The organism is Alteromonas sp. ALT199, from assembly GCF_018619335.1.
In the GTDB taxonomy this organism is placed as follows: domain Bacteria; phylum Pseudomonadota; class Gammaproteobacteria; order Enterobacterales; family Alteromonadaceae; genus Alteromonas.
The window spans coordinates 1-57671 of record NZ_JAHHDX010000010.1 but is presented as its reverse complement, the minus strand read 5'-3'; the positions used below and the strand labels follow the sequence as shown (position 1 = coordinate 57671).

General features: G+C 44.3%; 56 protein-coding genes (1 of these 56 running past the window's edge). 26 read left to right on the top strand and 30 right to left on the bottom strand.

Features of this window, described 5'->3' with window-relative positions; all coding sequences use genetic code 11:
• Both surA and KL866_RS01060 read right to left on the bottom strand, forming a co-directional pair.
• A protein-coding gene (gene surA, locus KL866_RS01065; RefSeq protein WP_025256503.1) for a peptidylprolyl isomerase SurA crosses the window boundary here: on the bottom strand, positions 1-1214 show its 5' portion. Its footprint begins 70 nt before the window's first position; 1214 of the gene's 1284 nt are visible here — the first part of the coding sequence; its start codon is at positions 1212-1214; the stop codon falls past the left edge of the window.
• 59 nt (positions 1215-1273) lie between these two features.
• Positions 1274-3526 carry an LPS-assembly protein LptD gene (locus tag KL866_RS01060; protein ID WP_025256502.1) on the bottom strand — a complete coding sequence of 751 codons (2253 nt, stop codon included), beginning with the start codon at positions 3524-3526 and terminating at the stop codon, positions 1274-1276.
• Positions 3527-4024: 498 nt separating this feature from the next.
• On the opposite strand from KL866_RS01060, the gene djlA reads away from it, so the two are divergent.
• The 12 genes from djlA to KL866_RS01000 all read left to right on the top strand — a co-directional run bounded on the left by djlA (position 4025) and on the right by KL866_RS01000 (position 16918).
• Entirely contained in the window at positions 4025-4891 is an 867-nt protein-coding gene (djlA, locus tag KL866_RS01055; RefSeq protein WP_025256501.1) for a co-chaperone DjlA, read from the top strand.
• Positions 4892-5818 carry a site-specific tyrosine recombinase XerD gene (gene xerD / locus KL866_RS01050; protein WP_025256500.1) on the top strand — a complete coding sequence of 309 codons (927 nt, stop codon included), beginning with the start codon at positions 4892-4894 and terminating at the stop codon, positions 5816-5818.
• Positions 5819-6204: 386 nt separating this feature from the next.
• Positions 6205-6927 (top strand): bifunctional protein-disulfide isomerase/oxidoreductase DsbC, encoded by a 723-nt coding sequence (gene dsbC / locus KL866_RS01045; protein WP_025256499.1) that lies wholly within the window; start codon positions 6205-6207, stop codon positions 6925-6927.
• A 252-nt stretch (positions 6928-7179) separates the two neighbouring features.
• Positions 7180-8901 carry a single-stranded-DNA-specific exonuclease RecJ gene (gene recJ / locus KL866_RS01040; protein ID WP_214992557.1) on the top strand — a complete coding sequence of 574 codons (1722 nt, stop codon included), beginning with the start codon at positions 7180-7182 and terminating at the stop codon, positions 8899-8901.
• A gap of 97 nt (positions 8902-8998) precedes the next feature.
• Entirely contained in the window at positions 8999-9280 is a 282-nt protein-coding gene (locus KL866_RS01035; protein WP_025256497.1) for a hypothetical protein, read from the top strand.
• Between the two features lie 91 nt (positions 9281-9371).
• Positions 9372-10085: a DNA repair protein RecO gene (recO, locus tag KL866_RS01030; RefSeq protein WP_025256496.1), complete on the top strand. Its 714-nt coding sequence runs from the start codon at positions 9372-9374 to the stop codon at positions 10083-10085.
• 284 nt (positions 10086-10369) lie between these two features.
• Positions 10370-11107 (top strand): pyridoxine 5'-phosphate synthase, encoded by a 738-nt coding sequence (gene pdxJ, locus KL866_RS01025; RefSeq protein WP_025256495.1) that lies wholly within the window; start codon positions 10370-10372, stop codon positions 11105-11107.
• 27 nt (positions 11108-11134) lie between these two features.
• Positions 11135-11512 carry a holo-ACP synthase gene (gene acpS / locus KL866_RS01020; RefSeq protein WP_025256494.1) on the top strand — a complete coding sequence of 126 codons (378 nt, stop codon included), beginning with the start codon at positions 11135-11137 and terminating at the stop codon, positions 11510-11512.
• A gap of 129 nt (positions 11513-11641) precedes the next feature.
• A complete protein-coding gene (gene rlmD, locus KL866_RS01015; protein WP_025256493.1) occupies positions 11642-13102 on the top strand; it encodes a 23S rRNA (uracil(1939)-C(5))-methyltransferase RlmD in 1461 nt (486 codons plus the stop codon).
• A 12-nt stretch (positions 13103-13114) separates the two neighbouring features.
• Positions 13115-15298 carry a GTP diphosphokinase gene (gene relA / locus KL866_RS01010; protein ID WP_025256492.1) on the top strand — a complete coding sequence of 728 codons (2184 nt, stop codon included), beginning with the start codon at positions 13115-13117 and terminating at the stop codon, positions 15296-15298.
• The gene (gene mazG / locus KL866_RS01005) at positions 15276-16247 is read left to right on the top strand and encodes a nucleoside triphosphate pyrophosphohydrolase (RefSeq protein WP_025256491.1); all 972 of its coding nucleotides are present in this window, start codon (positions 15276-15278) and stop codon (positions 16245-16247) included. The genes relA and mazG overlap by 23 nt, the downstream gene beginning before the upstream one ends.
• 302 nt (positions 16248-16549) lie before the next feature.
• Positions 16550-16918 (top strand): YbaN family protein, encoded by a 369-nt coding sequence (locus KL866_RS01000; protein WP_025256490.1) that lies wholly within the window; start codon positions 16550-16552, stop codon positions 16916-16918.
• An 85-nt stretch (positions 16919-17003) separates the two neighbouring features.
• On the opposite strand, the gene KL866_RS00995 is transcribed toward KL866_RS01000, so the two are convergent.
• A complete protein-coding gene (locus tag KL866_RS00995; protein WP_025256489.1) occupies positions 17004-18170 on the bottom strand; it encodes a hydroxymethylglutaryl-CoA reductase in 1167 nt (388 codons plus the stop codon).
• A gap of 252 nt (positions 18171-18422) precedes the next feature.
• Here KL866_RS00995 and KL866_RS00990 point away from each other — a divergent pair, with 252 nt between their 5' ends.
• Complete coding sequence (locus KL866_RS00990) at positions 18423-20441, top strand: TonB-dependent siderophore receptor (protein WP_025256488.1); 2019 nt, start codon at positions 18423-18425, stop codon at positions 20439-20441.
• Between the two features lie 155 nt (positions 20442-20596).
• On the opposite strand, the gene KL866_RS00985 is transcribed toward KL866_RS00990, so the two are convergent.
• The 15 genes from KL866_RS00985 to KL866_RS00920 all read right to left on the bottom strand — a co-directional run bounded on the left by KL866_RS00985 (position 20597) and on the right by KL866_RS00920 (position 33196).
• Positions 20597-21244 (bottom strand): hypothetical protein, encoded by a 648-nt coding sequence (locus KL866_RS00985; protein WP_025256487.1) that lies wholly within the window; start codon positions 21242-21244, stop codon positions 20597-20599.
• A gap of 188 nt (positions 21245-21432) precedes the next feature.
• On the bottom strand, positions 21433-22134 hold the full coding sequence (locus KL866_RS00980; RefSeq protein ID WP_025256486.1) for a hypothetical protein: 702 nt from the start codon (positions 22132-22134) through the stop codon (positions 21433-21435).
• Between the two features lie 15 nt (positions 22135-22149).
• On the bottom strand, positions 22150-22995 hold the full coding sequence (locus KL866_RS00975) for an SDR family oxidoreductase (RefSeq protein WP_025256485.1): 846 nt from the start codon (positions 22993-22995) through the stop codon (positions 22150-22152).
• 66 nt (positions 22996-23061) lie between these two features.
• A complete protein-coding gene (locus KL866_RS00970; protein ID WP_025256484.1) occupies positions 23062-23733 on the bottom strand; it encodes a TenA family transcriptional regulator in 672 nt (223 codons plus the stop codon).
• Between the two features lie 3 nt (positions 23734-23736).
• On the bottom strand, positions 23737-24792 hold the full coding sequence (locus tag KL866_RS00965; protein ID WP_251139749.1) for an AMP-binding protein: 1056 nt from the start codon (positions 24790-24792) through the stop codon (positions 23737-23739).
• A 56-nt stretch (positions 24793-24848) separates the two neighbouring features.
• On the bottom strand, positions 24849-25250 hold the full coding sequence (locus tag KL866_RS20080; protein WP_251139745.1) for an AMP-binding protein: 402 nt from the start codon (positions 25248-25250) through the stop codon (positions 24849-24851).
• Entirely contained in the window at positions 25240-25983 is a 744-nt protein-coding gene (locus KL866_RS00960) for a thermostable hemolysin (protein WP_025256482.1), read from the bottom strand. Before KL866_RS00960 ends, KL866_RS20080 begins: the two co-directional genes overlap by 11 nt.
• A 176-nt stretch (positions 25984-26159) precedes the next feature.
• A complete protein-coding gene (locus KL866_RS00955) occupies positions 26160-27947 on the bottom strand; it encodes a glycosyltransferase family 39 protein (RefSeq protein WP_214992542.1) in 1788 nt (595 codons plus the stop codon).
• Positions 27944-28621, bottom strand: coding sequence for a TVP38/TMEM64 family protein (locus KL866_RS00950; protein WP_025256480.1), 678 nt, complete (start codon positions 28619-28621; stop codon positions 27944-27946). The genes KL866_RS00955 and KL866_RS00950 overlap by 4 nt, the downstream gene beginning before the upstream one ends.
• Positions 28611-29348, bottom strand: a complete 738-nt coding sequence (locus KL866_RS00945; protein ID WP_025256479.1) for a glycosyltransferase family 2 protein — start codon at positions 29346-29348, stop codon at positions 28611-28613. Before KL866_RS00945 ends, KL866_RS00950 begins: the two co-directional genes overlap by 11 nt.
• Positions 29349-29438: 90 nt before the next feature.
• Positions 29439-30140: a hypothetical protein gene (locus KL866_RS00940; RefSeq protein ID WP_025256478.1), complete on the bottom strand. Its 702-nt coding sequence runs from the start codon at positions 30138-30140 to the stop codon at positions 29439-29441.
• A complete protein-coding gene (locus tag KL866_RS00935; protein ID WP_025256477.1) occupies positions 30137-30901 on the bottom strand; it encodes a hypothetical protein in 765 nt (254 codons plus the stop codon). Before KL866_RS00935 ends, KL866_RS00940 begins: the two co-directional genes overlap by 4 nt.
• Positions 30891-31256, bottom strand: a complete 366-nt coding sequence (locus tag KL866_RS00930; protein WP_025256476.1) for a cupredoxin domain-containing protein — start codon at positions 31254-31256, stop codon at positions 30891-30893. Before KL866_RS00930 ends, KL866_RS00935 begins: the two co-directional genes overlap by 11 nt.
• Positions 31240-32529, bottom strand: coding sequence for a HAMP domain-containing sensor histidine kinase (locus KL866_RS00925; RefSeq protein ID WP_214992539.1), 1290 nt, complete (start codon positions 32527-32529; stop codon positions 31240-31242). Before KL866_RS00925 ends, KL866_RS00930 begins: the two co-directional genes overlap by 17 nt.
• 1 nt (position 32530) lies before the next feature.
• The gene (locus tag KL866_RS00920; protein ID WP_025256474.1) at positions 32531-33196 is read right to left on the bottom strand and encodes a response regulator transcription factor; all 666 of its coding nucleotides are present in this window, start codon (positions 33194-33196) and stop codon (positions 32531-32533) included.
• A 567-nt stretch (positions 33197-33763) separates the two neighbouring features.
• Between KL866_RS00920 and rplM the strand changes: the two genes are divergently transcribed.
• From rplM to KL866_RS00855, 13 genes are all read left to right on the top strand, one after another.
• Positions 33764-34192 (top strand): 50S ribosomal protein L13, encoded by a 429-nt coding sequence (rplM, locus tag KL866_RS00915; RefSeq protein ID WP_012517329.1) that lies wholly within the window; start codon positions 33764-33766, stop codon positions 34190-34192.
• A gap of 12 nt (positions 34193-34204) precedes the next feature.
• Positions 34205-34597, top strand: coding sequence for a 30S ribosomal protein S9 (gene rpsI / locus KL866_RS00910; RefSeq protein ID WP_025256473.1), 393 nt, complete (start codon positions 34205-34207; stop codon positions 34595-34597).
• Positions 34598-34737: 140 nt separating this feature from the next.
• Positions 34738-35301 carry an RNA polymerase sigma factor gene (locus KL866_RS00905; RefSeq protein ID WP_025256472.1) on the top strand — a complete coding sequence of 188 codons (564 nt, stop codon included), beginning with the start codon at positions 34738-34740 and terminating at the stop codon, positions 35299-35301.
• On the top strand, positions 35301-36290 hold the full coding sequence (locus KL866_RS00900) for a FecR domain-containing protein (protein ID WP_025256471.1): 990 nt from the start codon (positions 35301-35303) through the stop codon (positions 36288-36290). Before KL866_RS00905 ends, KL866_RS00900 begins: the two co-directional genes overlap by 1 nt.
• 67 nt (positions 36291-36357) lie before the next feature.
• Entirely contained in the window at positions 36358-39483 is a 3126-nt protein-coding gene (locus KL866_RS00895) for a TonB-dependent receptor (RefSeq protein ID WP_025256470.1), read from the top strand.
• Positions 39484-39558: 75 nt separating this feature from the next.
• Positions 39559-40755 (top strand): M14-type cytosolic carboxypeptidase, encoded by a 1197-nt coding sequence (locus KL866_RS00890; RefSeq protein WP_025256469.1) that lies wholly within the window; start codon positions 39559-39561, stop codon positions 40753-40755.
• 2 nt (positions 40756-40757) lie between these two features.
• The gene (locus KL866_RS00885; RefSeq protein ID WP_029661499.1) at positions 40758-42275 is read left to right on the top strand and encodes an amidohydrolase; all 1518 of its coding nucleotides are present in this window, start codon (positions 40758-40760) and stop codon (positions 42273-42275) included.
• A 350-nt stretch (positions 42276-42625) separates the two neighbouring features.
• A complete protein-coding gene (gene petA / locus KL866_RS00880; protein ID WP_025256467.1) occupies positions 42626-43258 on the top strand; it encodes a ubiquinol-cytochrome c reductase iron-sulfur subunit in 633 nt (210 codons plus the stop codon).
• A gap of 1 nt (position 43259) precedes the next feature.
• Entirely contained in the window at positions 43260-44525 is a 1266-nt protein-coding gene (locus KL866_RS00875; RefSeq protein ID WP_025256466.1) for a cytochrome bc complex cytochrome b subunit, read from the top strand.
• A complete protein-coding gene (locus KL866_RS00870; protein WP_014948333.1) occupies positions 44522-45256 on the top strand; it encodes a cytochrome c1 in 735 nt (244 codons plus the stop codon). The genes KL866_RS00875 and KL866_RS00870 overlap by 4 nt, the downstream gene beginning before the upstream one ends.
• A 167-nt stretch (positions 45257-45423) precedes the next feature.
• Positions 45424-46056 carry a stringent starvation protein SspA gene (gene sspA, locus KL866_RS00865; RefSeq protein ID WP_025256465.1) on the top strand — a complete coding sequence of 211 codons (633 nt, stop codon included), beginning with the start codon at positions 45424-45426 and terminating at the stop codon, positions 46054-46056.
• Entirely contained in the window at positions 46053-46526 is a 474-nt protein-coding gene (locus KL866_RS00860) for a ClpXP protease specificity-enhancing factor (protein WP_025256464.1), read from the top strand. The genes sspA and KL866_RS00860 overlap by 4 nt, the downstream gene beginning before the upstream one ends.
• A 307-nt stretch (positions 46527-46833) precedes the next feature.
• Positions 46834-47589 (top strand): response regulator transcription factor, encoded by a 756-nt coding sequence (locus KL866_RS00855; protein WP_025256463.1) that lies wholly within the window; start codon positions 46834-46836, stop codon positions 47587-47589.
• A 72-nt stretch (positions 47590-47661) separates the two neighbouring features.
• Here the strand turns inward: KL866_RS00855 and mgtE are convergent, their stop codons facing one another.
• The 12 genes from mgtE to KL866_RS00795 form a co-directional block, all read right to left on the bottom strand.
• Positions 47662-49020 (bottom strand): magnesium transporter, encoded by a 1359-nt coding sequence (gene mgtE, locus KL866_RS00850; RefSeq protein ID WP_025256462.1) that lies wholly within the window; start codon positions 49018-49020, stop codon positions 47662-47664.
• Between the two features lie 174 nt (positions 49021-49194).
• The gene (locus KL866_RS00845) at positions 49195-49467 is read right to left on the bottom strand and encodes an HPr family phosphocarrier protein (protein WP_025256461.1); all 273 of its coding nucleotides are present in this window, start codon (positions 49465-49467) and stop codon (positions 49195-49197) included.
• Positions 49467-50312, bottom strand: coding sequence for an RNase adapter RapZ (rapZ, locus tag KL866_RS00840; protein ID WP_025256460.1), 846 nt, complete (start codon positions 50310-50312; stop codon positions 49467-49469). Before rapZ ends, KL866_RS00845 begins: the two co-directional genes overlap by 1 nt.
• Before the next feature lie 83 nt (positions 50313-50395).
• A complete protein-coding gene (ptsN, locus tag KL866_RS00835; RefSeq protein WP_025256459.1) occupies positions 50396-50839 on the bottom strand; it encodes a PTS IIA-like nitrogen regulatory protein PtsN in 444 nt (147 codons plus the stop codon).
• A 13-nt stretch (positions 50840-50852) separates the two neighbouring features.
• Positions 50853-51140: a ribosome hibernation promoting factor gene (gene hpf / locus KL866_RS00830; protein WP_012517338.1), complete on the bottom strand. Its 288-nt coding sequence runs from the start codon at positions 51138-51140 to the stop codon at positions 50853-50855.
• Positions 51141-51170: 30 nt separating this feature from the next.
• Positions 51171-52652 (bottom strand): RNA polymerase factor sigma-54, encoded by a 1482-nt coding sequence (locus KL866_RS00825; protein ID WP_025256458.1) that lies wholly within the window; start codon positions 52650-52652, stop codon positions 51171-51173.
• 73 nt (positions 52653-52725) lie between these two features.
• A complete protein-coding gene (gene lptB, locus KL866_RS00820) occupies positions 52726-53451 on the bottom strand; it encodes an LPS export ABC transporter ATP-binding protein (RefSeq protein WP_025256457.1) in 726 nt (241 codons plus the stop codon).
• Positions 53452-53453: 2 nt separating this feature from the next.
• Positions 53454-53999, bottom strand: coding sequence for a lipopolysaccharide transport periplasmic protein LptA (lptA, locus tag KL866_RS00815; RefSeq protein ID WP_025256456.1), 546 nt, complete (start codon positions 53997-53999; stop codon positions 53454-53456).
• Complete coding sequence (gene lptC, locus KL866_RS00810) at positions 53968-54546, bottom strand: LPS export ABC transporter periplasmic protein LptC (protein WP_025256455.1); 579 nt, start codon at positions 54544-54546, stop codon at positions 53968-53970. Before lptC ends, lptA begins: the two co-directional genes overlap by 32 nt.
• Positions 54543-55091 (bottom strand): 3-deoxy-manno-octulosonate-8-phosphatase KdsC, encoded by a 549-nt coding sequence (kdsC, locus tag KL866_RS00805; RefSeq protein ID WP_214992537.1) that lies wholly within the window; start codon positions 55089-55091, stop codon positions 54543-54545. Before kdsC ends, lptC begins: the two co-directional genes overlap by 4 nt.
• Positions 55092-56072, bottom strand: coding sequence for a KpsF/GutQ family sugar-phosphate isomerase (locus KL866_RS00800; protein WP_025256453.1), 981 nt, complete (start codon positions 56070-56072; stop codon positions 55092-55094).
• Positions 56073-56074: 2 nt separating this feature from the next.
• Positions 56075-57031, bottom strand: a complete 957-nt coding sequence (locus KL866_RS00795) for a calcium/sodium antiporter (RefSeq protein WP_025256452.1) — start codon at positions 57029-57031, stop codon at positions 56075-56077.
• Between the last annotated feature and the right edge of the window lie 640 nt (positions 57032-57671).

The following is a 57671-nucleotide window of genomic DNA, read 5'->3' as shown; positions in this document are numbered from 1 at the left end:
AATTTTCGGTTGAAGATAAGTTGGTAAGCTTTATCTTCTTTGCGCTTATCGGTTGCGTCATCCATGCGGCGGTCGTTAAGTTGAATTAAATGCCAGCCGTGAACCGTGCGTACTGGGTCACTATATTCGCCAGGCTCAAGCTGTGATAATGCTTCTTTAAACTCAGGTACATAGTTACTTGGGTCAGACCAGCCTAATTCTCCACCGCGAAGAGCAGACCCAGGGTCTTCTGAATATTCTTTGGCTAGCTCTGCAAAATCCGCTTCACCGCTTTGCAATTCTTCTTTAAAGCGCACTAGCATCTCTTTTGCTTTTTCTTCGCTCAAAATAATAGAGGGCTTTACAAGAATATGACGAGAATCAACTTCTTCAACGGTGACTTTCTCAATGCCGCGCGTGTCTAGTACTTTTAGAATGTGAAAACCAGCACCGCTTCGAATTGGACCAACAAGGGTGTCTTTATCTTTGTCCTGAATCGCTTCAGCAAATAGCGTTGGCATAGCATTAATATTTAGCCAGCCCATATCACCGCCTTCTAGCGCTTCGTTACCTGATGATGATGCGATGGCAATTTTTGCAAAATCAGAGCCTGATTCTAGTAGTGAAATAACTTTGTCTGCGCGCTCTCGTGCCGCTTGAATGTCTTCGTCAGTTGGCTCAGGAGGGAAACCAATCAGAATATGGCCTAAACGATACTCTGCCTGAGTTGCACCTTGTTGTTCCATAAGGTCTATTAGCGTGTCTATTTCTTGAGGCGTGATATAAACACGGCGACGAACGTTAGCTCGGCGAACTTCTCCCATGATAATTTCTTCACGAATATCTTCACGGTAGTCATCGTATGCGATGCCTTCAGCAGATAATTGAGCGCGAAGTTGTTCAACGGTGGCATTTTGATTAGATGCAATATTACCAATGGTTTGCTCAAGCTGAGGGTCGCTAATACGAATTCCCATACGCTCTGCCATTTGTAGCTGAAGGCTTTTCGTGATTAAACGCTCAATAGCCTGTGTACGAAGCGCACGGTCTGAAGGTAGCTGTTGATTATTGGCTTCAGCATTGCGTTTAACTTCTTGGACAAGTGCATCAATTTCACTTTCAAGCACAACGCCTTGGTCAACAATTACAGCAACACGGTCAAGCACAACTTCTTGTGCAACACTGTTAAACGAGAGTAGGGCACCTAACATCAATGCACGGATAATGAACTTCATACACACTCTTTTATTATTGGTTAATTGCTTTTAAGCGCTGCTAAGCGCTCAACTGCGGGTTAATTTAAACTATACGGCTGACGATAGCCAAACATACCGTCTTGAAGCATGCTTCTTTGGGTACCAGATGACCCAATGCCTTTGAAAATAAACTGCAGCGATATTCCAGAGTCGAAATCGTCTGTCGACTGCTCGCCACTATCGTTATAACGGTTATTTAGACTTCGCTGTGCGACCACGCGCACTGCCCAACAACATGACTCATACTGGATACCTGCATAGGTTTCCACACTTCTATTGCGCTCAAGATCGCGGTAAGTACGGCCAACCCACTGCCAATTCTCAGAAATAGGCCAGCTTGCCGAAATACCAATTTGATCTATAGTTTCACCACTGAGATCGCGAACATAGCGATGACTTAATTGAATAAAACGCGAATCATCTTTGCGGTATTCAATACCCACACTGCTTAAATCAACTTTGTCTGTGTCAGTGGTTACTTGCACATCAGAATGGAAGAACCAGTTTTGGTTGAAGCGCCAATCCATCTCAGCGGCCAGCGCTGAGCGATCTTCATTTTTGGTTGCAGCAATCACTTTGTTATCTTCAAGGTAGAATATCTGACCCACACTAAGAACAAATTGTTCCCTATTGTTTTTATCTAACATACGTGTGGTTGCACCAAGGGTAATTTGGTTGTTGTCGCTAATTCTATCAAGGCCAGTAAATTCCTGGCCTCGAAACAAGCCTTCAACGTCGGTTAAAAGTGGTGTTGAGTCATAAAAGCCAATTGCGGTTTGGTCTTCATAAGACGTGTAAAGGTACTGTACCTTGGGCTCAAGGGTCATCGACATATCGTCGCTAAACCAAGATGTGTCTCTTTCAAAATATAATGCGCCGTAAAGGCGAGCCTGACCAAGGGTACGCTCTACATCTTCTTTTAAATCAGTACCTTCAACATTGTCTTGTTGGTACACAGTTTGAAATAGCGTGGTTTCAGCAACGAGCTCTCCCCATGCGGCGCGCAGTGGCATTGCAAGAGTTGGTGCAATGTGGAATCGCGTTGCCGTTGGCGCGGTGTCTAACGTGTTGTCGAAATGGGCAACCTCAGAGTCAAGGTTAAACTCGAAGTACTCTGCGAACGCTTTGTTGTAGTTGACTTTAATCTCTGGCACAGCGCGATAGCTGTCTGCGGTATCACCTAACACTTCAAAATCTTTTATCTGCATATTGACCGATAGATTTTTAGTGTAGTAGCTCAATCCTATATTTCGGTATAAGTGAGTATCAGAACGGCTGTAGTAATCTGAACCAAGGTCAACCAAGTAGTTATCATCACTTAGGCCATTAAAATCAATATTAAGTAGCCAGTTATCAGCAATTAACCCTTGATGCTCTAAACGATAAAAATATCGGTCTGGATTACCTGATATATCTGAGTCACTAGGTAAATACTCAACGTAGGCTTTTCCCTGACTGCGCTCTGTTAAGTATCGAAACTCAGTATTAAGCTGAAGACCCCGAAGAGTCATCAATCGTGGTGAAATAGTCATGTCGTAGTTGGGCGCAATATTCCAGTAAAAAGGCTGAGTGTAGTCTACGCCGGTTCGACTGGAGCTTGTCAATTCGGGAAATAATAAGCCGGTTTGTCGTTCATTACTTACTGGAAACGCAAAATAAGGTAGATAAAATACCGGAACATCGGCAATGTAGAAGCGGGTGTGTTTGGCTTGACCCCATACGGTCCCTTTTTCCAAGCTGATTTCGCTGGCGCGAATCATCCAGTCTTCTTCACCTTCTGGGCAAGTAGTAAAACTAACTTTTTTAAGCACTATACCGGTATCGGTATCCAATACGATATCTTTGGCGGCACCTTGACCTACAAACCCCGTCAGTTTATAGCGGGTATTTTGCATTTCTAAACGCTCTTCTTCAGAACGTAAGGTGACAGCGTCACTTTCAACTTTCAACTGCGCGTCTTGGTAGGTGACATCGCCCTTAGCGATAAGATCACGGCCACTGCCGTTTATTTGTGCTTGAGACGCACTTATCACCGCAGTGTCAGATGTTATGTCTACATTGCCAGAAAACAGTGCCACGGTATCTTGAATAATTTCAGTTCGATTAGCTTCGACTTTTACATGGCCTTTTGGCATTAATGCCTGGCTGTTAAAAGTAACAGGTTCGACCGAGCAAAATGCAAGAGGGGCTGCATTTGAAACTGATTTAGAATTTGAAGCTGTCGTTTCCTGTGCAAACGCGACTGTAGGCAAAAGTGTCGCGGAAACAAGCATGGCGCAGGTGTTTTTCATGCGTAAATGGGTGGCCTGTTTTGTTGTATGTTGCTTTTAAACCCAAATAAGACGGCGTGCGTCTCGGTTAGTTCGACATAACGTTTTAAAAAACCAGTGATTTAACGCCCTCTATATACCTTGCAGAAGGAAACAAGGACGTTCACTTGCTATTACTTTTTTATTTAAGCGCTCAATTCTAAGCACTTCTGTCGCAATTACCAACCATTCAGACAAAAAAATGCACTTTTAAATACATTACTTATCAAAAAGCGAAACTAATCGGGAAGTGAAACTTGATTTTATGTCATTTAGACCAAAAGTTTGTACGTTAGTGTTGTTATTTTCAAATAAATGATTTTTAAGTGGTTGCGTGCTTTAAACGACTAAACCGAGCTTGCAGCTATAGGTAAGTCACTTAAGCATTTGATATGATGATGAGCTAAGCGCTCTATGCACGGCGTGAACGAATAATTGCAACATCCATTTTTATACAGTGCATCAATGGAGTATAACACGATGTCAATTTGGGGAAAAATCCTCGGTGCCTTATTTGGCTTTATGTTTCTTAAAATTCCAGGCGCGATCCTAGGCCTGCTAGTTGGGCACTTTTTTGATAAAGCCTACCGGCAAGACTTCAATCAGTTAGGTGGCTTTGGACGCTTTTTTACTGATCAAGATAACGTAAAGCAACAGGCAATTTTCTTTCACAGCCTGTTTAGCGCATTGGGTCACCTTGCTAAATCTGATGGTAAAGTGACAGACAGAGAAATTCAAATTGCTACAGCGTTAATGGACGAAATGCGTCTTACAGGGGATGCCCGTCGTGAAGCGCAAGAAGCTTTCAGGGAAGGTAAAGCGCGTGATTTTCCCTTAGTCGACACCTTGAGAGGTTTCTATGATGCCAGCCATGGCAGACGTGATATTCTACAAGTATTCTTGGAAATTCTTATTCAAGCCGCATTTGCTGACGGTCAACTTTCTCAACAAGAGTACAACGTCCTTGAGAAAGTAGCGAAACCACTTGGGTTTAGACGTCGCGATTTAGATTACCTCATTTCAATGTATGAGGCAGAAATCCGATTTAGACAACGTGGCGGTCAACGAAATTACGCAGGAACAGGGCAACACCAGCATGGCCAGTCGCGTCAGCAGTCAGCCTACTCTGAGCAGCAAAGCTTAGATGATGCATATCGCATATTAGGGGTGGCGGCATCTGACGATGAAAAAGCCATAAAACGTGCCTATAGAAAACGCATGGCTGAACATCACCCCGACAAACTGGTATCTAAAGGCCTACCAGAACAGGCTATGGAGATTGCCAAAAAGAAAGCGCAAGATATTCAGTCAGCTTACGAGCTGATTAAACAAAAGCGTGGCTTCTAAATGGCAAAAGTTGAACGTGAGTTAACCTATGTGCCTGCGGCAAGTCAGGCCCATATTGATAGCTTTATTGAAATGTTGTGGCTTGAAAAAGGGCTGTCAGAACATACTCAGCAAAGCTACCGTACCGATCTCACTAAGCTTGCCATTTATAGCAACAATCAAGGCGTGAAGGATATTGCTGTGCTCACTACTGAACAGCTTCAAGATTACCTTGCCTATCGCCATGATAAGGGGTTGTCTACTCGCAGTACGCAACGAGCGCTTAGCGCCATTCGTGCCTTTTTTGTGTTTCTTATAAGCAAACAAATTCGAGTAGACAGCCCTGTTTCTGCATTATCTAACCCAAAAACGCCAAAAGCTTTACCTTCTTCTTTAAGTGAGCAGCAGGTTGAAGATTTACTCAATGCGCCCCTAACTGACGACCCAATTGAATGCCGGGATAAAAGCATGCTCGAAGTGCTTTATGCCACGGGCCTTCGTGTGAGTGAGCTAATTGGATTGACGATGGATCAAGTTAGTCTTCAACAAGGTGTGGTAAGGGTGGTAGGTAAAGGAAACAAAGAGCGCTTAGTACCTCTAGGAGAAGATGCAATTGAATGGTTACTAACCTATGTAAAAACGGCGCGACCTATTCTTGCCACTAAAACATCTGATGTGGTTTTTCTTAGCAGGCGCGGACAAAAAATGACACGCCAAACATTTTGGCATCGCATTAAGTATTATGCAGTGAAAGCGGGTATTGAACAGCATTTATCCCCCCACACATTGCGTCATGCATTCGCTACTCACCTTTTAAACCATGGTGCAGATTTACGTGTAGTACAAATGTTGTTAGGCCACAGTGACTTATCAACCACGCAAATTTATACACATGTAGCAACAGAGCGACTGCAGACACTTATCCACAGTCACCATCCTCGTGGTTAATTAGTAAACTCTTATATTTACCAAGGTGAATGCTACAAATTGGACTCTGTATACGACGAGGCTCTGCTTAGACATGTTTTTAATGAAAAACAGTGTGGTAGGATAAAGGTGTTATATTACTTTTAAAGAGAGTGGCGTGGGTTAATACTGCAATAGGTGTTTTAGCTTGGCATCTAATATGATTAGCCTTTGTTTGCGTCGTTAAAGTTACCTAGAAACACAGAAAAATAGCGTTAAAAATGCAATTTTTTGGTAGGTTTTACGGTCTGAAAGTAATAAGTGTGAAAATGTTAAGCGGTTGCCCTAAGCCATGGGTGCATATTCGAGCAGTCGCATACTAAGCCAATAAGCACAGTAAGCTTCAATGGCAAAATGGAGAGTATTTAGTGAAAGCAGTAAAGAAAGTATTGTTAGCTACCCTTGTTACGGCAAGCGCATTATTAAGCCTTGGCGTGCAGGCGGCCGACGAAGACGCTATCCGCGATAAGTTGACCTCAATGCTAGGGTTAGATGTAGAAACCATCGCCGACTCTCCTGTATCAGGTTTGGTTCAGGTTTCAACAAACCGCGGTTTGTTTTATGTAAGTGAAAACGGAGAGTATTTGCTTCAGGCCCGCGTATTTAATATTGACAAAGAAATGCGCAACGAAACCGAACTAGCGCTTTCTGGTTTGCGCAAAGAAGGCGTAGCATCAATGGAGCCGTCTTCAATTACGTTTAAAGCCAAAGACGAAAAGCACGAAATAAGCGTTTTCACAGACATCACCTGTGGTTACTGCCGCAAGTTTCACAAAGAAATTGATGAGCTAAACGATGCGGGAATTACCGTACACTACCTCGCGTTCCCGCGTTCTGGGCTAAACAGCCAGAACTATGATGACATGGTGTCGGTATGGTGTGCTGAAAACCCACAAAAAGCGTTAACTACAGCCAAAGCAGGCAGTAATGTGGAAAGTGCAAGCTGTAAAAACAAAGTAGCCGAACAGTATATGTTGGGTCAAAAGTTGGGTGTGAACGGTACGCCAAATATTGTGTTGCCAGACGGCTCACTTATACCTGGTTATCAGCCTGCCGCGCTACTCGTAAAAGCGCTGGAAGAGGCAGAGTAGTCATTCAGACCTCTTAATTGTTGATATGGAAAAACGCACGCTCTGTGCGTTTTTTTGTTTTCTGAGGTATGATTCGTATCGCTATTTTTCTTACGTTTTGTTCGTATGGTTTTATCTTGCAGTTAGTGCGGCACTTTTATTTGAAAAGCAGTCTCTTTTACGCGTTGTATTAAAACTGAGCTTGTTTCAATATTTGCCTTTTTCCAATTGACACAGACAACTGCAATCACAGAATTGGTTTAGTGGTATTTCATGATTTTGCCTATTGTTCGCCGCGAGGTCTCCGGCGCCTCGTTAAGTTCCGACTTACACCCTGTTATCGATAGAATTTATCGCGGTCGCAATATTGCGAATATGGATGACTTGGAGAATGGCCTTAAAGGGCTTACGCACTTCAACGTATTAAAAGGGATGCCTCAGGCAGCGCACATTCTTGCAAATGCAGTAGCGCAAAATAAGCGTATTACCATCGTGGGCGATTTCGATGCCGATGGGGCGACCAGTACATCAGTATGTATACTGGCGCTTCGAGCCATGGGCTATCAGAACGTCGATTTTCTAGTGCCTAACCGCTTTGATTTTGGTTATGGGCTTAGCGTACCAATCGTGGATGAAGCTGCCAAACTAGGTGCAGAAGTAATTGTAACCGTGGATAACGGCATATCCTGTATTGACGGTGTAACGCACGCAAAATCCTTAGGGATGCAGGTGGTTGTGACCGATCACCACTTGCCGGGTGACGCACTACCGCCCGCCGATGCGATAGTGAATCCTAACCAACCTGGCTGTGAATTTCCTTCTAAAAATTTAGCTGGTGTGGGCGTCGCTTTTTATATCATGCTTGCGCTTAAAGCCGAGTTACAGCAGCAAGGGCATTTTGAGAAAGTAGGAATTGCACCACCTAATTTGGCGTCTCTACTAGATATTGTTGCTGTTGGCACCGTCGCCGATGTGGTGGTTTTAGATAAAAACAACCGAATTCTGGTTCACCAAGGCCTTCAGCGTATTCGAGCTGGTAAGTGTCGACCTGGTATCAAAGCGCTAGTTGAAGTGGCCAACCGCGATTGCGCCCACTTAACCTCAACTGATTTGGGCTTTGTAGTAGGTCCAAGGCTTAATGCCGCAGGTCGCTTAGACGACATGTCACAAGGCATTGCTTGTTTATTAGAAGATGAAACTATTCAGGCGCGAATGATAGCGGCAGAGCTTGATGCGCTTAACAAAGAACGCCGCGAAATTGAAACTGGCATGAAAGCGCAAGCGGAAGCCGTACTAGAGCAAATGGCGCTGGATGAGGGCGATATGCCAAGCGCACTAGTGGTATACCGAGAAGACTTTCACCAAGGTGTTATTGGCATAGTGGCAGGCCGGTTAAAAGAAAAGTACCTAAAACCTGTTATCGCTTTCGCTCATCAAGACGATATTGTTATTAAAGGCTCGGCGCGCTCTATTCCTGGGGTACACATTCGCGACGTGCTTGATGAAGTAAATACTCGCTACCCGGGGGTTATCGAAAAATTTGGTGGGCATGCCATGGCCGCTGGATTGAGTTTACCTGTTGCCAAGCTTCCAGATTTTGAACGGGCTTTTGTTGATATTGCCCGCACCCATATGGAAAAGCTTGACGGGAATCATGCGCTGCTCTCAGATGGTGACTTGTCGTCAGAAGAGTTGTGTTTACCCTTTGCGCATATATTGCGCCAAGCAGGCCCCTTTGGCCAAGGCTTTGAATCACCATTATTCGACGGTGAGTTTGCTTTGCTTGATCAACGGTTAGTTGGACAAAAACATTTAAAAATGGTGTTAAAGAGTGACGGCGCTAATGAAGTGGACGCTATTGCGTTTAACGTTGATTTAAAAGCATGGCCTAATGCCATGATAAAACGTGTACATATCGCCTATCGCCTTGATATTAATGTGTTTAGAGGGCAAGAGACTGTACAGCTTATAGTTGAGCAAATAGAAGCGGTTTAACAGAGGTAAAATATCAGGTAATGGTAGGCTTGTTAAATGACAAGCCAAGACAATTAAAAGTAATTAGTGACAATGCAAAAAACACAAAGGGGCGAGGGTGAAAAGCGAAAGGCAGAAGCTGGTTGAAAAGCATAGTCAGCTGAATCAAACCGACAATGTCAAAGTGATTTCTCACGTTCAGCGGGAAGAGAAAAACGGCGATTGGATTCGCCACACCATTATGCTAGAAGGTATTGATGTGCCCTTTATTTACCGGCGAAAACAGCAATATCAAAGCTTGAAAGGCGCGCGGGTGAACGTAACTTATTATCGCCACGTTGAAGAAGTTGCTGGTATTGAATTTGAAACTATGAAAGTGGTAAGAATTAAGCGCAGCTAAAACGAATATCCCTACAACTATTAGAATGAACATTTAGACAACCTCTTAAACCGCCACCAATTCGGCTATAAATAATTAAAAGTGAACAACAATGAATAATGAATGGTTAAATGCCTATGTATTGCATAGACGTCCTTACAGGGAAACCAGCTATATTGTTGACTTTTTTACCTTAGAAGAAGGGCGTGTCAGCGCTGTGGCAAAAGGGGTGAAAAACAGTAAATCAGACAAAAAGAGCCTGCTTCAACCTTTTCAACATCTTCGCCTACAGTTAAGTGGAAAGTCAGAGTTAAAAAACCTACGTCACGTTGAAAGCGTCGCCCCGTCCATCAATCTTGTAGGCACAGCTTTGTTTTGTGCCATGTATGTAAACGAACTAACCAACCGCGTTATGCCGGCGGGCCTCGCCAGCGACGGTGTGCACAATGCTTATGAGAATGCATTACTGTCCCTTCGTGATAATAGCGACATAGAAGTGACCTTGCGACAGTTCGAATTTGCACTACTTGATGAAATGGGGTTACTTCCCGACTTCACTACTGACGTAGAATACGAAATGCCAATAGAAGAAACCGGCAGCTATAACTTTCAAATAGATGCGGGTTTTGTGCGACTGCCTGACGACATTAACAGTACTAGAAGCATGCGAGGCTTTCCCGGAAAAGCGTTGCTCAGTTTGTCTCAGGGGGAGTTTACCCCGCTTAGCAAAAAAGTCGCTAAGGTGCTTTGCCGCGACCTGCTAAAGCCGCTCATTGGTGACAAACCACTTAAAAGTCGCGAACTCTTTCTGCCCAAACCGCGTTAGCGGGTCAACAAGTTAAGGGGGGAGTAGGTTTCTTAGTTTACGTCTTTAGACATTAACCTCTTAAACCTTCATATTTATAACCGTCCACACTTTGTAGAAAAAACTGCAATGAACACCCGTTTCTTTACATTATTTTCTCTTAACTCAAACGCTTAAACAGCACGCTCTATGAAAAAATTTGCTACAATCACGACTTTGTAAGAAAGGGTATTTGCGCCCTTTGAATAATGTATTAAACATGAAGAGCAGACATCTTTTTTCGCTCTTACAGGTTAGGTGGTGAAATGAGCACGATTCTATTAGGCGTTAACATCGACCATATCGCAACGCTACGCAATGCGCGCGGTACACATTACCCAGATCCAGTACATGCTGCGGACATTGCAGAGCGCGCAGGTGCAGACGGCATTACGGTTCATTTGCGTGAAGACCGTCGTCATATAAAAGATCGCGACGTACGTATTTTAGCGCAAACCATTAACACTCGACTTAATCTAGAAATGGCAGTAACCGATGAAATGCTGACCATTGCAGAAGAAGTAAAGCCTGTTTTTTGCTGCCTAGTACCTGAAAAGCGTGAAGAGTTAACCACTGAAGGTGGGCTTGATGTGGCAGGGAATTTTAAGAACATCAAAGCGGCGTGCGAGCGACTTGCTAATGCGAATATTTTGGTGTCGTTATTCATTGATGCAGACAAAGCGCAAATTGACGCGGCCGCAGCATGTAACGCCCCTTACATCGAAATTCATACCGGACAATATGCAGAAGCCATCAGCGAAGACGAGCAGCAGAAAGAATTGGCTCGCTTAGTTGAAGGTATCGAATACGCCGATAGTTTAGGACTTAAAGTGAATGCGGGTCACGGCTTGCACTATCACAACGTTAAACCTATAGCGGCGATTCCACAGCTAATAGAACTGAATATTGGTCATGCTATCATCGCTCGCGCCGCGTTTGACGGTCTTCACACAGCAGTGGCTGATATGCGTAAGCTGATGCTTGAAGCTCGCGCGGGCATTTAAGCTTAGATTCAAAAGGGTGTAGATAACGTGGCAATTGCAGGGCTAGGTACTGACATTGTAGAGATAGCGCGACTTGGTAAAGGTGACGGTGCCAATGAACGTTTAGCCAAGCGAGTACTTACGCCTGCCGAGTGGCAGACGTTTAGTGAGCACGCTACACCAGTACGCTTTTTAGCAAAACGTTTTGCCGCGAAAGAAGCAGCGGTGAAAGCCCTTGGTACCGGTATTGGGAATGGAATTAGCTGGCAACACATAGAGGTGCGTAACAACGACCTAGGGGCGCCAGAACTTCATTTTTCTGGTGAATTTGCTGCTATGTGTGAGGCACGGGGCATTACCCGAAGCGTGATTAGTATTTCAGATGAGCAGCATTACGCCGTCGCCACCGTTATACTAGAATCCTAATAATTTACTAAAGCGCGCACTACGAAAACGCAGACTCAATGAAGCCAGGTAGATGACATCTATCTGGTCTGCGTTCACAAGAAACGCTACAAACATCGAACTACGCAATGCAAGTTACCGGAGTCACACTTGGCAAACCTTTTTAAACAATCACGCAGCAAGCAAAAAGGCAAAACGTCTTCAAGCCTAAGTGGCAATGCGAAGAAAGGTAATGTCAGCGCCAACGCGCAGGTCGCAGGACTTCGATTTGGAAAAGCTAATAAAGCCTCACAAGGCAATAAAAGCCAAAAGTCCAATACGGTTACCATTGAAGATATCGACTGGATGGGTCATGGCGTAGTGCGCGGTAACCCCATGATGTTTGTTGATGGTGCCCTTGTTGGGGAAACCTGCGACATAGAGGTGCTAACGAGTAAAAAGAAAGTCATTAACGCTAAGGCGATAAACATTCATTCGCCAAGTAATGCTAGACAAGCGCCTTTTTGTCCTGTGTTTGATTCATGTGGTGGGTGTCAGCTACAGCATATACAGCCCGATGCTGCCCTTAAGCTAAGAGACAACGCCCTTAAAGTGATGATGGAACGTCAATTGGCAATGAAAGCAGACGTTTGGCAAGCTCCTTTAGTGGGTCCTCGACCTCAATATCGCAGAAAAGCAAGGCTGGCTATCGACGCCCGCAACCCAAATCAAATTAAGTTAGGCTTTCGCGAAGCGAATAGCAGTAACGTTGTCAGTGTCGAGACCTGTCCAATATTAGTTGACCCGCTATCAAACATTATCGGCCCTTTGCGAAATGCGCTTACAGGGTTCGAAACGGCTCGACATATTGGGCATGTAAGCCTTATCGCCGGTGATAAAATATCGCACCTTGTTATTAAGCATACTAAAGCCCTTGAGGCAGAGCTTATTAATGCGGTGAATGCACTGGTTAACGAGTACTCTCTCGCCAATGCCGAAAAAATAGAGTTAAAACTCGAGAACAAACAAGGGCAAATACGCAGTGTAGGGCATGGCACTGATTTGGTTATGTCTACGATAAATGACTGTTCTATTTCACCAAGTGCTAATGACTTTATTCAAATAAATAAAGTGGTTAACGAAAAAATGATTAACCAGGCAATGAATTGGCTAAATCCTCTGCCTTACGAGCTCATAGCTGATTGGTTCAGCGGTCTGGGTAATTTTACCTTACCTATTGCTAAGTCAGGTGCGATAGTTCAGGCGGTAGAGGGCGTGTCAGAGATGGTGCGCCGCGCAAAAGATAATGCACATCGGCAGGGCGTTGAAAACGTACAGTGGTTGCATTTAGATTTGTCTGATGAGACTAATGTTGAGGCTTCTTTGCAGCAGGGCTTTGATAAGGTGCTGCTTGACCCTTCAAGAGAAGGGGCATTGACCGTTTGTCATGCGCTTGTAAAAGCCCTACCAAAAACGATAGTGTATGTTTCTTGCAACCCAAGTACGTTTTCTAGAGACGCAAAAGTGTTGATAAACGGAGGTTATGAAATGGAAAAAGCGGGCGTAGCAGAAATGTTTCCCTTCACCCATCACATGGAGATGATGGCCTTGTTTACGCGAAAGCAGCAGTAACGAGTAAAGGATATGGTATCGACAAGAAAGGTCCACCAAGCCGACCGACCGCCCTTTGAAGCGTGGTTAGATAGTCTTGAGTTAAATGCAGAAACAAAAGATAAGCTAAGTGCTGTGTCTTCCATCCCTGAGCGACTATTGGTTGGTCAGGAAATGGTTGAGATTTTGTGTCAGCTTAATATGGATGACGCAACGCTTCAGGCAGCTCTTGTATTTCCTTATTGCGAACAGCACGCTTTAAGTGAAGATGATATTTATGAAGAATTTGGCGGGGAAATTCGCGATCTGGTAGTGGGCGTTCGCCGAATGGATGCTATTAAGTCGTTACATGCGAGAAAAATTAACAGTACGGGGTTTGCAGAAAAGTCTGACGAACAGCACATAGACAGCATACGTCGCATGTTGCTTGCAATGGTAGAAGATGTTCGTGCCGTTGTAATTAAAATGGCCGAACGTATTTGTGCACTACAACAAGTTAAAAAGGCAGACGAAGAAACCCGCGTTATGGTGGCCCGAGAGTGCGCCAGTATTTATGCGCCATTGGCAAATCGTTTGGGCATTGGTCAATTAAAGTGGGAGCTTGAAGACCTCGCTTTTCGCTATTTACACCCCATTACTTACAAGCAAATTGCAAAGCAGTTAGACGGCAAGCGCAGAGAGCGCGCCGAGTATATAGATACTATTGTAGACGACTTGCAAGCCTTACTTGATGGCGAAGAGATCCGCGCAGAGGTTTATGGCCGCCCGAAGCACATTTTCAGCATTTGGAAAAAAATGCAGAAAAAGCGTCTGACCTTCGAGCAACTGTTTGATATTAGGGCTGTACGTATTATTGCGGAGCGATTACAAGATTGTTATGCAGCGCTTGGAACGGTTCACGCCAGCTATAAGCACCTACCTAACGAGTTCGACGATTATATCGCAACCCCTAAGCCAAATGGCTATCAATCTATTCACACCGTTATAGTCGGGCCTGAAGGTAAGTCAGTTGAGATTCAAATTCGCACACAGAAAATGCATCAGGATGCAGAACTGGGAGTGGCTGCTCACTGGAAATACAAAGAAGGCAGTACTGGCAAGCAGTCGGGCTATGACGAGCGCATAAACTGGCTTCGTCGTATACTAGCATGGCAAGAAGAAGTGGCTGAATCGGGCGATTTGGTTGAAGAACTTCGCAGTCAAGTGTTCGACGATAGAGTGTATGTGTTCACACCGAAAGGCGATGTTATTGACCTTCCCCAAGGTGCTACGCCGCTTGATTTTGCTTACTACATTCACAGTAACGTGGGCCATCGCTGTATTGGTGCAAAAGTGAATGGGCGTATAGTGCCTTTCACTTATTTATTGCAAAGTGGCGACCAGATAGAAGTATTGACCGGGAAAGAGCCCAACCCAAGTCGCGACTGGATGCACCCAGGACTTGGCTATGTTCATTCGTCGCGGGCCCGTGCCACTATCCATTCCTTCTTTAAAAAGCAGGACAGAGATAAAAACCTCGCTGCCGGTAAAGAGCTTTTAGAACGCGAACTTCAACGTGCTCACTTACCTGCCAAAGTACCCAGTGAAGCTTTTGAGAAGTTTAACTTACAAACGCTAGATGATTTGTACACCGCGGTAGGCGCCGGTGACGTGCGTGTTATGCAGGTGATTAACTTTATTCATCACTTGCATGAGCCGCCAGCCCCCGAGCCAGAAATTAGCCCTAAAGTAAAAACACGTAAAACAGCAGCCGGTTCCGGTAAAAAAGATGCGGTAGTGGTGCAGGGTGTAGGTCACCTTATGAGTCAGTTGGCCAATTGTTGTAAGCCGGTACCTGGAGAAGCTATTTTAGGCTATATCACACAAGGTCGTGGTGTAAGTGTTCACAAAGAAAACTGTAGTCAGCTACAGCACTTGTTGTCACAGCACCCAGAGCGTCAGATAGAGGTGAATTGGTCACAAGAGCTTAAAGTAGGTTTTGAAACGGGCATTGATATATATTGTCATGATAGAACCGGGCTATTGCGCGATATCACTACGGTGTTAGCAAATGAGAATGTGCCACTTTTAGGTGTGAACAGCCTAAGTGATAAAAACCGACAAACAGCGCTTATTACCATATCGATAGAGGTTCAAGACCTCGAAAGAGTGTCAAAAGTATTAACCCAACTGCGACAGCTTAAGGGCGTAACAGATGCAAAACGCAAGCAAAGTTAAGCTGAGCGAAATGCAGCGGCTGCTTGAAATTATGGCGCAGCTGCGCGACCCTGAATTGGGTTGCCCTTGGGATGTGAAACAAACCATGGACAGCCTAACTCGCTACACCATAGAAGAAGCCTATGAAGTGGCTGATGCTATTGCCACCGGCGATATGCAAGACATTAAAGATGAGCTAGGTGACTTGCTGTTTCAAGTGGTGTTCTATGCGCAGATCGCCAGTGAATCAAGTGAATTCTCTTTTGACGACGTGGCGCAAACCATTAGCGAAAAGCTGGTGCGCCGGCACCCTCATGTGTTTGGTACACAGCCGGGTTATGATGGCAAAAATATTGAGTTAGACAGTATAAACAAAAAACTCGCGCGTGAACGTTCACAGTTAAATGACAGTGCTTTAAATGCGCAGTGGGATGCTATTAAAGCCCAAGAAAAACAGCTTAAGAAGCAGCGTTCAGAGCAAACTGACGAAGCCAGAGAGATCAGAGATACCAGTATTCTAGATAGTGTACCAAAAGGCATGCCGGCACTCATGTATGCACAAAAGCTGCAAAAAGCCTGTGCAAAGGTAGGCTTTGACTGGCCTGACGCCGCGCCTGTTATAGATAAAGTGCGCGAAGAAGTAGAAGAGATTCAACAAGAGCTGGATTTCAAGCAGCGTCTTTTACGTGCTAACAGTGCTAGTGACAATCCTTCAAGCGATGGTATGCACGAAAATCAGCAGGCTATCGAAGAAGAAATTGGCGATGCACTTTTTGCTATGGTTAATTTGGCAAGGCATTGCAAGGTGGATGCAGATACTGCGCTTCGCAACGCCAGTAACAAGTTTGCCAACCGGTTCAAAGGCATAGAGCGTTTGGCGGCTCAACAGGGCGAGAAGCTCGAAGCACTGACTCTAGATGAAATGGAAGCTTTGTGGCAGCAGGTTAAACAGTCTTCCAATACTAAGTGAATTGCTCTAGCAACAGGTTCAAAACACTGACACAGATTATTCCACGACTCCTTTGGTCAAATGATATTTGGCGACATATTTATAAATAGGCCACACGTAAACGCAAAAAAATTAGACCAATGTAGATGGAAAATTCATTATTTTGTCATAAGGTTAATGAGTAGGTTTGATTTACGACAAGGGCATGCAGATCCATTTTGTCTATAATCTGTGTATAAAACTAGCACGTTGGAAAGGTGCTTAGACGGTGTTGAGTTACAACACCGACCATGGAGTTGGACTGGATTGGGCGTAACTGTTTTATGAAAAAAGTACTGTATTTATCGTTAGGGTTGTTTTTAACGTGTTTAGGCGTTGTAGGTGCCTTCTTACCTGTAATGCCAACCACGGTATTTTTGATAGGCGCGCTTTTTTGTTTTACGAAATCATCACCTCGCCTTGAAAGCTGGCTAATTCAGCACCCCAAATACGGCCCGAGTCTTGTTGCGTGGCGTAAACATGGTGCAATATCGAAAAAGGTAAAATGCATAGCGTGCTGCAGCATGTTGGTGAGCTTTATTCTAGTTTGCCTGTTTGCATCAATGCCCATTCCCGCTTATATAGGCATAGGTCTATTTATGGGAATAGGCGCGTACTTTGTTGTTACGCGCCCTAGCATTCCAGCCATTTAGCATTTTTATTAGAACTCAATAAGTCTCTACTTGAGTTAGCTTGTCCTTTCTTGAAGGTGATAGTGCTGCAACTATTGTAAACGGTTTAACGGTTCCTACCTAGTCGCTCGTGACTGCTTACCCATTCATCTGCTACAACAGCAGAGCCCAGAGACAGATCGCCACACAACACAGTTGCCGCAACAATTTCGGCAAACTTATCAACGCTACCTCTTTGTGTACAGCCAAGTACGCTTAAACATTCATTTTGTGTAGCCAAGCCCGTTCCACCGCCATACGTGGCTACAATTAATGATGGAATAGTGACTGAGAAGTAATAGTCACCGCTGGGCGTGATTTCAGCGTAAGTAAACCCTGCCGACGACTCAGCAACATTAGCAACATCTTGTCCGCAAGCGATGAACATGGCGGTAATACCGTTAGCGAAATGAGCACCATTGTTAACACTACCTGCCATTAATGCGCCCATATTTGAATACTGACGCTGTTTAAACAAAGCCTCGGGCGGACAATGCATAATCTCTGTCATAAGTAGTTTTGGCAGTGTTATCTCTGCTACAACACGCTTTCCGCGGGTATGCAGCGAGTTTAAGTGTGAGTGTTTTTTATCGGTATCAAGGTTTGCTGCCAGCACAAAGTGCTCAATAGAGCCTGAATAGTTTTCCTGTATCCACTCGCAGCCTGCTTTAGTGGCTTTGCTTACCATGTTTTGCCCTGCAGCATCGCCACAGGTAAAGTTGAACCTAAGCCAGCGAAGCTTAGAGGCGGCATACTGTTCAATATCCCTTAGTTTGCCCACGCTGGTGGTACTATCGCAGGCACGTTTAATGGCTTCAAAGTTTTTCTCGACCCACCTGCCAAATGTGAGAGCTTCACGTGCATCAGGAAAAGCAAACATGGGTGCTCGCTGCATGGCATCGTCAATGACGGTGGTCGTTATACCGCCAGCTTCTCTTGTCAGACGCATGCCTCTGCTGTAGCTGGCTGTTAATGTACCCTCTGTTGTTGCCATTGGAACGTAGAACTCGCCTTTGGCGTGCTCTCCATTTACCAGCATAGGGCCTGCGAAACCGATAGGAATCTGTGCAACACCTGCGAAGTTTTCTATGTTTCCAGACAAGGTGTCGGGAGGTATAGAATAGTGTCCTAAATGATTTAGCTCAGTGCCGGTTTCTCGCGCAATAAATTCGCGGCGGGTCTGACTCATGTCATGGGTATAGTCGTTATCTGAGGAACGTGGGATTTTAGGCATTGGGCCACTCCTTTTTTATTCATAATAGGAGCGCTTATATCAGATGAGAACTGTTTACAATTTATACATATAAATAAGCGTAGCCTATGACCAATTGCTTATAAATTGCAAAGGTGTGCAAATTGGAAAAAGGGGCAGTTAATGTTAAGGGGACATGCTTTGAATGTATGATTTCACGAGGTGGAATGGAGTGAGTATGACGAAAGGTTATGGTGTAATGCGCGTCCTTTCCATCGGATTTTACGGACGAACATGCCAACGACATTTTTCAAGCCATCAATTTTCCTTCTGGCATTAACTACATTCAATTCACTTATTTTTACTTCACATGTAAATGCTCATGAAAAAGAGCGTGGTGAACACGATAATCACCATGAAGAAAAAGTAGAAAAAATAGTGGTTCAAGCGGCGCGTTCAGGTCGTATTGCAGATGATCAGCCTGTTCGTGTTGAACTGATTAACCGAGAAGAAATTCAGGAAAAGGCAGCCATGCGGCCGGGTAACATTTCTATGTTGGTCGCCGAAACCGGTGGTGTGAGAATGCAAACCACATCTCCTGCTCTTGGCAGTGCAAATATCCGTCTGCAAGGTCTCTATGGCCGTTATACCCAGCTTTTATCTGATGGATTGCCGCTTTACGGTAACCAATCAGCGTCCATTGGTTTACTTCAGATTCCACCTACAGACTTAGGGCGCGTTGAAATTATCAAAGGTTCTGCATCGTCATTGTACGGTGGCTCAGCACTTGGTGGCGTCATTAACCTTGTGTCTCGTCGCCCAAAGGATGAGTTTGAAGGTGAAGCTCTAGTGAATTTCACCACCCGTGACGGGCAAGACTTCACTACCTATATGGCAACGCCTTTCAGCGACAGCCTAAGTGGCTCGGTGACTGCTGGCGCGCATCGTCAAAGTGAGAAAGATCTCGATAACGACGGCTGGGCCGACTTGGCGGGCTATGAACGCTATACGGTAAGACCGCGTATATTCTGGGAAGGCGATGAGGGCGAGCGCCTTTACTTTACAACCGGTTATATGACGGAAAACCGTCAAGGCGGTACTGTTGGTGATGCGACTGTAGGAACCGGAGAAAATGCCGTTTCTTTTATTCGTGGGCTTGAGTCACAGCGTATCGATAGTGGCCTTGTGTTTGAAAAGCCTCTTGGCGATACGCTTACCCTTAATTCGCGCTTTTCAGCCATGTCGCAAGAACATACGCATCAATTCGGCAATGAGTTATCAGGCGTAGAAAGTGATCAACACGAAAGTTACCTCGCTGAAACCAGTTTGGCTGGGTACACAGACAAGAGTGATTGGTTGGTTGGGGTCGCCTATCAATCTAATATTTACGATTCGGATACTTTCGCATCTTTTGACTACAGCTATGAGGTTCCGGGTATCTTTACCCAGGTGGATTATCAAATAAGCGATGAACTCACAACGTCAGCGAGTGCAAGGCTAGACGAACACAGTGAATATGGTACTCAATTTAGCCCACGAATATCGTTTTTATATCGCCCAGGCGATGTCACGATTAGAGGCTCTTATGGAGAAGGGTATTTCGCCCCCACGCCTTTTGTTGAAGAAATCGAAGCTGCCGGACTGTCACGTTTATTGCCAATAGATGGCCTTCAAGAGGAACAAGCACAGACCGCATCTTTAGATGTTACTTATCGTTTTGACGATATTGAAACCAGTCTTACCTTATTTGGCTCTAACGTTGATAACGTGACTCGCTTAGAAACTGTAGAAACGAGCGACGGGACACCGCCTACAAACGTGCGCTTGGTAAACGCAGAAGGTGAATCGAAAATTAGAGGTTCTGAAGTCTTACTTCGCTACTATTGGAAAGACCTGAAGTTAACCGCAAGCTATCTTTATTTAGACGCGACAGAAGAAGTTCCCAATGCTAATGGTAGGCGCGAGCTTGCACTAACACCACAGCATTCAGCTGGCTTTGTAGCTATGTGGGAGCAGCACGGTAAGTTCATGCTAGGTTTTGAGGCGTACTATACTGGCGTTCAGCGTGTAGACGATAACCCTTACATTACTGAAACTAAACCTTATTGGCATTTAGGTTTACTCGGACAAATAACCACAGGCCGCTACAGCTGGTTTTTAAACTTAGAAAACCTGCTTGATGTTCAGCAAACCGATGAGCACCCGTTATTGTTGCAGTCACAAGCTCCAAGTGGACGTTGGACAACCGATATCTGGTCACGCAACGATGGCTTTATTGCCAATGCAGGTGTGCGCATTAAATTTGGTGGATAGGAAGTAAACAAGACACTGGCAGTCGATGATGATTGCAGAAACAGTTGCAATGCTATAAAGCAGTATTGATAAAGTGGCGTTGATAGAGTGAAGGTGGAAAGTTAGTGACAACGTCCACCTTTACTTATCAAGCTGTCTCCAAGCAAAATTAGATACTAAGCTTTAGTATCTAATCTTGCTTGAAGGGCAGCGATTTCTTCTCTGCGTTTTTCATCTGCCAGTGGCCGATTGGCCTTTTCAGGCGCGTTTTGGGCACGACTTAAAAAGACCTGGGCCTTTTCATATTCTCCTTCGTCGAAAAGATACTCGGCATAAAAGAAGTTTTGATCCATGCCTTGCGGGTTAATTTCGAGTGCACGCTTAAATAGCTTTTCAGCTTTTTTGTCACTACCAAAACTTACAGGCCAGCCCGGCACTTTGTGATAAAGCGCGGCTAATACGGTTAATGCCGTTCCGTCTAAAACTGATTCTTCTTTATCAATGGCGCGTTCCAAGTTTTCTTTCGCACTTTCAGCAAAGTCTAAGGCGCCTAACCCTCCTTTGGCACTTGCTGTGCTGGATTGAGAAATAGCTAGCCAGGTTAGTGCTTCAGCGCTATTTCCTGATAGCTCGACTAACACTTTCGCCTGCGCTATCAGTGCAGAAAACGCCTCTAATTGGACCTCACCTTCAAGCTCATAGTTCGTTTTTGCCCACGCATGTTGCAACGGTAGCAAACCAGGAGTGTTTGCATGAACGGTAGATATCGACAGCGTAGTAAGAATGATGAATAGAAAAGGAGAGAAGAAGTTCTTTTTCTGCATGAAGGGTCGCCTTTTTAAAAAAGAGGTAGTTAGGAATAAACTTGATAACTCGACGAAATTGTTAGTGATTTCGTGAAGTGTCGTTGAATCGGCGGCTAATTTAACGGTATTTGCAGCGAAAATCTAATACTTGTTGGAAATGGAAAGGCAATAAGAGCATTGCCTTTCCCTGCATACCTTTAGGGTGACTAACTTTTTCTCGCTATTTTCGCTTCCAATAAAACGATTTCCATTTTGCGACCTGAATCCGCAATAGGACGATCTAAGCGTGCAGGGGCGTCGAGCGCTTTCTTGGAAAACTTGAGCGCTTGCTCGTATTTGCCATTATCGAACAAGTACTCGGCGTAGAAATAGTTAGGATCTATTCCGTCAGGGTTTATTTCAAGTGCATGCTTTAGCAATTTCTCAGCTTTTTTGTCGTTACCAAAGCTAATAGGCCAACCCGGTAGCTTATGGTACAGCACGCCTAGACTGGTCATCGCTGAGCCCGAGAGTGCATTTTCATCTAGTCGCATTGCATGTTCGAAACTCTTACGAGCCTCCTTTGCGTAGTCCAGAGCCCCTAGGCCGCCCTTGGCACCGGCTGTACTAGATTGAATTATGCCCTGCCAAATGAATAGCTCAGGGTTGTTGGGTTCTGCCTTTACGAAAGATTTAGCCGTATTAATAAGGGCGACGAATGCTTTTTCCTTTTCTGCATCATCAAGTTCATAGTTAATATGTGCCCACTGATGCTGAAGTGTCTTTAACGGGCTGGTTGCTGTTTCACGTAAGGCTGATGTCGGCGCTGTACTTTCTGAGGCTTCGTTAGCTTTAGCAATAGCAGTGTGACTTAATGCCAGACCGAGTCCCAGAATTACTGTGGTGCTAAGCGTGGTTAATTTCTTCATAATAATGTCCTCGTGTTAAACCAGCTTTTTATCCAGACGGGTATCGTTTTGAGCGCTGGTCTGTTTGTCTTGTGATTGCGTTTTTCGAAAGGCATAGTGTTTAATTGTTGAAAGTTTTTTTGCCAACGCGTTGTCAACAATACTGGGAACTAGCGCGTTAAGTTTGGCAAAAAATCGTTCAGCACGTCCCAGCGCGACCCTTGGCAAATTTTTTTCTAACTGTTTAATCAATGCTCGTGCTACTGCATCAGGCTCGTCTGTCTGATTGCCCAATGCCTCATTTAGCGCAATAGTACGTTCGTCATTTATGTCGGTGCGCGTTGCGCGTGGCGCTAGATAATGAAATTTAATTTTGCTATCGCTGAATTCTCTGTGCATGGCTTCCGTCCACCCTTTCAAAGCGAATTTAGTTGCGCAGTAGGTTCCGTGCGCAGCAAAACCTATGCTTCCAAAAGCAGAGCCTACGTTCACAACGTGCGCAGACGCTCTACGTTCGAGTAACGGCAGTAGGCGTTGAGTTAGTAGCATAGGAGCCAGCATATTTGTCGACACAATCGACTCGATAGGGGTGCCCTCAAACTCGCCAACATAGGTAATGCCAGCATTGTTAACCAGAATGCTTAAAGGAAGTCGTTGGCAGGCACTTACTACTCTATCTCTCCCTTCATCTGACGTAATGTCAGCCACAACGGCGGTATGATGAAGGGTTAAATTTTGTTGCAGCTGTTCGAGCTTCGCCTTACTTCTGCCAGTTAGTACAATGTGCGCGCCTTTTTCATCAAGCGCCTTGGCTATTGCTTCACCAATACCTCCAGTTGCACCTGTAAGAAGCACCACTTGATTACGCCACTCAATATTCATTGTATTTACCTTAACGTGTTAGCCGTTTACCTCCAGGGGATAAGCACCAGAGTTAAACCCTTTAATTTAAGCAACCTGTTCCAAGCCGTGTTCGGGTGTTAATTCGCGAAAGATATCTCCGTATAAGCGATAAAACATGTTGGCGCTGTGAATGATCATTTGCTGCTCTTTGGGGTCAGTAATTTTGTTCATAAGCCTTTCAAAGAAAACGATGTGCTCTTGGTCTAGCGCACCGTGAGAGGTAAGGTATTTAAACGCTGATTTAGGCAGTGATAACTTGTCTTTGATCTGTTTTGCAGCCGCGTCGGCAAGCGTAATACTTGTACCCTCTAAAACGAATACCATGCCGAAGAAATACAGTGGGCTTTTGCGTGCTATTGCATCAAAAGCATAGGCAACCATTAATTCGGTGGCGGGAGCAGGCTGACTTTTCCTCGCCTGTTCTTTATCAACGCCACAGGCTGCAAGGTCATTAAGGATCCACTCTTGGTGACCCATTTCTTCTTCAATGTATTCACCAATTGCTTCTCTTAGCCATTCCTTATCTTCGTTGAGTTCGGCACCTGTAGCCATAAGCAAGGGAACAGTAAACTTAACGTGATGATAGGCCTGTTGAAGAAAGGCAATATAGTCGTTTAGGTTAAAATCACCGTTAAAGCAGCGTTGTATAATCGGCGCCTGTAAGAATGACTGTCTGGCATGCTCGGTGTTGCTTTGAAGTTGCTGATAGAAATTCATAAATTATTCCTTGATAATAAATTGAGAAGAAAATGCTGTTGTGCTTTGAACGCTGTACTGGTGTTGCTCTTGGTTCTGGTAGAGCATGTCTAAGTCAGTCGCGTAGCGGGCAATTATTGCGTCACGTTTCAGTTTTCCCGTTGGGGTAAGCAGTTGGTTTTCTGGCGTGCAAAGACCGATGGTGGCGAAATTAACAACTTGCGCATAGTCAGGTAACTGCTTATTGATAAGCGCCACGGCGCTTTGAATCTGTGTATTAGAAATAGTATTGGAAGCTGTTGCGAGGAGCGCCACACAGTAGGGTTTAGCTTCGCAATACACCAAAGCCTGCCTAAACAGTCCTGTTCCCAGCAATAAAGATTCAATCCACTCTGGCGATACATTTCTGCCAAAGCTGTTCACCATTATGTTTTTTATACGCCCATTCAGCGTGAGTGTGTTATCAGAAAAAACGCCTAAATCGCCGGTTCTGACCTGGGTCGGATAAAATGAGGAAGGTTGATTCAGATAGCCCAGAAAGTGATTGCCTGTAACTACAATTTCACCCTCTTCGATGTGCAGTTTATTATGACCAAGCGTTTGTCCGGCACTGCCCATCTTATTGCAATTGGGCGTGTTCAATGTTGATACTGATACCGCTTCAGATAATCCGTAACCTTCAAATACTGGTAGTCCCTTCGCTTGAGCTTGCGCCAGCAAAGTGGGCGATACATGCGCACCGCCAACGGCAATAAACATTAGTGATGAAGGTGGTTTCCAGCCCTGGTTACATGCCTGTACTAGCGCCATTAGTAAGTCGGGAACCAAGATGACAGACGTTGGTTGAACGTGGTCTATCAGTGACAGTAGTGCGTTAGTACTGACGAGTTTACTTCCTTGAAATCCCCGCTCAGATGCCGTGGCTAAATAAACCGTGCCGCCGTGGTACAGAGGGGCGTAAATACCTGCAATATTTTCAAGTAGGGTAGATAATGGCAGTAAACATAGGTGGTTCACTATTTCCGGTTGAACAGCACGCTCAATAGAATGGGCAACTTTCCATTGTGATTCAGTTGACAGGCATACGCCTTTCGGTGAACCCGTAGAGCCAGAAGTAAAGGTTATTTTGTTAGTGCCTACAGGCGTGTATACACGAGAATTATGTTTGAGCGGATGAGCGACGATGTCGTTTTCGCTATCATAACAGTCGGTGACTTACTCCATTCACTTAGTTCGCCACCGCGACTGGTCAATAAAAAGTGACACTGGCTCTCATTCAATACATGTTCTTGTTGGGAAGCGCTAAAAAATAGCGGAACGGGGACGCAGCAGACATCAGCCTGTTGGCAGGCTAAATCAGCAATCACCCATGTAAAACTATTGTCAAAGGCAATGCCGACCCTCTCGACATCGTGGTTTGTCATCCAGCTTGCGAGGTTCTCGACGGCGCTCAAGAGGGCACGGTAAGTCATTGAACTGTGTATGCATTTCAGTGCAACGTCATTGTCGTGACCATTTATATACTGATTAAGCAACATATGCCGTTTCCTTTTTTGCGCACATACTTTGCATTAACGCATCCACATTTGCGGAAATAAGCTCAATTGCACGTTGGTAATGAGCATTAAGTTCAGGGCTGCCAATAATGTGTTGGGTTACGTGATTTAGCGACAGGGCAGTAACCTGAGGGGCGGTATCATAATAGGTGCCCCAGTCATCGCTATTCCCTTTAAGTTTCGATACGTCAGCTTTAACAAGGGGGAGGAGTTGAATACCCGCGCTCAAGAGTAAAGAACTGAGCTGTGAGGTCGCACTGAAAACTAGGTATTTGCTACCACATCGTTTTAAAACGAAGAACAAGGCAAATAACAAGGGGAGGGTATAGCGCGATGCACTGCTAAAAAGGTTACCAACTTCAGCAATATGCGCTCTTTCTGCGGTTACCCCTTGTAAGGTGAGGGCACTTTCTACTGAAGTGTTAAGGTATTGCTCTATAAAAAGAGAATTATACTGACCGTCGTATGCTGCAAACCTTGCGCCTGCGGCGGCTTTAACTGTCTTCGTCTCAAGTGCAAACAGCATAGGCATAAAGGAAGTCACTCGTGCGTTGTAGCGAACTTTAAAACCACTCGCTATAAACGCTTCAATACGTCGACGGGCATTGTGTCCGTGTTTTGCCGCGATAAAGTTTATAGCGGGCTTTTCCTTTGAGACAATCGCAGATTGTTGACTAGCAACCTGGGTTGGAACAGAAGCTAAAACGTGACTCATAAATATGCTCATTGGTTTTGCGATGTTATGAGTATTTACGCGAGACCTTAAGCGAACCTTAAGTGGGAAAAACTTTTATAAAAGTAATACCAGTCCGCATAGATAATTAACCACTCAGCGAGAGTTAAAATGTTAAGAATGCCCAAGCTATTTAATCGCTTGAGCTTTCATAGCGATTAAAAAACTGGGCCGTCAGCCGGTAAATCACAGGTGGCGTTAGCAGCACTGGCAGGAAGCAATAGCCATTCGTTGCGGTGGGCTATGCCCAGCGAAGTCGCTTGTGACAAGTCTACACATTGAAACTTGTAGTCACTTGGAACTAACAAAAAGCGTTGACGTATTGGCGGTGTAACCCGCCGGCCTGAAGTCTTTGTTAGCTCGCGCGAAGGCTCGGAAGTATAAGTCAGCCAAGCCCATGCTGTACCGTTTTCTACCTCTTTAGGGGTATGGTAACCAAAATGAGCTATTTCAAAGGGAGAAAAAAGTAAATACTGTTCTTTAAAGCTGACTATCCCTACCTCGAAGGCAGTTGGCCCCTTCTTTGACATTTTACTTATTTGGCTTTCAGCCTTTTGAAGGACTATACGGGGAGTACGGTAGTCATTTAGCAGCCATGCTCCGAATGTGAAAGGTATTGCAGTTAAAATGAAAAGCCATGCCAATAATTGGCGGGCGAGTAATTTCCCATCCCCTGCGTTGCGCTTTTTATTGTAAATATAATAGACAATATGAGTACAAAGCCCAGCGAAGCCGAGTACAAGTAATACTATACTTAAACGAACGAAGGTTTCACTGTCACTGTCAAAGCGCGCTACCAGCTTACTGGCGGTGGGCTCGTGAAAAAGCAGTGCTAAGCCAGCAATCAATAGAGCGCCAGAGATTAACGAAGTCACTGCGCGCGCAAACAGCACTAGTCCTCTTGATACCGTTGACTTAGCAAGTACCAGACCTGCAACCATACTCAACGCAGGCAGTGCTGGTAGAACATAAACACCACGTTTACCTGGGCTGACACTAAAGAAAATAACGACCAATATTATCCATATCAACAATGATAAGTAAGCGGGGTTGTGACTAAGTACATTTCTTAACGACTTAGCTTTTGATAGAAGTATGGCAACTGGAGTAATCCAAAATACAGGAATAACTTCAACAATATAGTAGTACCAAGGCTCTATGTGGTGCCACGCATTGGCATATCGTTCAGCCGTTTGTTTAAACAAAATGTTCGACAAGTATTGTTGTATTTGAGGCTCTTGTTTTATCAAGCCAAGATAAAGCAGAGGTGCAAGCCACATCGCCACAACCGATAGCATGATTAAGGGGCCAAACAACATACGCAATGACCACTGGCCGCGATGTGAGCCGCTAGTAAATGCGAAATACGCAATGGGAATAAACAAAAGAACAGGTAAAAAGCCAACGCCTTTCGTTATGATCCCAAGCCCCATAAAGAACCATGCTGCAAAGTACCACCGCCAATTAGCATGCACGTAAAAGTGTCGAATGAATCCGTAGACGCCAATCCAAATAAAGCAGGCGACAAGGGCATCTATTTGAGCAAATTTGGCTTGAATGAGAAACTGGGGGCTAAGTAGAAGTACGAGCATACTCAACATTGCCGCTTGTTCACTGGCAAGTCTTCGCGATAGCTTGTAGGTTAACCCCAAAGTGACAAGGCTTGCGATAGCGTTAGGCAGAAGCATAGCCACCTTCAGGCTACCCGTTATTAGGTAAAAGAAGGCAATACACCACATAAACACAGGGGGCTTGTCCGGATAAATTTCGCCACCGCGCATGGGTACAAGCCACTGCCCGCTGCTCACCATCTCTTTTGCGATCAAGGCGAATCGAGGCTCATCGGGTGGCCAAGCATCTCTGAAACCCAGACCAATAAATATCAGAGCACAGGCAAAAAAGAACAGGGTAGATGCATGGCTATTTAAGTTGAGAAGAAGCCTCACGACGGCTCACTCCTACGAGAAATGCCCGATAAGGATAGAAGTAGAAGAAAGCTAATGATTAAGCCACCTATTTGTAATGGCTGTTCGAGGGAGCTGACAAATCTAGAACCGCTTCCAAGCATGGTAAACAAAAAAGTTTGAGGCGCAAAGCCAATTGCACTTGCAACAATAAACGGGACAAACGGAACGCTTAGTACACCTGCAACGGCGTTTGTGATTAAGTTAGAGCCTACAGGGAATAAACGAACAATTAGCACATTGCGAAAACTTCGCTTGGCCAGTTTGCTTTCGACAGGTTTTAATTTTGAACCTAAAAGACGGAATGCGAGTGAGCGCAGAGGGCCGTTTGCTAATGTGTAGGTTATGCATGCAGACAATACGGTTAGCAACAAAGCAATTAACCCTCCCTGCAATGCGCCAAAGCCCACTCCACAAAAAAAACTGACTGCCTGACGGGGAAAGCCCGTGGTTAAGAGAACAACACAACCACTTAATATCATGCACAGCGATTGCCAATTTAAATTTGAAATATAGGCATTCAACCAATCTGTATCATCACCGTGCTTCCATACTTCACCAGTGACCTCAAGCGACAAATAGCAGATAAGTGCGATGCTGGCTGCACCGATGAAAAACTGTATGAAGTCTTTGAGACGGCGAATATTAGTTTTCATGATCAATCCCGCTGGCAATGTGATTAAGCTTATTTCTGTACATTAGCCATCTGACGCCAAGCATATCGATGATCCCTGCCCAGCCTCGGTTCCACGCAGTGTAATTTGATTTACCTTCTAAACGCGCGCGATGATTGACCGATATACATACCACTTCTCCCCCAAGCCTTTTAGTTAAAGCGGGAATATATCGGTGCATATGGTCGAAGTAGGGTAAAAGTAAAAAGGTACTTCTTGGGAGGAGCTTCAAGCCACAGCCCGTGTCTGGTGTGTCATCTTGTAAGATCCATTGGCGAATACGATTAGCGACTTTAGACTGAAATCGCTTCCACGGGGTATCTTTTCGCTTCTGACGGTGTCCGATAACACAGAAGTGCGCTGCATTAGTTTCTTTAGCTGCGCGAATAAGTCGCGGTATATCAGCAGGATCGTTTTGCCCATCAGCATCAAGGGTGATGATCCACTTTCCTTTTGCCTGCAAAACACCGTGAAAAACGGAAGTGCTTTGACCGCAGCTCAAAGGATGGACGATGACACGAAAACTTACCGGCAAGGTGCTTGAAAGATTACGCAGTAAGGATAGGGAGTCGTCGCTGCTACCGTCATCAACAACAATTATTTCTGTTGTTGTACTCGGAACTACTTCTGAAATTTCCCGCAACAAAACAGAGAGATTTTTGGCTTCATTTTTAGCAGGTAAAACAACACTGACGGCAAACTGATGCATAAGAATATTTGGTAAAACATCGAATGACGTGCACTTTATATGTTGAACCTTAAGCAAAGCTTAAGTTAGGCGCTAAAGTACAAAATTGTACTAGAACTCGTATTCCAACGACATGCGAAGTGTGTGATCTTTACTGTCGCCGTTTAGCCCAGCTATAAAGCCTAGTTCCCATTTTAACTGCTTCTGTCTGTCAAAACGTTTTATTCCCATGAATGCTGGACCAACCCCAATAAAGTCCTCTGCTACATACATTTCCAAACCTGGTTGAACTTCAGGGATCCAGCGATACCTAAATTTGGCTTTAAGTTCGCTTTCCCATTCATTCTCAACAGTTTCACCCCATTCATACACCAAGCTAATGTTAGTTGTTAAACTGAATTGGCCAAATTCTTTTTCTGTTAATATTCCCGCTTTAACTTCCCAGTCATCGGTATTGTGCTGCTTTTCCAATTCAAACAGCGTTGCCCAGTCAGCCCAGTATCGCCCTTGTTCAGTCATCATCCAGCGAAGCTCTACTTCGTAGCTTTCTAAGCCAAAATCTTCATTTTCATCCCGCGCGCCGACTAGGTAAGTTTCAAGGATCATAAACTCTGAAAGTGCATGGCCGAATGAGAAGCGCTGCATTAAAACATTGCCATTGTCATTTTGTCTTGAGGTAAGTCGCCACTCAAACTCACGTTCAAAGGGTAATACATAAGGGTGATAAACCTTATCTACGGTAAAATTATCTGCATAACCAGTACTTGAAAACGCTGCGCATAATGCGATAGCGGGAAGGAGAAAACGTCTCACCGTGCGACCTCCTGAATTTCATCAGAGACTCTCTTTTTTGAGGAAAAGAAAGTAATTAAATTAGGCACAACAAGTGCGAAGAAAAACACTAATAAATAGCTCGCCGAGGGCGTAGCCTCATAACCCATGAGTGAATTCAGAAGATGACCATATTCGCTGTTGTCGCTAATTATTTCGCTGCTATCCCATAGCTGTCTTGGCGATGGGAAGGTGTCAGTTTGTTCCAATAATAATGCGATACTAGCGGTTTGAGCTGCCACAAACGTGGTTGCAAAAAAGTATGTTGCTCGCATGCTAATAAAATGAGTGAGCAAAATATTAAGTAGAATCGCGATACTAATACTTATACCCAAACCAATTATAGTGCCCAAGAGCAACAACGTACTATCACCATTACGTGATATCTCGGAAACAAAATAAACTAAAAAGTGCAGCGAATTGGGTAAGCCAATGCCTATTACTAGCAAGGTGAGACCTAGACTGAACCTATTCGACAGGCGTGACGGCAAAAGGGCAATGAAGCACATGCCAAACCAGGCAATAAAAAACAGTATTGATTTGAGATACTCAAATCCGGCACCTTCTGATAGCTGCGATACCAGTCCTAGCTGGGTGTATGTAAATACAGCGAGTAATACCAATAGCAACACCCGCCATGAAATGGCAAGCGTGGACACTCGCGGCAGCGCTAGTAGTACACTAATGAGCAGGAATATGGGCAATGTGTCACGTAAGAAGAGAACGACAGTATTAATTAGCATCCTGCGTGTCCTCTTTGCTTTTAACTATTACTTTTCCTACTGCACTATTAGGATGAAACTCGCCGAAAAAAGGATATTCACCGGCTTTTAATGGACCAATAAAGATAGTTCCTCGGCTTTTCGCAAATATCACTTTTTCTCTGTTCAAAGAAAAACTATCTATTTCTTCTGGAGTATCATCGAAATTGACAAAGGTTACTTTTACTTTTTGCCCAGCAGGCACAATTACTCTCTGAGGAAAGAATAAGTGCTCTTTAATTTCTATGACTACTTCAGGTAAAGCTAATGCAAGGGGCGTATAAAAAGCGTAAAGGGCTGAAAAACAAATTAAATAAATTTTAGAGTATGTAGTCATTGGAAAATGCCACCCTAACTTCTAATCCTCCGAGCGAACTTTCATGTAAAGAGAGCTCAGCTTCGTGTAATACAACGATTTGCTCTACAATGGCGAGTCCCAAGCCGCTTTCCGAATGAGGCGAGCTGTTAGATGCTCTTTTGAATCGGTTTAGCACAATAGCGCGCTGGTCAGCAGGGATGCCTGGCCCAGAATCGCAGACGCTTAAAATTAGCTCCTTTTTCCGTCGCTCAATCTTAATTATTATTTGTGCATCGCAAGGCGAGTATTTACTCGCATTGCTCACTAAGTTTTGAAGCAAGGTGTAAAGAACAAATTGAGAACTTAGCAACCAGGCTTCTTCCCCTTCCAGTGCAATTTCTTGGTTTTTATTTTCAATGGCGCCGTATAGGTCACTAATTACCTCTTGCGCGACCACATGCACATTTACAGGTTCTCGCTGTTCTGCAAACGTTTCTGGACTGGTGCGAGTAAGTAAAAGGAATTGATTTACTGCGTGGATCATTCTGTCGGTGTCTGCTTTGAGGGGAGCCAACACGTGACCTTTTTCACCTAACTCGTTCGCTATATTGTGAATGTTTATTTTCATCACGCTGAGCGGAGTTCTAAGCTCATGCGCCGCATTTGATGCGAATTGCTGCTCTCGTTCGAATGCTGAATTCAGTCGCGTAAACATAGTGTTTAATGTAGTGACAACAGGACTGAGTTCACTGGGCTCACGGGATAACGCAATGGTAGAAAAATTATTACCCTGTCGGCTGGCAAGGAGCTTTGATAGGTGTTTTAACGGCGATAGCCCCCAAGTAATGCCAAAAAAGAGGATGAATGCAAGAATAGGCACACTAATTATGAAAGGAGTGATGGCGGCTACAGTTAGCGAGTCAGTTAAAGTGAAGCGACTACTTACGGGTTGAGCCACCATATACCAGCTATCATTATTCGAGTTAAACCGGGTATGTACCCGCCAACGTGTACCCAGTGCATTTACTTCAGAAAAACCCTCGGAGAAGCTGGTTAACGGCGTGCTTAGCGCGTCAGTAGATGAGCTGGTCAGCTTACCTTGTTTCCATACCTGGAAGAAAAGTGTCTGTTGCTGTGTGCGGGTGCCGCTATCTACGTACGAGATTACGCGGGATAGCTCAACTAACTCGTTATCTAACAAGGTATTCGATATACCAAGCGTTGCGCGGTAGCCTTTAAGTGCTGCACTAAATATCACCAAAACAAGCGCACTGATCAGTGTAAGAATTAGAAAGCGGCGAATTGAAGACAATTCACTCCCCCGATTTTGAAATGCAATAACCGACGCCTCGAATAGTTTTAATAAATTCAGGAGGCATTTTCTTACGCAAATTACTCACGTGTACTTCTATCGTATTGCTTGCCACTTCCTCTCCCCACTCATAAAGTTTATTTTCCAGCTGATCTTTACTTAGTATGCGCCCTGCGTTTTCAATGAGCGCTTTTAGTAGCATGAGTTCACGGCGAGGCAAGTGAACATTTTGATTGTCGATAGTAAGCGAATGATGGACGGTATCAAGACTAACATTCTTAACACTAACAATGGTGTGAGATGCTGTGCTCAGACGACGCTCAAGTACTCTAATCCTAGCTAACAGTTCTTCTATTTCAAACGGTTTAGGTAAGTAGTCGTCGGCGCCTGCATCCAAACCCGATATCTTGTCTAGCGTTTTATCCCGTGCAGTTAAGATCAACACAGGAAGCGTTACGTTTTTTTTTCGAATAGATTTTAGTACGTCGAGGCCATCAGTGTCGGGTAAACCCAAGTCAAGAATGACAATGTCACTTTGGCCTGCTCTTAGCGTTGCAAGGGCATCTTCGCCTGAATAAACACAGTCTACCGTGAAGTTGGCATTCTTTAGTGAAAGGGCAAGGGCGTCAGACAACGGCCTATCGTCCTCTACAAGCAGTACACGCATAAAAAACTCATTGATAAAAAACAAATCAAAACACTAAACGAACGACCTTAAGAAAACCTTAAGTGTTAAGTATTTTACTCTGACATCTCTTTTTCGAGCGCGCGTATTGCTAAACCTTTGTATTTATCCCACCGCGCGTAATCTAGTTTGTAAGGTATTGTTGGGTGCCGAGCTTGTGTACTTCTCTACTTTCAGTATCAGTTGGCAATTCTGCCTCCCTCTTTATTAGGACTGCACCTGACGACTTCGTGTCGAGCGGTGAGGATGAGGGACGATAGTTATACCGATATATTCATTTATTTTGATGTTAGTTCTGAACACAGCAATTTGACGTTACCTCAAATCAATTTCTATGTCATCGGCAAATGTTGGAATTTTATCCATGTTTTTTGTTGTTGGGGGTTCGCATTTCCTTCAATTCCTGTATAATTCGCGCCCTGCCCAGTTACGCCCACCTTTGGGAAGGTGGAAGAATCAGCCGGCTCGAAGGGGTCTTTGTGTTGATTTTAAGGTGATTTCTGGTGTTCAGAAATCAGTAACGACGATATTATTCGGGTGAATTTGAAAATGAAAACTTTTGTTGCTAAGCCAGAAACGGTACAACGTGACTGGTATGTGGTAGACGCCACAGACAAAACTCTAGGCCGTTTGGCTTCTGAAATCGCACTACGCCTTCGTGGTAAGCACAAGCCAGAGTACACACCTCACGTGGACACTGGTGATTACATCATCGTAATCAATGCTGAAAAAGTTGCGGTTACAGGCCGTAAAGCGCAAGACAAAATGTACTATGCGCACTCTGGTTACCCAGGTGGTCTTAAAGAGACAAACTTCGAAAAACTAATTGCTCACAAGCCAGAAATGGTTCTTGAAAAAGCAGTTAAAGGCATGTTGCCAAAAGGCCCTCTAGGCCGCGCAATGTTCCGTAAAATGAAAGTTTACGCTGGTGCAGAACACTCTCACGCAGCACAGCAACCACAAGTTTTGGACATTTAAGGAGCTATTAACATGGCAGATACTCAATACTACGGCACAGGCCGCCGCAAAAGTTCTACTGCTCGTGTGTTCCTACGTCCAGGCACAGGTAGCATTAAAGTAAACCAACGCGCTCTTGACGAGTACTTTGGTCGTGAAACAGAGTGCATGGTTGTTCGTCAGCCACTTGAACTTGTTGAAATGACTGAAAAGTTTGACGTTTACGTCACTGTTAAAGGTGGTGGTTCTAACGGTCAAGCGGGCGCAATTCGTCACGGTCTTACTCGTGCTCTTATGGAGTATGATGAAGCACTACGTCCAGCACTTCGTAAAGCTGGCTTCGTTACTCGTGACGCACGTCGCGTTGAACGTAAGAAAGTTGGTCTACACAAAGCGCGTAAGCGTCCACAATTCTCAAAGCGTTAATTTTTACGTTTTTTGTATTGCAAAAACCCGGCTTATGCCGGGTTTTTTATTTTCTGGCTAGAAATAAAGTGAAAAAAGGTGGAGGGATTTATGCTTCACTGCGTATTAATAGGTAGGCCAGAAATGAATGAAGAATCAGTGTGAAAGTTGTTTATTTAAATACTCAATCAGCTATAGCGCAGTCTCAAAGCGACAATGCTACACTCTACCATCTCATTTCTGAGCATGAACCGGCACTTCGGCGGTTTATTCGAGTAAGGGCACGAGCTAATTCCTCAGAAGTGGAAGATATTCTGCAAGAAATGTATGCCAAACTGTTTTCACTAGATGGAATGGCTCAAAAGATTGAAGCGCGCCAAGATACGTTTAGAAGTTTTTTGTTTACCGTTGTCACCAATTTAATCATCGATAGAGAACGGCGAGCAAAAGTACGTGCTCATGAAGCGCATGAACCATTTTCTGATACCCTATACTCTACGTGGAGCAATGAACCCGAGAAGCACGCAGGGATAGCTGAGAAACTCATCGAAATTGAAAGTGTGCTTGAAAATATTAATCCTCATCACAAATCCGCGTTTGTACTTTGCCGTGTTGAAGGTAAAGCTTATCGGGAAATCAGCGATATATTAGGCGTTTCTGTTAGTACAGTAGAAAAATACATTTCGGCCGCATTGACGGCTATTCGAAATAAGGTGCAAGATTAATGGCTACGGCTTTGAACCAGCATTCAATCAATAAACGTGCAAGTGATTACGTTGTGCGTCTTTACTCTGGTGAACTGACAGCTAAAGAAGAAAGTGAGATCCTTGCATGGTGCGATGCAAAATCCGCCCATCAAGCAGCTTTTGACGATGCGCTTTTAGTATGGGAGAGCTCTGCTCACATTGCGCCTCATATAGGCTGGCGCCAAAAGTTGGAAAAACGTTTCTATCGCATGCGCTATCTAGCCGCATCTATTGTTGTAGCATCATTCTGCTTTTTGCTCATCACGCAGTACAATGCGCCTGACAAACGTATTGATAACAGTGAGCTTGCCAATAATTATTCCACTGCCATCGGAGAGGTGAGCAATGTTGGATTACCAGATGGCTCTACCATTACGTTAAATACAGATACCCGCATTAATATACAGTTTAGCGAAGCGCACAGAGAGCTCTGGCTAGAACACGGTGAGGCATTTTTTGACATTGCTAAAGATCGCACCCGTCCATTTTTAATTCATACCGCAAATAAAACGGTGAGGGTCGTAGGGACGAAGTTTAATATTAAGCTGTCACAGGCTGGGTTTGATATAGCCGTAGAAGAAGGTGTCGTTGCCATTGAAGAAAAGGCAGAGTCGAACACCCACAAACCAGCGAATGGTGATACCCCAGTGTTACTGGAAGCCGGCGCAGTTGCAACGTTCAATGATACCAGTGCACTTATCGCAAAAGAAAATGTGGACAGTGTAGTAAAAGCGCAAAGTTGGCGTACGGGTTACTTACGTTTTGATGAAGAACGGTTAGATAAAGTTATTGCCAGTTTTAACCGCTATAGAAGCAAAAAAATAGTAATAAGTCAGGATGTAGCCGATTTGCGTATTAGTGGCGTTTTTAAGCTGTCAGATGGCGATGCAATTTTAACGGCACTTGAAGCAACCTTGCCGATAGAAGCGAAAAGAGATGAAGAAAATATAAAATTAGTGAAGAAATAGCGGAGGGTTTTGTTTTTGGCTGCGTATTAACTAAAAGGGAACACATTAAAATACTATAGGAGCAGCCATGAAGTTGCCAAAAACCACAACAAGTACGTTAGCCCTGTGTGTCGCATTGTCACTAAGCACAGGCTTAAAAGCACAGCAAATAGATAATCTTTCAATTCAAGCTACTACACTTGATAACGCATTACTCTCACTGGCACAGCACAGTGAAATTCAAATTTTGTTTTCAGACGCTAGAATAAAACAAAAACTAGCCCCTAAGCTAGAAGGTAGTATGGATGTGCGAGATGCACTTTCTACCTTGCTTGAAGGCACTGGCTTCACCTACAAGCAAACCTCTAAAAGTACCTATATTGTTACACCGATTGGAAGCGAAGAGAAAAACCAACCACAAGACCCTTCTGCCGTTCCCGTTACTGCTGACGTTCAAAAACAAGAAGCAAGTGTAGAGCGTATTCAGGTTACTGGCTCAAACATCCGTGGAATGCAAGATACTGGCGCATTGCCCGTCACCATGATGTCATCTGAAGATATAGACGGTTTAGGCTTAAGCAGCGGCGCTGAAATTTTAGCGGAGTTACCACAACAAGGTGCCGTAAATTTTAATAGCGAGCGTGTAGTTGGTGGTGTTAACGACGCACGTGGCGATGTCTCATCAGTAAACCTACGAGGTATAGGCACAGGTTATACGCTTACGCTGTTGAACGGTCGCCGATTAGTGCTACACCCAGGCACGCAAGCCGAAAACTTAGTGCCTGTCACTACTGTGAATTCAAATACGCTGCCAGTTAAAGGGCTAAAACGCGTTGAAGTGTTACGCGATGGCGCTGCGGCTATTTACGGTACTGATGCCATATCAGGTGTAGTGAATTATGTTTTAGACGACAAATATACGGGCGGTGAAGTTCAAGCCCAATATGGCAGTAGTCAGGGTACAGGTCGTGACCAAATCAATTTATCAGGTGCTGGTGGTTGGTTATTTAATAATGATAAAACTCACGTTACTTTTAGTGGTGGGTACTATCATCGCGATATGGTTATGGCGAGTGAGCGGGATTATGCCGCCAGTTCTGACTTACGTAACTTCAGCGAAGTGCCTGCTGATTTTGTTGGCGATACACAACTAGATAATCGCTCAACGGTAACGCCATGGGGCGAATTCTCCTCAGGCAGTTTAGGCACCTTTCATCTTGAACCAGCGTCATACAACGATTGTGTGGCAGACGTTAGTGGCGATGTGTGCGCGTCTACTGGGTCAACGCCTCGAGATATGCGCTTCGACTCAAACTCACAGCGTAGCTTAAGCTCTGAAGTCGATAGGTTAAATCTATACACATTGGTGAATCACCAAATCAACGATGATGTTGAGATATACGGTGAAGCCCTTTACTACTCAGCGACGGCAAAACGTATTCGTGAACAATCGGGCAATCTAACAGCACAGCGTTTTACGGTGTCTGCTGATGCATTTTACAACCCTTTTGGTGAGGATGTGACAGTTCGTCGCTATCGTCCCATTGATACAGGACCACGAAATATAGAAGTCGATGACTACAGTTATCGTTTATTGGCAGGCTCTCGGGGTTATATCGGGGATTGGGACTTCGATTCAGCCGTGTTGTATTCAAAAGCCAATACTATCGATACCGCAAATCGAATTAACACCACCTTGTTCCAACAAGCGGTTAATAGTACCGATGAAAGTACGGCTTACAATATTTTTAGCGGCGCCAGTGTAACCAACCCAAATACGGTTGATGATACGCCGGTATCTCAAAGTGTTATCGACAGCTTTATGGTGGATGTTGAGCGGGAGTCCGAAACAGAACTTGCTTCAATTGATGCCAAAGTATCTCGACCAGATTTATTTAGTTTACCCGCCGGAGATGTAGGTTTTGCCGCAGGTATTGAATATCGCTATGAAAGCTTTTTTGACAAACGTACCGATGATTTGAATGGCACATTGTTTTTCAGTGACTTAGTGGGTGGCACTTCGTCTGAAATTGCTAGCCAGGTATTAGGAAGTAGCCCTACGCCAGATGCTAGTGGAAGTCGTAATGTGGTATCTGCGTACGCGGAATTTGCTATTCCATTGTTAGCCGATAAACCGTTTGTTGAAAGCTTAAATTTACAGGTAGCTGGGCGTTACGAAGATTTCTCTGACGTAGGCAGCGTATTTAAACCTAAATTTGCCCTTGCATGGACAGTAAATGAAAACGCGTTAATTCGTGGTGCTTATTCAGGGGGATTCAAAGCGCCAGGGTTACCACAAACCACAGCAGTAAATGTTGCCCGTTCAAATACCAGAACCGATCCGTTGACACAAACGAATCGCGGTACGCTAGAGCTTCGAAATGGCAGTGATACCTTAAGCCCCGAAGAAAGTGAAAACTACTCGTTTGGTGTAGTACTTACGCCTACCAAAGCGTTAACCCTTACAGTCGATTGGTGGCAAATCAAGCAAGAGAACACGGTGGGTATTTTAAATAGCCAAACGCAAATTTTGTATGACGCATTATTGCGTAGCCAGGGTAGCGCGAATGAAAATGTTGTTCGTGATGAAAATGACGAAATTATATATATTCGAAACGACTACACTAACTTACTACCAAGAGACATTTCTGGTATCGATTACAGTGCTGATTACCGTTTTGAAACTGCAGTAGGTGATTTTTCCATTAAGCTCAGTGCCGCCAACTTACGAAAGTTCGATCAAGGATCTGACGATATCACAGACCTAGTGGTTGCAGCGCAAGAAGCGGGAAACGAAGCGTTATTGTACGAAGGGGAGCAAGTGGCCATATTTGGTAGCGATGGCGACCTTATTCGTCAAAACGAACGCCCAGAATGGCGGGCTAATTTATCGCTAACCTATTCTCAAGATGCATGGCGTGCCGGTCTTAAATATCGTTACGTTAGTGATGTTGAAGACACTAGCTTAAATTATACCGACGATTCAGGTGATTTAGTGACTCACGTCATTGATGATTGGTCAACGTTAGATGCATACGTAAGTTACCGCTTTAGTGAAGACGCACTGTTTAGCGGAAAAACGAAAGTGACCGTAGGCATGCGTAACCTCACTAACGAAGAACCGCCGTTTGCCGATGAAACCTTTGGTTTCAGCAGTAGCCTTCATTCATCGATTGGCCGTTATACCTACGTGACGCTTAATCATAAATTCTAGGTTAAACACTTAATCTACTTCCACATCATAAAAAGGCGCCTACCATTAGGGGGGCGCTTATTTCATGGAGATATCATGTTCCGATTACTTTTCATTGCACTGGCATTTGCTTCCCCTGTTACATTGGCGTGTGAATTCGAAGGTGTTACTTTTTCTGCAGATTTTGAAGCCGGTAAGTTAGATTCCTGTGAAGTCGACGAAAACGGCACCTATGTATTGAGCTTCTTACCAGAAGATAAGCCCATAAATCCTAGCCCTTGGTATTACTTTAGTGTTACCGCAGCAGGTGATACATCGTCAAAACAAGCAGAAAAAGTAGACGTAGTGCTGACCTTTGACGGTTATACACCAAGGTATTTACCTAAAGTGAGTTACGATCAAAAAAGCTGGAAAATAACCGCGTTTGATACCACAGAGCAGGGCATGACACTAACTTTACCCGTATCAAAAAAGCCACTCTATGTGGCAGCCCAGCGTCCTATTCCAAATTCAGTTTACACAAACTGGCTAAAACAAGCAGAGCAGGACTTTGCCATTAAGCCATTTACGATTGGAAAGTCTACCGAAGGCCGCACGCTTTCTGCGTTTGCTTTAGAAAAGCCAGAAAACACAGAGTGGGTTATTTTCGTTGGTCGCCAACATCCTCCTGAAGTAACAGGTGCGGTAGCCATGTTCTCTTTTCTCAATGCATTTTTAACGACTACATCTAAAAGTAGTGCGTTTTTGTCGCGCTTTAATGTGCTGGTAGTTCCGAACATAAACCCTGATGGTGTAGCCAATGGTCATTGGCGACATAGTGTTGGGCATAAAGATCTAAACCGCGATTGGAATGTATTCTCTCAACCAGAGACCAGTGCAGTGAAAAGGTATCTGGATAAAATAACGGATGCTGGCGGGAAAATTGTAATGGGGATGGACTTTCACTCTACCCATAACAATGTTTTTTATACCATTCCGGTAGATGAAAGTATCGCCCCTAGCAACATGGTTGTAGGTTGGTTGGCCGACTTGCAAACGCAGACCAAAGGCGTGTTTAAAGTCGTAGATAAACCTGGCACTTCGCCAGGGAAAGGCGTTTTTAAACAGTTTTTTGCTGATGTTTATCACGTGCATGGTGTTACCTATGAAGTCGGTGATAATGAGCCGAATGAGAAAACTCGCTACGTTGCTAAACATGCTGCCAATACGCTTATCGAAACGTTAATTGCCACCCCTGCTGAAGCATTTTATATTAAAGCGTGTGCAGACGAAGCAACAAGTTGTGAGCAATGATTATGCATATACGCACAAATAAACCCAAAGCGCTTCGCCATAAACTTTCTATCGCAGTGATCATGTCCTCGATTAGTGTTGCTGGTTCTGTTAGGGCTCAAAGTATAGAGCAAACTGATGTTTCGGCGATAGACTCTAAAGCCGCGCTTACTTTTGCTCATCAAAGCACAATGAAGGATATTGCTAAAACTATGTGGGAAAAACCTGAACTAGGTTTTCTAGAGCACAATAGCAGCGCATTAATGCAACAGATGCTGATTGAGCGTGGCTTCAAAGTAACGGCCGGTATTGGGGGCATGCCCACTGCATTCATTGCGCAATACAACTTAGTAGGCCAGATGGAAGGTGGCGAGCATAAGCCTGTTATCGGCTTGCTTGCTGAAATGGATGCCCTACCCAGCATGGGGGTCTTAAATACGTCTGACAAACAGCCGATTAGCACTAACGGGCATGTTCACGCAGGTCATGCTTGTGGACATAACTTGTTTGCCGGCGGGATAATAGGCGCTGCGCTTAGTTTGGCTGATTATCTCGATTCCCATCCAAATCAAGGTTCTTTGAAGGTTTTCGGCGCACCCGCTGAAGAAGGGGGCTCAGGGAAAGTTTATTTGGTGAAAGCTGGCGTATTTGAAGACGTAGATGTTGCCTTTCATTGGCACCCATCGGATAGCACGACTTCTTCACCATCATCTTCGCTGGCCAATAAAAGTGGTAAGTTTCGCTTTTATGGCATTGCCGCGCATGCTGCTGCGGCGCCAGATAAAGGGCGTTCGGCATTAGATGGCGTAGAAGCTATGAACATGATGGTAAATTTAATGCGTGAGCATGTACCGGATGGCACGAGAATTCACTATGTCATTACTAACGGCGGAACGGCGCCCAACGTAGTGCCGGATTTCGCTGAAGTGTATTATTACGTACGCTCAGCGCAGCCTGCAGTTGTGCTGTCACTGTGGGATAGATTGGAAAAAGCGGCGGAGGGTGCAGCACTTGGCACTGAAACCCGTGTTAATTGGGAAGTCACAGGTGGGGTGTGGAATGTATTACCTAATGTGACCTTATCAAAATTAATGCACAAGCACATCGATGCCGCACCTCCGATTATATTGACCAAAAGCGAACAACAGTTTGCTAGCGAAATAAGTCGCACCCGCGAGCAGGCCTTTAACCACAATGCTCACAGCACACCAGAGCCCTTCGATGAACAGATTACTGTTTGGTCGGCATCAACTGATGTAGGTGATGTGAGTTGGCAAGTGCCTACCGTGGGACTATCTAGCGCCACCTGGGTAAAAGGAACTCCGCCTCATACTTGGCAGGCATCAGCAATGAGTGGTACTGATATTGGTTACAAAGGTATGTACTTGGCCAGTGAGGTCATCACGCAAACTGCTATATCCCTTTTCTCTGAACCTGAAAATATCCGTAAAGCGAAGCAAGAGTTTCAGCAACGAAAAAGTACGTTGAACTATGAATCCATGCTTGGACAGAGAGCACCAGCACTTGATTATCGTAAGTAGAATATTCTCGTACTACTGCGCCAGAGGTTTATAACAATCTTGTAATGTAACTAAGAGGCTTGGCCGAATTTCGGTCAAATTCTTGATTCTATTCCGATCACTCGCTAATTCTTAACGATGACCCCAGATTAATTTATCGCTTAAATATCAGTAAAACCTTGTGTTTATAAGGGCTTTTCTTTTATCATTTGCGATCGAAAATTTTGAAAACTTTTGTGACCTCGTAAACCAGTAAATTTTTGCTGTTACGTTGCTGTCATGACAAGCCATATGATGCATGACGCAAGCGTGATAAAACCAGTATAAGCTTGAGTTACACATCATAATTATCCAAACCTGGAGAAATGTGGATGAGCAATGTATCTGTAGATGCAACAGAGTCTGCACACAATGAAAACCAGCCAGAAAACAACACTCGTCGTCGGTTCTTGACCGTTGCCACGTCGGTAGTTGGTGGTGTAGGTGTCGTTGGTGCTGCTGTGCCTTTTATTGCGTCCTGGAATCCAAGCGCCAAAGCGAAAGCAGCCGGTGCTGACGTTGAAGTAGATATCAGCGGGATTGAGCCTGGACAATTAGTACGTGTAATGTGGCGAAGCAAGCCTGTATGGATTGTACGTCGTACGCCTGAGATTCTTGAAGAGCTAGGCACACACGAAGATAAGCTGAAAGATCCTAACTCTGAAGCTGAGCAGCAACCTACTTTTGCTCAAAATCGTTTCCGTTCTATGAAAGAAGAATACCTGATTCTAGTGGGTATCTGTACGCATCTAGGTTGCTCTCCACAGCATCTTAAAGACGGTGCTTTCGAAGAAGTGGTTGAGGGTGTGCCTGATGGCTTCTTCTGCCCGTGCCACGGTTCAAAATTCGACATGGCTGGACGTGTATTCCAAAACGTGCCTGCTCCATTGAACCTTGTTGTACCGCCATATCAATTCGTTGATGACAATAACATCATCATCGGTTCAGAAGCGGAGGCCGTGTAATATGAATGCTTTCCTAGGTTGGATTGAAGAACGCATCCCAATGATGCGCGTTGCGAATATGCACGCTCTTCAATATCCAGCGCCAAAGAACATGAACTTCTGGTATGTGTTCGGTTTTCTAGCAACTATTGTTTTGGTAAACCAGATTGTTACTGGTATTTGGTTGACCATGAACTTCGTTCCATCTTCAGAAGGCGCATTTGCTTCTGTTGAATACATCATGCGTGAGATCGACTACGGTTGGATCATTCGCTACATGCACAGTACTGGCGCATCGGCGTTCTTTATTGTGGTATATCTACATATGTTCCGTGGCATGATTTACGGCTCTTATCAGAAGCCTCGTGAGCTTCTATGGGTGTTTGGTATGTTCATTTACCTAGCACTTATGGCTGAAGCTTTCATGGGTTACGTTCTACCTTGGGGACAAATGTCTTACTGGGGTGCACAGGTAATCGTATCGCTATTTGGTGCTATTCCTGTTGTTGGTCCTGACCTTGTTATCTGGCTACAGGGTGACTACGTTATCTCTGGCGCAACACTAAACCGTTTCTTCGCACTGCACGTTATTGCGTTGCCTTTGGTTATTGTTATTCTTGTGTTCCTTCATATTATCGCACTTCACGAAGTAGGTTCGAACAACCCTGACGGTATTGCTATCAAGCACAAGAAAGGTTCACTACCTGAGTCTGAAAAGACGAAATATGAAATTCATGAATACTACACAAGCAAGTACGACATTGCTGATGACGTATTGCCGTTCTTCCCACACATCGTGCTTAAAGACCTTGTGGCATTCTGTATTTTCTTAGCGTTATTCACTTATGTACTGTTCTTTGCTCCAGAAATGGGCGGTAAATTCTTAGAGCACCCTAACTTTGAAATTGCTAACCCGCTTAAGACACCTGAGCATATTTTCCCTGTTTGGTACTTCACACCGTTCTACGCGGTACTAAAAGCGGTTCCTGATAAGCTGTTTGGTGTACTAGCGATGTTCGGTGCAATTGCTGCGCTATTCGCGCTGCCGTGGTTAGACCGTGGTCGTGTTAAGTCATGGCGCTACCGTTGTGGCCTACACAAAGTAAACCTTATCGTGTTTGCAATTGTGTTTATCTTCCTAGGTTACCTAGGTGGTACGCCGCAAGAAAACTGGAAAATCATTGCGTCGCAAATTGCTACTGTAATGTACTTTGGTTTCTTCGTAGCATTGTTCTTGTACAGTAAAAACGAAAACACTAAGCCTGTGCCAGAGAGGATTTCTAAATGAAAAAAATGATGTGCTTTTTAGCCTTCTTCCTACCTGGCGTAGCGCTTGCGGCAGGCGGAAACGTACACCTTGATAAAGCGCCTATCGATTTAACCGATAAGGCGTCTTTACAGCGTGGTGCACAATTGTTCATGAACTACTGCTTAGGCTGTCACTCAATGAAGTACCAGCGCTATCAGCGTTCATTCCAAGACTTAGGTATTCCTGACGAACTAGGTCAAGAGTACTTACAGTTCACTGGTGAAAAAGTGTCTGACTATATCACCCGTGCTATGCCTGAAGAGGCTGCTGCAGGATGGTTTGGTGCTGCTCCACCAGATTTAACGCTAGTGGCCCGTGTTCGTGGTGAAGACTGGATTTACACTTACTTGCGTTCTTTCTATGTGGACGAGAGCCGCCCGTTTGGTGTGAACAATACAGTATTCCCAGAAGTAGGTATGCCGCACGTACTTCAACCACTTCAAGGTACGCCAACGCGCACTTATGAAGAACAAATGGTTGATGGCGAGATGGTTAAGCGTTATGTAGGTATTAAGTCAGACGGTACTGGCGCAATGTCTCCTGACGAGTACGACCAAGCCGTTGCCGATATCGTGAACTTCCTTGAGTACACAGGTGAGCCTTCGAAACTTGAATCTCACAAAATCGGTAAGTGGGTACTTATCTTTATCGCAGTATTGTTCGTATTTGTTTACTTACTGAAGAAAGAATACTGGCGAGAAGTGCACTAATCGCACAGATTTATGTATAATATGAAAAGGGGGCTTCTCGCCCCCTTTTTTGGTATTTACTCGTGCTACCTCAAAACTCTTATTTCAAGAGCGTTGAGGTAGCACGAGTTAACGTAATAAGCTTACCGTTTGTAAGCGTAAACTTGTTTCTCGACGGAGGAAATTGAATGGCCGTAGCCGCGAATAAACGTTCTATTATGACGTTGTTCTCTGACACAATTGATATTTATAGCCACCAGGTTCGCATTGTGTTGGCAGAAAAAGGTGTGGGTGTTGAAATCAGCTACACAGATCCTAGCAACCTGTCTGAAGATCTGTTGGAGCTTAACCCTTACGGTACTGTTCCAACTCTAGTTGATCGTGAACTTGTTCTTTACAAGTCGCACATCATCATGGAATACCTTGATGAGCGTTTCCCTCATCCACCACTTATGCCGGTTTACCCAGTATCACGTGGCCAAAGCCGTCTTATGATGCACCGCATCGAGCAAGACTGGTACTCGCTTGCTGCTCGTATCTTCCGTGGAGAAGGTGATGTAGAAACGGCCCGAAATGAACTGCGTGAAGCCTTGCTGTCACTAGCGCCTGTGTTTGGTGAAATGCCTTACTTCATGAGCGAAGAGTTTAGCCTAGTTGATTGCTACCTTGCTCCACTATTATGGCGTTTACCTGCACTGGGTATTGAATTAAACGGTGCTGGCAGTAAAGAAATTAATGCTTACATGAACCGTATTTTCTCTCGCAGTTCATTTAAAGCGTCTTTGACTGACCAAGAGCGTGAGATCCACAACCCGCTATGACATCTATGACGTCAAACCAGCCCTATTTACTTAGGGCTTTTTATGAGTGGATTGTTGATAACGACTTGACGCCTTACATCGTAGTTGATGCCTACAACGAGTTGGTGGAAGTACCTCAAGAGTTCGTCAAAGACGGTCAAATTGTCTTAAACGTATCGCCAAGTGCGTGTGTTAACTTTTCTCTAGATTTAGATGGTCTGTCGTTTCAAGCGCGATTTTCTGGTCAACCTAGAAGATTAAGCATGCCTTGCGAAGCGGTTATGGCTATTTACGCGCGAGAAAATGGTGCAGGTACTGTGTTTGCTACCGAAGAAGATGTTGCAACTGCTCAACAAGAGCGCAGCGAACATAGTGACGAGCCATCGCAACCTAGTGGTCCAACATCCTTAGATGATGCTGATGCTAGCGATGTGCAAGACGCGCCAGTTCCACCAAAGAAGGGTAAGCCTACTCTTAAAGTTATCAAATAGCTTATTTAAACGCCGATAGGGAAATATATCTGGCAATTTAGCAAGCAATTTGAAAGACAATATTCTAAGGCTGGCTTTTTAATAAATTTTTTGCAAAGCCAGCTTTCATCCTACTTAATTTTGTATCCTACCTTTCCTTTATCGCACGCTATCTTTCCCTCTTTCTGCGCTTGTGCTGACGTAAGGCCTACCGCTCTTTATATGTTCTCTTTTATTTTTCACAGACATTGGCCTAGTGTGGCAATTAAAGGAAATTAAAAGCTACCAGCTCCGGTCTTTTTTGATAACTAAATGACAGGAGTGGGATATGATCCTTGTTATTCATAATGGAAATAGGCTTCAACAAAAAATAGTACGTTGTCTGGCCGAGAGCTCTTTTTCATATGATTTTGTTTCAAACTTCCAAGCGGCTGAATCATTACTATCAGTACAGCACTATGCACTGATAATTGTTGAATCTTATCTAAATACCTCGCATTTACAGAACGTGCAACGAGTAGCGGCTTGCTACCCAAAAAGCTGGGTTATAGCAGTTGAGGGATGCTGTGACACGCAATCGTCTATCTCTAATGATGATAGTACTAATGAAGTAGATTACTTTGCCGTTGGAGTAGATGACTATATTGATAGTAAAATTGAAGAGTACCGCTTTTCAGCGCTTCTACGCGCGCGCATACGAAGGTGTATCGATAAGCAGCGATGTGCGCGAGATGAAACTAATGAACAAGTTTTTGAAGTAGGGCCGATTAGAGTCGATCCGCGCTATCATAAAGCAACAGTAAACGGACAAACGTTAGACCTCACAGCTCGAGAGTTCTCATTATTGAGTTACTTTTGTCGTTACCCAAACCAAGTTTTCTCTCGTAACAAATTACTCAGTGAGGTGTGGGGGTATACCCATGAAGGCTACGAGCATACCGTTAATACTCATATTAATAGATTGCGTAGTAAGATTAGTAAATTAGACGGAATGCGAGATAGTGGACAGCTTGTCCAAACCGTCTGGGGGGTAGGGTATAAGCTTAACACAACCGGTTTTGCAGCTAGGGAGTTAACTGCCTAGTGCTTTAACTGATACCCAATGCAGCAAACGGTATGAAAAAACTACTCGCGGTAGTAAAGCAACAATTTGTCGCTAAATGAGAAACAGTGTTGCTGTACCTAAAAATGCAAAAATACCCACCACATCAGTGATAGTGGTTAATATAACGCTACCAGCGAGCGCAGGATCTATTTTAAGACGCTTCATTATCATAGGTAAGGTAGCACCTGCTAGAGCCGCTGCAATCATGTTCACCATCATTGCAAAAGCGATAATAACGCCTAACATGTAGTCTTGTTTCCATAGCGCGATGACAGAGGCAATGAGTACCGCCCAAATTGCGCCGTTTAAAAAGCCGATGGATATTTCCTTACTGATAAGCCATCTAGAGTTGCTTGCGTTAACATGGCCTAGTGCCATACCGCGAATAACAAGCGTCAGGGTTTGGTTACCAGCCACGCCCCCCATACTCGGCACAATGGTGTTCAATATGGCTAACACGGCAAGCTGACTTAGCGTGGCTTCAAATAAATCGCTTACCATTGCTGCCATTAGCGCGGTGACTAGGTTAACAGCCAGCCAAACGGAACGACGTTTGGTACTTTGCATAACCGGTGCAAAGGTATCTTCATCGTCATCAAGACCAGCCATACTCATCATTGAGTGTTCGGCGTCTTCACGAATGATATCAACCACGTCATCAATGGTAATTCGCCCCACTAAGCGATGATTTTCATCAACTACCGGTGCTGAAAGCCAGTTGTATCGCTCGAACAGACTTGCCACTTCATCGTCGGGCATATTTACAGGAATGGCTTCCGATTCCTCATCCATGACGTCAGACACTTTATCGTGGGTATCTGCGGTAAGTAAACGGGTAACCGGAACTATGCCAACTAGGTTGTCGGTTCTATTCACAACGTAAAAGGTATCGGTATTTTCAGGTAGCTCGCCTTTTAAACGTATATAGCGCAGAACCACGTCAATGGTAACGTCAGGGCGTAGGGTTATGGTATCGGTGTTCATGATGAAACCAGCGGTTTCTTCACCGTAAGACAGCGCTTGTTCTGCACGCACGCGGTCTTGTGCATCCATCGAATCTAGAATGTCAGCCAGCACGGGCTCAGGAAGACTACTTAGCGTTTCTGCTAAATCGTCAGTATCCATCTCTTCAAGTGCATCTACCACATTAGCGGGAAGCATTTTGGTGATGATACCGTTTCGCACATCATCGGACAGTTCTTCTAAAATATCGCCATGAAAGTCGCCATCAATCAGCTCCCATAATTCATCACGGGTTCTACTAGGGCTAGATTCAAGGATATGAGCGACGTCAGAAGGAGGAAGTTCAAGCAGAAGCTTACGTACAGATACGAATTGACCGTTAATCAACGCAGCGTTAAGTGCGCGTAATTGGGTTTGCACGTATTTAGAAACAAGCGCTTCTGCCATAAGGCGTTATTCCTACAAGCTAAAAGATGGAAAAAGCAGGCTATAAAGCCTAAGTGGGCGTAGAATATCGCAATTATATGAAGTCTGTCATGATAAATGCGTAGGTTTTACTTATGAAATCAGAATAACTTTTTTAACTGTTTATTAATTCGACAATGGACCGAGAGCTAACAACTATTCGTCTTCGTTAAACTTGCCCTCAATAAGCTCTTCAATAGCAGCGAGTGCATCAACAGCGTCACTGCCATCGACAACAACATCCACTTGCTCACCCTGATGGCTCTCAAGCATCATTAGGCCTAAAACACTGCTAGCATCTGCTTCTTTATCACCTTTCTTCAAAATGATCTTAGCATCAAACTGATTAGCAAGTTTAACTAATTGTGTTGCTGCTCTGGCGTGTAAGCCCAGTTTGTTGACGATAGTAAGCGTTTTTTCGATAGTCATTATTGATTAAGCTCTCTGTGTCGAATTTGAACGTCGGGATGTATTTCACCGAAGGTTTTCGACAGGGTTTGGGCGATATAGACAGAGCGATGTTGTCCGCCAGTACAGCCAATTGCTACTGTCACATAGCTTCTATTGTTACGCTCTAAATGTGGTAGCCAGGTGGTCATTAAGTTCTGAATCTGCCAAATAAACTTGGTAACAACGGGTTGCGAGCCTAAAAACACCTCCACTGGTGCATCTAACCCTGTAAGGTGCTTAAGGTCTGGTTCCCAATGAGGGTTAGGTAAAAAGCGCGCGTCAAAAACATAATCTGCGTCTTTAGGAATACCGTGTTTAAAGCCAAACGATTCAAATACCAGTACTAGACGAGAACTCTTTTTACCTAAAATTCGTTCCCGAATTAATTCAGCAAGCTGATGTATGGTGAGCTTGTCTGTATCCAAATATAAATCAGCGCGTTCTACAATAGGAGCAAGTAATGCCGACTCGGCTTTAATGGCTTCTGATAACGATTTATTGAGCTTGGCTAGAGGGTGAAGGCGGCGAGTTTCGCTAAAGCGCTTTACCAGAACGTCGTCGCTTGCATCAATGTACACTATGGTCATTGACCACGACGAAGGGAGATAGTCTAAAATTTCTACCAAATCGTCAGGGTTTTTCGGTAAGTTTCTTACATCGATACTTACAGCAACCTGATCGTATTCATCAACAACAGTATGAGTTAAAGTGGGAAGTAAGTTTACTGGGATGTTATCAACACAGTAATAACCTAAATCTTCCAATGCGCGAAGTGCGACAGATTTACCAGACCCCGAACGACCACTGATTATGATCAGCTTCACCTAAACTCTCCCTTAAATTCTGGTTTTATCACATACGCGTTGTCGAATTAAGCGCCTATTTACGATAAGTAGACGCTCGATAGCTAGCTTAATGCAGATAGAATATCGTCGCTTGTCGTTGCACGACGTATTGCTTTAATCGTTTCTTTGTTGCTTAGTTTGCCGGCTACAGTAGCTAGCGTTTGAAGGTGTCCTTCAGTTTGCTCCTCGGGAACAAGTAGCGCAAAAAATATGTCTACGGGCTTTTCGTCAAGAGCGTCAAAGTCGATAGCTGGTGTGCTGGTTACAACAATTGCTATCACTTTCTCAAGGCCTGCTAGTCGGCCGTGAGGTAAGGCTATACCATTGCCTATGCCTGTACTGCCCATGCGCTCTCGAGACATCAAGCTATTAAGTACCGTTGCCTGATCGATGTTTTCATTTTGCTTGGCAGCGATATCAGCGATGATCTCAAGAATTCGCTTTTTACTATTGCACTGAACCGCACACTCGGTGCGGTCCAGACTTACGATGGCTTGTATATCCATGCTTAATTAACTACTAATGTTTTTTCAGTTTTTCCTTATGCTTGATTACCTGCCGGTCGAGTTTATCAACCATGCTGTCAATCGCCGCATACATGTCGGTATTTTCTGAGGATGCGAATACTTCTGCGCCACTTAAATGAACGGTCGCTTCGGCTTTTTGATTCAATTTTTCAACGTTCAGGATGACATGCACATTAGAAATGTGATCAAAGTGACGTTCAAGTTTGCTGAACTTCGTATCGACATAATTACGCAAAGAGTCGGTGATTTCGACATGATGACCAGTAAGGTTGATTTGCATATTTCGTCTTCCTTATATTATTGAGCCCGTTTAAATAAGGCTTTTGCGTTGGTTCGACGGCGGAATCGATAACGATTCCCGGTACTTTGCTATTGTTCGTCGAGCGACTTTTATGCCTTGCTCGGCCAACAATAAAGCAATCTTGCTATCACTTAGCGGCTTGCTAGGATTTTCCGCAGCCACTAACTTCTTGATCAATGCACGAATAGCTGTAGATGAACACTCTCCACCAGACTCGGTTGCAACGTGGCTTGAGAAGAAATACTTCAACTCGAATATTCCACGTGGCGTATGCATATACTTTTGCGTTGTCACACGCGATATGGTGGATTCGTGCATATCTACCATTTCTGCGACATCATTTAGCACCATTGGTTTCATCATTTCCGGGCCGTGCTCAAAAAAGCCCATTTGTTGCTGCACAATACAATTTGCAACCTTCATCAAGGTTTCATTTCGAGATTCCAAGCTTTTAATAAACCACTTGGCCTCTTGCATGTGTGAGCGGATGAATTGTGAATCGCTACTGTTCTTAGCACGGCGACTCATTGCAGCGTATTGTTGGTTCACGCTTAATTTAGGAAGACTGTCAGGGTTCAGCTCAACCACCCAACGGCCATTTTTCTTTGTTACTGAGACATCAGGAATAACGTATTCAGGCTCTTTAGTAACTAAAGCACTACCTGGGCGAGGATTCAAGGTTTGAAGTAAACGCATAGCTTCGCGCAGCTGATCTTCTTTTAATCGGCTCTTACGCATAAGCGTGCGATAGTCTTTGCTGCTCAGTAAGTCAGAGTAATCTTCAATAAGTTGCTTCGCTTCAGCAAGCCAAGGCGTATCATCTGAAAACTGACGCAATTGCACCATAAGACATTCTTGAGGTGAGCGAGAACCAGAACCAATGGGGTCGAACATCTGAATGCGTTTAAGTACGCACTCTATTTCGTCCATTTCAATCGGCTCTTCCATATCATCGTCGTTGACTGCTTCTAAAATCTCTTCAAGGGTGACAGTTAAGTATCCCGATTCATCGATAGAGTCGATGATCGCTGTAGCAATCGCACGGTCAGTATCCGAGAAATGGGTGAGGCGCATTTGCCACAGAAGATGCTCTTGAATGTCTTCGGTGGTTTCACCTTGAAAGATTTGCTCGTCATCATTAGACGGGCCCGGTGCAGGAGCAGAAGAAGCTGAGTAGTATTCATCCCACGTACTATCGATAGGCAGTTCATCGGGAAGATCATTTTTTTCTAATGCATCACCGGCCTCTAGTGTATCACTTGACGCCGAAGCGGAGGCCTCAGAGGCACTATCGTCGGAGTCTATGTTGTTCTTCTCTAGTTGTGGCTCATCATTTCCTTCTTCCACCTCCAAAAGTGGATTGGAGTCGAGCGCTTCTTGTATCTCTTGCTGGAGATCAAGCGTAGAAAGCTGCAGCAGCTTGATGGCCTGCTGAAGCTGAGGTGTCATGGTAAGTTGTTGGCTAAATTTTAGCTGTAAAGATGGTTTCATCTACGTCTTATTTAAATGCTCTAAATTGAATATACCAGAGCGAAACTGAAAAATAACAATTTGGTTACAATAACTATAGCCTGAATTGTTCGCCTAGGTATACATCCCTTACTTTTTGATTACTTAAAACCTGTTCCGCAGTTCCTTGCGCAATAAGCTCGCCATGACTCACAATATACGCCTTTTCACAAACATCCAATGTTTCGCGTACGTTATGGTCTGTGATAAGGATACCAATACCCCTATCTCGAAGATGTTGTATTATCTTCTTTATATCATTAACTGATATTGGATCAACACCAGCAAATGGTTCATCTAGTAAAATAAACTGTGGATTTGCTGCCAGAGCGCGTGCAATTTCAACGCGACGGCGTTCACCCCCTGACAAACTCATTCCTGTACTATTACGTATATGGTTGATATTAAATTCATCAAGTAGCGCGTCGGCTTCTTCGTTTTGTTGCTGTGAATTTAAATCTTTACGAGTTTGCAAAATGGCCATGATATTTTCATGTACAGTGAGCTTTCTGAAAATTGATGCTTCCTGCGGAAGATAGCCTATGCCGCGGCGTGCACGCTCATGCATAGGTTGATGAGTTAACTCATTTTCGTCGATTTCAATCTTACCTTTGTCTAAGTTAACCAGACCAACAATCATATAAAATGTAGTGGTCTTACCAGCGCCGTTTGGGCCAAGAAGGCCGACAATCTGACCTGTTGAGACAGAAAGGCTTACGTCGCGAACAACCTGTCGCGATTTATACGACTTAGCAAGGTTTTTAGCGCTCAAAGTTGCCATTGCTATTTATTGTCCTCATTGTCTTTCTTAGACGACGCTTTGCGAATGGTATCAGGGGTAAACACTGTGGTTACACGACCTTCACCATCTTCACCGGCGCCACCCGTTGCAAGCAATTGCTCAGTAATCATATCGAACGTAATTTTATCACCTTGCACTTTACTGGTATCTTGCTGTAGCTCAGCATTACCCGCCAGAGAAATAGTGCGATTAACCACCTCATAGCGAATTTCATTAGCTTTCGCCGATACCGGTGTACCGTCTTCAAGCGATTGAGAATAGCTAGCAGGCTTTCCTCGGGCGATGAATATCTCACGGCCGCTACCGTTAGTAGCAATAACTTCTACCTCATCGGCTTTGATCTGCAGTGAACCCTGCGTAATTAGTACGTCTTCTTTATACAAAGCCGTTTTGTTCTTACCGTCAATAAACTGGGTATTTGACCCTATTTTAATGGGTTGCGAAAAGTCTTCTTCACTGGCAAGCACCGCACCGCTAGCGATGGCAAGTATAAGACTAGTTGCTAGGGGAATAAGTCGTTTGTACATGATCTAAAAGCTCGTATTCTTGTGTGCGTAAGTTCGCGTTAAACCCATTACTCAAGATAAGGTATTGCGTGCCCAGTATCTCAACGGGTTGATCAGATGTCATTTGTTTCGTGTCTAAATTTATCTGGATATACTCCGTTGATAAACTTTTAACAAAATCATCGCTGGTTTGATTTTCAATAACAACGTTGTTTTCAAGTTGAATCAACTCGTTGTTATAAAGCGTTCCTTCTTGCGCAGTAACAACCCACGGCGATGTAGCGTTTTCCGTGTAAAGGGTGTACTTCGGTTGTTGGAATAAAACAAAGCCCAACTGGTCGTAATGCTCCATCGACTCTGCAAATACTCTGTGATTTAGTTCACCGTCTTGATTGTACAAAGTTGTGGTTAAGTTTTTGGCCTTGTACGCAGGCTTGAGTGCGTCATTTTCATTGCTTCCTTTAGTTTCAGGCTGCTCTTCCATCCACGTAGGAATGTACATCAGCATTGCTAAGATAAACAGCGCCGATATGCTTAAACCTAAACGGTTGAAGCCAAACTGGCTCATACACTTGCTCCGAAAATTTCGTTTGCTACTCCTTTAGCTTGCAAAATGGTATCCGATATTTCCCGAACCGCGCCAAACCCGCCTGGAAGTGTAGTGGTCCAGTTCGCTTGTTTTGCCACAAAGGGGTGGGCGTCGGCGACCGCAATTCTTACCGCAACATGTTGATACATACCTATATCGGGCATGTCGTCGCCTACTGCGGCTACCTCACTCGGGCTTAACTCAAGGTTTTTCATCAACTCGTCGAGCGCGTCTGCTTTGTTTTCTTCACCCTGAATAATGTGCGCAACGTTGAGTGCTCTCATCCTGTTTTCTACAATTACTGAGCGTCGCCCCGTAATAACAGCGACATTCACACCATTACTTACCAAGGCTTTCACTCCATATCCGTCGCGGGTGTGAAAGGCTTTTAGCTCTTCTCCTTCGTTACCCAAGTAGATGCGGCCGTCTGAAAATACACCGTCCACGTCACATACCAGTAATTTAATGTGCGCTAACTGCTCAAAAAGCGCTTGGTCTAAATCGGTATACAAAGTCGTCGCCATTTAAAGTACTCCCGCTTTCAGTAACATATGCATGTTAAAGGCCCCAATAGGTTTATGCTTGTCGTCAGTAACCATTAACGCGCTAATCTTATGGGTTTCCATCAAATTTAGTGCCTCTACAGCTAGCTGATCTGCGGTAGTTGTTTTGCCGCCTTTGGTCATCACGTCTTCTACGGCTGCATTGTGTACATCAATACGAGCATCGAGTATTCGTCGCAAATCACCATCAGTAAAGACGCCTATTAAGGTGTTATCGGGGGCAATGACACCGGTCATGCCCAATCCCTTTTTTGATATTTCTAAAAGCGCTTCAGCAACCGAAGCATTAATGTTTACCAGAGGAATGTCTCTGCCACTTAGCATAATATCATTAACTTTGAGTAATAGCTTTCTGCCTAAACTTCCACCTGGGTGTGATAGCGCAAAGTCATCAGATGTGAAGCCTTTTTGGTCAAGTAGCGCTACCGCAAGAGCATCGCCCATAACCAGTGTCGCAGTTGTACTTGAAGTAGGTGCGAGCCCAAGCGAACACGCCTCTTTTTCAACGCTAATATCAAGCACTACATCAGCATGTTGCCCTAATGAACTAGCAGCACTATTGGTCATAGCGACCACTTTTATACCAAGTCGCTTCACAACAGGTAATAAATTAACCAGCTCATTAGTTTCACCAGAATTAGAAATGGCCAATAAGACATCGCCTTTACTTAGCATACCTAAGTCGCCATGATTGGCTTCTCCCGGGTGCATGAAGAACGCGGGAGTACCTGTGCTTGCTAGTGTGGCGGCAATTTTATTGCCGATATGCCCAGATTTCCCCATACCGCTCACGACTACTTTTCCCTTACAGCTGGAGAGAATATCGCAGGCAGCGATAAAATCACTGTTTAAGCGCTCTGCAAGATTGGCAATGGCCTGCGTTTCAATGTCGATAACGCGCTTAGCCGAGTCGATATAGTGCATCTGAGTTTGTGTATTCATGTTTATCCGAATAGCCAAAATTGATAGCCGATAAAGCAAGCCAGAAGTATGAATCCATTTGTTCTCGATATTGTACGCTTGCCAATTAAATCGAAGCTGAACAAGAACAATAGTAAAGTTAAACCGAGCATAACGTACATGTCTCGGTTATAAACGTTAGGGTCGAGAATACCTGGAGCGATTAAGCCTGGCATACCGAGTACGGCCAGCAGGTTGAAGATATTGGAACCAATAATATTACCTAGTGCTAAATCATCTTCGCCTTTAAGTACACCTGCAATGCTTGCAGCTAGCTCAGGGAGGCTGGTGCCAAACGCTATGATAGTTAAACCGATAACTAAGTCAGATATTCCCATATATCTTGCAATTTCTACCGCTGAGTTTACAAGAAAGTGCGCACTTAGCGGGAGTATCACAAGACCGACACCAATCCATATAAGCGCAGAAGTGTTAGAAACGTCTTTAGGTATTTCATCTGCCGTTTCCGCAACGAGCGGGTCTTCTTTATCTACTTGAAGCGATAACCAAGCCATCATTGCCAAAACAAAAATGAATAGCCCTAGTAGGATTATCCCTTCGTAAGATTTCAATTCGCCATCGAACATAAAGCCGATAGCAATTAATGAAATAATGAGAAGTGCGGGAAGCTCACGTTTTAGTGTTGTAGATGAAACAAGGAGGGGTTTAACTAACGCAGTTACACCTAATACAAGCGCGATATTAGTGATATTCGAACCAAGCGCGTTACCGACTGCAGTATTCATATTGCCATTTGCAGAGGCAATTGCGGAAACCACAATTTCAGGTGCCGATGAACCCATAGCAACAATCGTTAACCCGATCATCATAGGAGAGATGCCGATGTTTTTTGCTAGCGCTGAAGCACCATAAACAAAACGGTCTGCACTCCAACTTAAAACAATCAACCCAACCAGAAAAATGACAATGTTTAAAAGCACAACAACCTGTAATAGTAAGTATTTCGCTAGATTGTCGCAAAAAGAGTGCCATTTGCCTATGCTCGCAACACTTATTTTTTCCAAATACGCTTAATCACCGTAAATTTCTACCAATTTCAAGCATCAAGAGAAGAGAGCATGTGTTCTCCTTTTCGTTCAGTTTTGGTTAATAAACCATAAAATAAGATGTTAAAAACTACTGACAGGCTGTTCCTGTAAGAGAAAGTTATAACGCTTCAGCGCGCTAATCCTCACATTCGTCTTAATCGAACATAACTTGTAACTTTTTGACTTTGGCGAGGGTCTTGAAAAAGCGTACAATGACACCAAATTACACGGCCCGTTTGGCGTGTCTATTGATAAGAGCCAGCCAATAAGCAGAAAAACTACACTGGTGAGTAAACTTTTTTGAATTTGTGAGTTCTTAAAAGTAAACTATACAGTAAACTTTATGAGTGTTCGGTGCTAAGGCACAGAAATTGAATACGCACTTTACTCATATGCATTTAATATTATTTTTAAGTGAATTGAACGCTTTGTAAAAAGGGCTCAATCTTACGTCAAGGGTCGACATTTAAGTAACTATGGATCATTTAGTTGAAGTAGATAACCTTACCTTTAAACGCGCAGATCGCATCAT

What these genes read in the sequence shown, in the direction of transcription:
- KL866_RS00975 (WP_025256485.1), bottom strand. Translation starts at nt 22,995, where the DNA reads ATGAATATTGAGTGGCGTAATCAAGTGGTGCTTCTTACAGGTGCAACT.
- recO (WP_025256496.1), top strand. Translation starts at nt 9,372, where the DNA reads ATGAATAATGAATGGTTAAATGCCTATGTATTGCATAGACGTCCTTAC.
- KL866_RS00885 (WP_029661499.1), top strand. Translation starts at nt 40,758, where the DNA reads ATGCATATACGCACAAATAAACCCAAAGCGCTTCGCCATAAACTTTCT.
- xerD (WP_025256500.1), top strand. Translation starts at nt 4,892, where the DNA reads ATGGCAAAAGTTGAACGTGAGTTAACCTATGTGCCTGCGGCAAGTCAG.
- kdsC (WP_214992537.1), bottom strand. Translation starts at nt 55,091, where the DNA reads ATGGCGACGACTTTGTATACCGATTTAGACCAAGCGCTTTTTGAGCAG.
- petA (WP_025256467.1), top strand. Translation starts at nt 42,626, where the DNA reads ATGAGCAATGTATCTGTAGATGCAACAGAGTCTGCACACAATGAAAAC.
- hpf (WP_012517338.1), bottom strand. Translation starts at nt 51,140, where the DNA reads ATGCAAATCAACCTTACTGGTCATCATGTCGAAATCACCGACTCTTTG.
- KL866_RS00950 (WP_025256480.1), bottom strand. Translation starts at nt 28,621, where the DNA reads ATGAAAACTAATATTCGCCGTCTCAAAGACTTCATACAGTTTTTCATC.
- mazG (WP_025256491.1), top strand. Translation starts at nt 15,276, where the DNA reads ATGCAAAACGCAAGCAAAGTTAAGCTGAGCGAAATGCAGCGGCTGCTT.
- lptA (WP_025256456.1), bottom strand. Translation starts at nt 53,999, where the DNA reads ATGTACAAACGACTTATTCCCCTAGCAACTAGTCTTATACTTGCCATC.
- KL866_RS00995 (WP_025256489.1), bottom strand. Translation starts at nt 18,170, where the DNA reads ATGCCTAAAATCCCACGTTCCTCAGATAACGACTATACCCATGACATG.
- KL866_RS00845 (WP_025256461.1), bottom strand. Translation starts at nt 49,467, where the DNA reads ATGACTATCGAAAAAACGCTTACTATCGTCAACAAACTGGGCTTACAC.
- KL866_RS00895 (WP_025256470.1), top strand. Translation starts at nt 36,358, where the DNA reads ATGAAGTTGCCAAAAACCACAACAAGTACGTTAGCCCTGTGTGTCGCA.
- KL866_RS01060 (WP_025256502.1), bottom strand. Translation starts at nt 3,526, where the DNA reads ATGAAAAACACCTGCGCCATGCTTGTTTCCGCGACACTTTTGCCTACA.
- djlA (WP_025256501.1), top strand. Translation starts at nt 4,025, where the DNA reads ATGTCAATTTGGGGAAAAATCCTCGGTGCCTTATTTGGCTTTATGTTT.
- sspA (WP_025256465.1), top strand. Translation starts at nt 45,424, where the DNA reads ATGGCCGTAGCCGCGAATAAACGTTCTATTATGACGTTGTTCTCTGAC.
- KL866_RS00960 (WP_025256482.1), bottom strand. Translation starts at nt 25,983, where the DNA reads ATGAGTCACGTTTTAGCTTCTGTTCCAACCCAGGTTGCTAGTCAACAA.
- KL866_RS00800 (WP_025256453.1), bottom strand. Translation starts at nt 56,072, where the DNA reads ATGAATACACAAACTCAGATGCACTATATCGACTCGGCTAAGCGCGTT.
- rplM (WP_012517329.1), top strand. Translation starts at nt 33,764, where the DNA reads ATGAAAACTTTTGTTGCTAAGCCAGAAACGGTACAACGTGACTGGTAT.
- KL866_RS00920 (WP_025256474.1), bottom strand. Translation starts at nt 33,196, where the DNA reads ATGCGTGTACTGCTTGTAGAGGACGATAGGCCGTTGTCTGACGCCCTT.
- KL866_RS00860 (WP_025256464.1), top strand. Translation starts at nt 46,053, where the DNA reads ATGACATCTATGACGTCAAACCAGCCCTATTTACTTAGGGCTTTTTAT.
- KL866_RS00935 (WP_025256477.1), bottom strand. Translation starts at nt 30,901, where the DNA reads ATGCTAATTAATACTGTCGTTCTCTTCTTACGTGACACATTGCCCATA.
- rpsI (WP_025256473.1), top strand. Translation starts at nt 34,205, where the DNA reads ATGGCAGATACTCAATACTACGGCACAGGCCGCCGCAAAAGTTCTACT.
- pdxJ (WP_025256495.1), top strand. Translation starts at nt 10,370, where the DNA reads ATGAGCACGATTCTATTAGGCGTTAACATCGACCATATCGCAACGCTA.
- KL866_RS00970 (WP_025256484.1), bottom strand. Translation starts at nt 23,733, where the DNA reads ATGAATTTCTATCAGCAACTTCAAAGCAACACCGAGCATGCCAGACAG.
- KL866_RS00890 (WP_025256469.1), top strand. Translation starts at nt 39,559, where the DNA reads ATGTTCCGATTACTTTTCATTGCACTGGCATTTGCTTCCCCTGTTACA.
- mgtE (WP_025256462.1), bottom strand. Translation starts at nt 49,020, where the DNA reads ATGGCAGAAGCGCTTGTTTCTAAATACGTGCAAACCCAATTACGCGCA.
- KL866_RS20080 (WP_251139745.1), bottom strand. Translation starts at nt 25,250, where the DNA reads ATGTTGCTTAATCAGTATATAAATGGTCACGACAATGACGTTGCACTG.
- lptC (WP_025256455.1), bottom strand. Translation starts at nt 54,546, where the DNA reads ATGAGCCAGTTTGGCTTCAACCGTTTAGGTTTAAGCATATCGGCGCTG.
- ptsN (WP_025256459.1), bottom strand. Translation starts at nt 50,839, where the DNA reads ATGGATATACAAGCCATCGTAAGTCTGGACCGCACCGAGTGTGCGGTT.
- lptB (WP_025256457.1), bottom strand. Translation starts at nt 53,451, where the DNA reads ATGGCAACTTTGAGCGCTAAAAACCTTGCTAAGTCGTATAAATCGCGA.
- KL866_RS01000 (WP_025256490.1), top strand. Translation starts at nt 16,550, where the DNA reads ATGAAAAAAGTACTGTATTTATCGTTAGGGTTGTTTTTAACGTGTTTA.
- KL866_RS00945 (WP_025256479.1), bottom strand. Translation starts at nt 29,348, where the DNA reads ATGCATCAGTTTGCCGTCAGTGTTGTTTTACCTGCTAAAAATGAAGCC.
- KL866_RS00930 (WP_025256476.1), bottom strand. Translation starts at nt 31,256, where the DNA reads ATGACTACATACTCTAAAATTTATTTAATTTGTTTTTCAGCCCTTTAC.
- KL866_RS00855 (WP_025256463.1), top strand. Translation starts at nt 46,834, where the DNA reads ATGATCCTTGTTATTCATAATGGAAATAGGCTTCAACAAAAAATAGTA.
- relA (WP_025256492.1), top strand. Translation starts at nt 13,115, where the DNA reads ATGGTATCGACAAGAAAGGTCCACCAAGCCGACCGACCGCCCTTTGAA.
- KL866_RS00875 (WP_025256466.1), top strand. Translation starts at nt 43,260, where the DNA reads ATGAATGCTTTCCTAGGTTGGATTGAAGAACGCATCCCAATGATGCGC.
- KL866_RS00990 (WP_025256488.1), top strand. Translation starts at nt 18,423, where the DNA reads ATGCCAACGACATTTTTCAAGCCATCAATTTTCCTTCTGGCATTAACT.
- KL866_RS00870 (WP_014948333.1), top strand. Translation starts at nt 44,522, where the DNA reads ATGAAAAAAATGATGTGCTTTTTAGCCTTCTTCCTACCTGGCGTAGCG.
- KL866_RS00900 (WP_025256471.1), top strand. Translation starts at nt 35,301, where the DNA reads ATGGCTACGGCTTTGAACCAGCATTCAATCAATAAACGTGCAAGTGAT.
- KL866_RS00985 (WP_025256487.1), bottom strand. Translation starts at nt 21,244, where the DNA reads ATGCAGAAAAAGAACTTCTTCTCTCCTTTTCTATTCATCATTCTTACT.
- KL866_RS00825 (WP_025256458.1), bottom strand. Translation starts at nt 52,652, where the DNA reads ATGAAACCATCTTTACAGCTAAAATTTAGCCAACAACTTACCATGACA.
- recJ (WP_214992557.1), top strand. Translation starts at nt 7,180, where the DNA reads ATGATTTTGCCTATTGTTCGCCGCGAGGTCTCCGGCGCCTCGTTAAGT.
- KL866_RS00980 (WP_025256486.1), bottom strand. Translation starts at nt 22,134, where the DNA reads ATGAAGAAATTAACCACGCTTAGCACCACAGTAATTCTGGGACTCGGT.